The organism is Cognatiyoonia sp. IB215182 (assembly GCF_033963905.1).
GTDB lineage: Bacteria > Pseudomonadota > Alphaproteobacteria > Rhodobacterales > Rhodobacteraceae > Yoonia.
In genome coordinates this window covers 315020-369410 of sequence record NZ_JAXBMB010000004.1, presented here as the reverse complement: position 1 = coordinate 369410, position 54391 = coordinate 315020, and the positions used below count along the sequence as shown (strand labels likewise).

General features: G+C 58.8%; 62 protein-coding genes (2 of these 62 cut by a window edge). 26 read left to right on the top strand and 36 right to left on the bottom strand.

Features of this window, described 5'->3' with window-relative positions; translation table 11 throughout:
• Both SLH47_RS10510 and SLH47_RS10505 read right to left on the bottom strand, forming a co-directional pair.
• Positions 1–36, bottom strand: the 5' portion of a protein-coding gene (locus tag SLH47_RS10510) for a leucyl aminopeptidase family protein (RefSeq protein WP_320239447.1). Its footprint begins 1344 nt before the window's first position; 36 of the gene's 1380 nt are visible here — the first part of the coding sequence; the start codon lies at positions 34–36; its stop codon lies beyond the left edge, outside the window.
• Between the two features lie 63 nt (positions 37–99).
• A complete protein-coding gene (locus SLH47_RS10505) occupies positions 100–516 on the bottom strand; it encodes a hypothetical protein (RefSeq protein ID WP_320239446.1) in 417 nt (138 codons plus the stop codon).
• 304 nt (positions 517–820) lie between these two features.
• Between SLH47_RS10505 and SLH47_RS10500 the strand changes: the two genes are divergently transcribed.
• The 3 genes from SLH47_RS10500 to SLH47_RS10490 all read left to right on the top strand — a co-directional run bounded on the left by SLH47_RS10500 (position 821) and on the right by SLH47_RS10490 (position 3202).
• Positions 821–1840 carry an alpha/beta hydrolase family protein gene (locus SLH47_RS10500; protein ID WP_320239445.1) on the top strand — a complete coding sequence of 340 codons (1020 nt, stop codon included), beginning with the start codon at positions 821–823 and terminating at the stop codon, positions 1838–1840.
• Positions 1841–1914: 74 nt separating this feature from the next.
• Positions 1915–2892, top strand: coding sequence for a sodium-dependent bicarbonate transport family permease (locus tag SLH47_RS10495; RefSeq protein ID WP_320239444.1), 978 nt, complete (start codon positions 1915–1917; stop codon positions 2890–2892).
• Between the two features lies 1 nt (position 2893).
• Positions 2894–3202 carry a DUF3240 family protein gene (locus SLH47_RS10490; protein WP_320239443.1) on the top strand — a complete coding sequence of 103 codons (309 nt, stop codon included), beginning with the start codon at positions 2894–2896 and terminating at the stop codon, positions 3200–3202.
• On the opposite strand, the gene SLH47_RS10485 is transcribed toward SLH47_RS10490, so the two are convergent.
• Together SLH47_RS10485 and zapE are read right to left on the bottom strand one after the other, a co-directional pair.
• Complete coding sequence (locus SLH47_RS10485) at positions 3199–3912, bottom strand: DNA helicase (protein ID WP_320239442.1); 714 nt, start codon at positions 3910–3912, stop codon at positions 3199–3201. The genes SLH47_RS10490 and SLH47_RS10485 overlap by 4 nt on opposite strands.
• Positions 3913–4086: 174 nt before the next feature.
• Positions 4087–5142 carry a cell division protein ZapE gene (gene zapE / locus SLH47_RS10480; protein WP_320239441.1) on the bottom strand — a complete coding sequence of 352 codons (1056 nt, stop codon included), beginning with the start codon at positions 5140–5142 and terminating at the stop codon, positions 4087–4089.
• 51 nt (positions 5143–5193) lie between these two features.
• Between zapE and SLH47_RS10475 the strand changes: the two genes are divergently transcribed.
• Both SLH47_RS10475 and SLH47_RS10470 read left to right on the top strand, forming a co-directional pair.
• A complete protein-coding gene (locus SLH47_RS10475) occupies positions 5194–5679 on the top strand; it encodes a hypothetical protein (protein ID WP_320239440.1) in 486 nt (161 codons plus the stop codon).
• A gap of 141 nt (positions 5680–5820) precedes the next feature.
• On the top strand, positions 5821–6954 hold the full coding sequence (locus SLH47_RS10470) for a diguanylate cyclase (protein WP_320239439.1): 1134 nt from the start codon (positions 5821–5823) through the stop codon (positions 6952–6954).
• A gap of 80 nt (positions 6955–7034) precedes the next feature.
• On the opposite strand, the gene SLH47_RS10465 is transcribed toward SLH47_RS10470, so the two are convergent.
• The 8 genes from SLH47_RS10465 to greA form a co-directional block, all read right to left on the bottom strand.
• Positions 7035–7955, bottom strand: a complete 921-nt coding sequence (locus tag SLH47_RS10465) for an alpha/beta hydrolase (RefSeq protein WP_320239438.1) — start codon at positions 7953–7955, stop codon at positions 7035–7037.
• 15 nt (positions 7956–7970) lie between these two features.
• Positions 7971–8906, bottom strand: coding sequence for an ornithine cyclodeaminase (locus SLH47_RS10460; RefSeq protein WP_320239437.1), 936 nt, complete (start codon positions 8904–8906; stop codon positions 7971–7973).
• The gene (locus SLH47_RS10455; RefSeq protein ID WP_320239436.1) at positions 8903–9526 is read right to left on the bottom strand and encodes an HAD family phosphatase; all 624 of its coding nucleotides are present in this window, start codon (positions 9524–9526) and stop codon (positions 8903–8905) included. Before SLH47_RS10455 ends, SLH47_RS10460 begins: the two co-directional genes overlap by 4 nt.
• A gap of 88 nt (positions 9527–9614) precedes the next feature.
• The gene (locus tag SLH47_RS10450) at positions 9615–10061 is read right to left on the bottom strand and encodes a YaiI/YqxD family protein (protein ID WP_320239435.1); all 447 of its coding nucleotides are present in this window, start codon (positions 10059–10061) and stop codon (positions 9615–9617) included.
• Entirely contained in the window at positions 10058–10888 is an 831-nt protein-coding gene (gene fghA / locus SLH47_RS10445) for an S-formylglutathione hydrolase (RefSeq protein WP_320239434.1), read from the bottom strand. Before fghA ends, SLH47_RS10450 begins: the two co-directional genes overlap by 4 nt.
• Positions 10889–10919: 31 nt before the next feature.
• On the bottom strand, positions 10920–11855 hold the full coding sequence (locus SLH47_RS10440) for an AEC family transporter (protein WP_320239433.1): 936 nt from the start codon (positions 11853–11855) through the stop codon (positions 10920–10922).
• A gap of 3 nt (positions 11856–11858) precedes the next feature.
• Positions 11859–12842 (bottom strand): hypothetical protein, encoded by a 984-nt coding sequence (locus SLH47_RS10435; RefSeq protein WP_320239432.1) that lies wholly within the window; start codon positions 12840–12842, stop codon positions 11859–11861.
• 14 nt (positions 12843–12856) lie between these two features.
• Positions 12857–13327, bottom strand: a complete 471-nt coding sequence (gene greA / locus SLH47_RS10430) for a transcription elongation factor GreA (protein ID WP_320239431.1) — start codon at positions 13325–13327, stop codon at positions 12857–12859.
• A gap of 206 nt (positions 13328–13533) precedes the next feature.
• Between greA and SLH47_RS10425 the strand changes: the two genes are divergently transcribed.
• Entirely contained in the window at positions 13534–15183 is a 1650-nt protein-coding gene (locus SLH47_RS10425; protein ID WP_320239430.1) for an electron transfer flavoprotein-ubiquinone oxidoreductase, read from the top strand.
• Positions 15184–15300: 117 nt separating this feature from the next.
• The gene (locus tag SLH47_RS10420; RefSeq protein WP_320239429.1) at positions 15301–15705 is read left to right on the top strand and encodes a hypothetical protein; all 405 of its coding nucleotides are present in this window, start codon (positions 15301–15303) and stop codon (positions 15703–15705) included.
• Positions 15706–15751: 46 nt separating this feature from the next.
• Here SLH47_RS10420 and SLH47_RS10415 read toward each other — a convergent pair whose 3' ends face one another.
• The 3 genes from SLH47_RS10415 to SLH47_RS10405 all read right to left on the bottom strand — a co-directional run bounded on the left by SLH47_RS10415 (position 15752) and on the right by SLH47_RS10405 (position 18958).
• Positions 15752–17413 (bottom strand): DUF4139 domain-containing protein, encoded by a 1662-nt coding sequence (locus tag SLH47_RS10415; protein ID WP_320239428.1) that lies wholly within the window; start codon positions 17411–17413, stop codon positions 15752–15754.
• A 131-nt stretch (positions 17414–17544) separates the two neighbouring features.
• Positions 17545–17823: a hypothetical protein gene (locus SLH47_RS10410; RefSeq protein WP_320239427.1), complete on the bottom strand. Its 279-nt coding sequence runs from the start codon at positions 17821–17823 to the stop codon at positions 17545–17547.
• Between the two features lie 112 nt (positions 17824–17935).
• Positions 17936–18958, bottom strand: a complete 1023-nt coding sequence (locus SLH47_RS10405) for an aspartate-semialdehyde dehydrogenase (protein WP_320239426.1) — start codon at positions 18956–18958, stop codon at positions 17936–17938.
• A gap of 116 nt (positions 18959–19074) precedes the next feature.
• On the opposite strand from SLH47_RS10405, the gene SLH47_RS10400 reads away from it, so the two are divergent.
• From SLH47_RS10400 to SLH47_RS10385, 4 genes are all read left to right on the top strand, one after another.
• Positions 19075–19416 (top strand): helix-turn-helix transcriptional regulator, encoded by a 342-nt coding sequence (locus tag SLH47_RS10400; RefSeq protein ID WP_320239425.1) that lies wholly within the window; start codon positions 19075–19077, stop codon positions 19414–19416.
• Positions 19413–19862 carry an ArsI/CadI family heavy metal resistance metalloenzyme gene (locus tag SLH47_RS10395; protein WP_320239424.1) on the top strand — a complete coding sequence of 150 codons (450 nt, stop codon included), beginning with the start codon at positions 19413–19415 and terminating at the stop codon, positions 19860–19862. The genes SLH47_RS10400 and SLH47_RS10395 overlap by 4 nt, the downstream gene beginning before the upstream one ends.
• A gap of 208 nt (positions 19863–20070) precedes the next feature.
• Entirely contained in the window at positions 20071–21273 is a 1203-nt protein-coding gene (locus SLH47_RS10390; protein WP_320239423.1) for a hypothetical protein, read from the top strand.
• A 94-nt stretch (positions 21274–21367) separates the two neighbouring features.
• The gene (locus SLH47_RS10385) at positions 21368–22579 is read left to right on the top strand and encodes a Coenzyme F420 hydrogenase/dehydrogenase, beta subunit C-terminal domain (protein ID WP_320239422.1); all 1212 of its coding nucleotides are present in this window, start codon (positions 21368–21370) and stop codon (positions 22577–22579) included.
• On the opposite strand, the gene SLH47_RS10380 is transcribed toward SLH47_RS10385, so the two are convergent.
• The gene (locus SLH47_RS10380) at positions 22576–23037 is read right to left on the bottom strand and encodes an Lrp/AsnC family transcriptional regulator (RefSeq protein WP_320239421.1); all 462 of its coding nucleotides are present in this window, start codon (positions 23035–23037) and stop codon (positions 22576–22578) included. The two genes, SLH47_RS10385 and SLH47_RS10380, sit on opposite strands and share 4 nt — an antisense overlap.
• Positions 23038–23172: 135 nt before the next feature.
• On the opposite strand from SLH47_RS10380, the gene ald reads away from it, so the two are divergent.
• A complete protein-coding gene (gene ald, locus SLH47_RS10375) occupies positions 23173–24291 on the top strand; it encodes an alanine dehydrogenase (RefSeq protein WP_320239523.1) in 1119 nt (372 codons plus the stop codon).
• 48 nt (positions 24292–24339) lie between these two features.
• Here the strand turns inward: ald and mscL are convergent, their stop codons facing one another.
• On the bottom strand, positions 24340–24768 hold the full coding sequence (gene mscL / locus SLH47_RS10370) for a large conductance mechanosensitive channel protein MscL (RefSeq protein WP_320239420.1): 429 nt from the start codon (positions 24766–24768) through the stop codon (positions 24340–24342).
• A 156-nt stretch (positions 24769–24924) separates the two neighbouring features.
• On the opposite strand from mscL, the gene SLH47_RS10365 reads away from it, so the two are divergent.
• On the top strand, positions 24925–25620 hold the full coding sequence (locus tag SLH47_RS10365) for a glutathione S-transferase family protein (protein WP_320239419.1): 696 nt from the start codon (positions 24925–24927) through the stop codon (positions 25618–25620).
• A gap of 29 nt (positions 25621–25649) precedes the next feature.
• Here SLH47_RS10365 and SLH47_RS10360 read toward each other — a convergent pair whose 3' ends face one another.
• The 8 genes from SLH47_RS10360 to SLH47_RS10325 form a co-directional block, all read right to left on the bottom strand.
• Positions 25650–26036: a hypothetical protein gene (locus tag SLH47_RS10360; RefSeq protein WP_320239418.1), complete on the bottom strand. Its 387-nt coding sequence runs from the start codon at positions 26034–26036 to the stop codon at positions 25650–25652.
• 67 nt (positions 26037–26103) lie between these two features.
• Complete coding sequence (locus SLH47_RS10355) at positions 26104–26544, bottom strand: YtoQ family protein (protein ID WP_320239417.1); 441 nt, start codon at positions 26542–26544, stop codon at positions 26104–26106.
• Between the two features lie 66 nt (positions 26545–26610).
• Positions 26611–29007, bottom strand: a complete 2397-nt coding sequence (gene pheT, locus SLH47_RS10350; protein WP_320239416.1) for a phenylalanine--tRNA ligase subunit beta — start codon at positions 29005–29007, stop codon at positions 26611–26613.
• A gap of 64 nt (positions 29008–29071) precedes the next feature.
• Positions 29072–29257: a phenylalanyl-tRNA synthetase subunit beta gene (locus SLH47_RS10345; RefSeq protein ID WP_320239415.1), complete on the bottom strand. Its 186-nt coding sequence runs from the start codon at positions 29255–29257 to the stop codon at positions 29072–29074.
• Between the two features lie 53 nt (positions 29258–29310).
• Positions 29311–29724, bottom strand: a complete 414-nt coding sequence (locus tag SLH47_RS10340; RefSeq protein WP_320239414.1) for an ASCH domain-containing protein — start codon at positions 29722–29724, stop codon at positions 29311–29313.
• Positions 29725–30144: 420 nt separating this feature from the next.
• A complete protein-coding gene (locus SLH47_RS10335) occupies positions 30145–30444 on the bottom strand; it encodes a hypothetical protein (RefSeq protein WP_320239413.1) in 300 nt (99 codons plus the stop codon).
• Positions 30441–31514, bottom strand: a complete 1074-nt coding sequence (gene pheS, locus SLH47_RS10330; protein ID WP_320239412.1) for a phenylalanine--tRNA ligase subunit alpha — start codon at positions 31512–31514, stop codon at positions 30441–30443. Before pheS ends, SLH47_RS10335 begins: the two co-directional genes overlap by 4 nt.
• A gap of 62 nt (positions 31515–31576) precedes the next feature.
• Entirely contained in the window at positions 31577–32242 is a 666-nt protein-coding gene (locus tag SLH47_RS10325; RefSeq protein WP_320239411.1) for a hypothetical protein, read from the bottom strand.
• Between the two features lie 159 nt (positions 32243–32401).
• Between SLH47_RS10325 and SLH47_RS10320 the strand changes: the two genes are divergently transcribed.
• Positions 32402–33472 carry a sensor domain-containing diguanylate cyclase gene (locus SLH47_RS10320; protein WP_320239410.1) on the top strand — a complete coding sequence of 357 codons (1071 nt, stop codon included), beginning with the start codon at positions 32402–32404 and terminating at the stop codon, positions 33470–33472.
• 246 nt (positions 33473–33718) lie between these two features.
• Here SLH47_RS10320 and rplT read toward each other — a convergent pair whose 3' ends face one another.
• The 4 genes from rplT to pyk form a co-directional block, all read right to left on the bottom strand.
• The gene (rplT, locus tag SLH47_RS10315) at positions 33719–34078 is read right to left on the bottom strand and encodes a 50S ribosomal protein L20 (protein WP_320239409.1); all 360 of its coding nucleotides are present in this window, start codon (positions 34076–34078) and stop codon (positions 33719–33721) included.
• Positions 34079–34096: 18 nt separating this feature from the next.
• Positions 34097–34297: a 50S ribosomal protein L35 gene (gene rpmI, locus SLH47_RS10310; RefSeq protein WP_320239408.1), complete on the bottom strand. Its 201-nt coding sequence runs from the start codon at positions 34295–34297 to the stop codon at positions 34097–34099.
• 108 nt (positions 34298–34405) lie between these two features.
• The gene (locus tag SLH47_RS10305) at positions 34406–34633 is read right to left on the bottom strand and encodes a hypothetical protein (RefSeq protein WP_320239407.1); all 228 of its coding nucleotides are present in this window, start codon (positions 34631–34633) and stop codon (positions 34406–34408) included.
• A gap of 38 nt (positions 34634–34671) precedes the next feature.
• A complete protein-coding gene (gene pyk / locus SLH47_RS10300) occupies positions 34672–36117 on the bottom strand; it encodes a pyruvate kinase (protein ID WP_320239406.1) in 1446 nt (481 codons plus the stop codon).
• A gap of 116 nt (positions 36118–36233) precedes the next feature.
• Here pyk and SLH47_RS10295 point away from each other — a divergent pair, with 116 nt between their 5' ends.
• Together SLH47_RS10295 and SLH47_RS10290 are read left to right on the top strand one after the other, a co-directional pair.
• The gene (locus SLH47_RS10295) at positions 36234–36971 is read left to right on the top strand and encodes an N-formylglutamate amidohydrolase (RefSeq protein ID WP_320239405.1); all 738 of its coding nucleotides are present in this window, start codon (positions 36234–36236) and stop codon (positions 36969–36971) included.
• Positions 36972–36983: 12 nt separating this feature from the next.
• Positions 36984–37277, top strand: coding sequence for a DUF1244 domain-containing protein (locus SLH47_RS10290; RefSeq protein WP_320239404.1), 294 nt, complete (start codon positions 36984–36986; stop codon positions 37275–37277).
• Between the two features lie 73 nt (positions 37278–37350).
• On the opposite strand, the gene SLH47_RS10285 is transcribed toward SLH47_RS10290, so the two are convergent.
• A complete protein-coding gene (locus SLH47_RS10285; protein ID WP_320239403.1) occupies positions 37351–37734 on the bottom strand; it encodes a hypothetical protein in 384 nt (127 codons plus the stop codon).
• A gap of 260 nt (positions 37735–37994) precedes the next feature.
• Here SLH47_RS10285 and SLH47_RS10280 point away from each other — a divergent pair, with 260 nt between their 5' ends.
• Positions 37995–38435, top strand: coding sequence for a TerB family tellurite resistance protein (locus SLH47_RS10280; protein WP_320239402.1), 441 nt, complete (start codon positions 37995–37997; stop codon positions 38433–38435).
• 196 nt (positions 38436–38631) lie between these two features.
• On the top strand, positions 38632–40656 hold the full coding sequence (locus SLH47_RS10275; protein WP_320239401.1) for a PhoX family phosphatase: 2025 nt from the start codon (positions 38632–38634) through the stop codon (positions 40654–40656).
• Positions 40657–40723: 67 nt separating this feature from the next.
• On the opposite strand, the gene SLH47_RS10270 is transcribed toward SLH47_RS10275, so the two are convergent.
• Positions 40724–41587 (bottom strand): D-amino-acid transaminase, encoded by an 864-nt coding sequence (locus SLH47_RS10270; RefSeq protein WP_320239400.1) that lies wholly within the window; start codon positions 41585–41587, stop codon positions 40724–40726.
• 84 nt (positions 41588–41671) lie between these two features.
• Here SLH47_RS10270 and SLH47_RS10265 point away from each other — a divergent pair, with 84 nt between their 5' ends.
• Positions 41672–41881, top strand: a complete 210-nt coding sequence (locus SLH47_RS10265; protein WP_320239399.1) for a hypothetical protein — start codon at positions 41672–41674, stop codon at positions 41879–41881.
• Here SLH47_RS10265 and dgcA read toward each other — a convergent pair.
• From dgcA to SLH47_RS10245, 4 genes are all read right to left on the bottom strand, one after another.
• Complete coding sequence (gene dgcA, locus SLH47_RS10260; protein WP_320239522.1) at positions 41878–42834, bottom strand: N-acetyl-D-Glu racemase DgcA; 957 nt, start codon at positions 42832–42834, stop codon at positions 41878–41880. The genes SLH47_RS10265 and dgcA overlap by 4 nt on opposite strands.
• Before the next feature lie 52 nt (positions 42835–42886).
• A complete protein-coding gene (dgcN, locus tag SLH47_RS10255) occupies positions 42887–43888 on the bottom strand; it encodes an N-acetyltransferase DgcN (protein WP_320239398.1) in 1002 nt (333 codons plus the stop codon).
• Positions 43889–44112: 224 nt separating this feature from the next.
• On the bottom strand, positions 44113–45432 hold the full coding sequence (locus SLH47_RS10250) for an ammonium transporter (protein WP_320239397.1): 1320 nt from the start codon (positions 45430–45432) through the stop codon (positions 44113–44115).
• 22 nt (positions 45433–45454) lie between these two features.
• Positions 45455–45793 carry a P-II family nitrogen regulator gene (locus SLH47_RS10245; protein WP_320239396.1) on the bottom strand — a complete coding sequence of 113 codons (339 nt, stop codon included), beginning with the start codon at positions 45791–45793 and terminating at the stop codon, positions 45455–45457.
• 278 nt (positions 45794–46071) lie between these two features.
• Between SLH47_RS10245 and SLH47_RS10240 the strand changes: the two genes are divergently transcribed.
• Positions 46072–48252, top strand: coding sequence for a PBP1A family penicillin-binding protein (locus SLH47_RS10240; RefSeq protein ID WP_320239395.1), 2181 nt, complete (start codon positions 46072–46074; stop codon positions 48250–48252).
• Positions 48253–48261: 9 nt separating this feature from the next.
• Here the strand turns inward: SLH47_RS10240 and SLH47_RS10235 are convergent, their stop codons facing one another.
• Positions 48262–48612: a hypothetical protein gene (locus tag SLH47_RS10235; RefSeq protein WP_320239394.1), complete on the bottom strand. Its 351-nt coding sequence runs from the start codon at positions 48610–48612 to the stop codon at positions 48262–48264.
• 144 nt (positions 48613–48756) lie between these two features.
• On the opposite strand from SLH47_RS10235, the gene SLH47_RS10230 reads away from it, so the two are divergent.
• The 6 genes in view from SLH47_RS10230 to SLH47_RS10205 are tightly spaced (at most 53 nt apart) and all read left to right on the top strand, a layout consistent with a single transcriptional unit that may run on beyond the window.
• Positions 48757–50496: a type I secretion system permease/ATPase gene (locus SLH47_RS10230; protein WP_320239393.1), complete on the top strand. Its 1740-nt coding sequence runs from the start codon at positions 48757–48759 to the stop codon at positions 50494–50496.
• Positions 50493–51800, top strand: coding sequence for an HlyD family type I secretion periplasmic adaptor subunit (locus SLH47_RS10225; RefSeq protein ID WP_320239392.1), 1308 nt, complete (start codon positions 50493–50495; stop codon positions 51798–51800). The genes SLH47_RS10230 and SLH47_RS10225 overlap by 4 nt, the downstream gene beginning before the upstream one ends.
• 53 nt (positions 51801–51853) lie before the next feature.
• Positions 51854–52324 carry a RidA family protein gene (locus tag SLH47_RS10220; RefSeq protein ID WP_320239391.1) on the top strand — a complete coding sequence of 157 codons (471 nt, stop codon included), beginning with the start codon at positions 51854–51856 and terminating at the stop codon, positions 52322–52324.
• Complete coding sequence (locus SLH47_RS10215) at positions 52321–53073, top strand: glycerophosphodiester phosphodiesterase family protein (RefSeq protein ID WP_320239390.1); 753 nt, start codon at positions 52321–52323, stop codon at positions 53071–53073. The genes SLH47_RS10220 and SLH47_RS10215 overlap by 4 nt, the downstream gene beginning before the upstream one ends.
• A 31-nt stretch (positions 53074–53104) precedes the next feature.
• Positions 53105–54289, top strand: coding sequence for a GNAT family N-acetyltransferase (locus tag SLH47_RS10210; RefSeq protein WP_320239389.1), 1185 nt, complete (start codon positions 53105–53107; stop codon positions 54287–54289).
• Positions 54286–54391, top strand: the beginning of a protein-coding gene (locus SLH47_RS10205) for a 4a-hydroxytetrahydrobiopterin dehydratase (protein WP_320239388.1). Its footprint extends 194 nt past the window's final position; the window shows 106 of its 300 coding nt (coding positions 1–106); it begins with the start codon at positions 54286–54288; its stop codon lies beyond the right edge, outside the window. The genes SLH47_RS10210 and SLH47_RS10205 overlap by 4 nt, the downstream gene beginning before the upstream one ends.

The window sequence follows — 54391 nt, the reverse complement described above, 5'->3', positions numbered from 1 at the left end:
CGCGTCATCGGTCTCATCGGCAAAGGCAAGGAGCATCGGAGTTCCTGGGTCGTGTCATTTACTCGTCACCCTAACCGCCAAGGAAAGCGCTGCAAGGTCCTAAACCTCGCGATAGGTCCAGATCTCTGACACGGCCACGTCAAACCCACGCTCAAGCCGAGCCATCGTCGCCTCAAGTGCGACGCCGTCCATCTGCTCCAGGCAAGTCACCACGTGACCGGCGGCAGCAGCCACCTCGATCAGGCCAATCTGGCCTGCCACCGACCGGATGCGACGGGCAGGTTTGAACATCAGATCAAACCGGCTTTCGCTGCGCCCTTCCTGCAGCATATCAAGGCGCATCGCGATATCCTCCAGGATGCGACACACCACCTCCTCAGCGGCGTGGAAGCCCTTTTTGGCGAAAAGCGCATTCAATGCGGTCGGATCAAAGTGCAGATGATCCGAACAGCGCAGCACGATAACGTCGGATTCTGCATCGGGCACGGGTGCCAGGAAGGGAGTTGTATTGTCCATGAGGGCGGTCCTAAGCCATCAAGGTTCCCAGAACGTTTAGTGCGCCGCCAAAAAATCGCGCGAATTCCATGAAAATGCGAACCATCCTTGCCCGTAGTTGGTCGGGAACCCAGATGTACGAATGGTGCAAAGGCACCCCTGCCAGACCAGTCTCAATCACCCTACGAAGGCGCCTATCATGCGATCAAAGCAAGCCCTGATGAACTCACCGTCCGCTCCAAAGGATTGGTCAACAAAGGGCGTGCCACACCACGGCACCGTGAACCGCTGCCGCACGGCCAACATGCTTTCTGGGCACTAGACAATGCGCTTGCGGCACTGGCTGATTATTGGCGCGCTTGCTGTTGTTGCCTTTTTTGCGGCGGTCCTTACCGGTCTTGATGATTTTGACCTTGCCGAATTTGAAAGCAGAGAAATCGCGTTTCAAAGTGATGGGCACACGCTGCGGGGGACATTGCTGCGACCAACTGGCGTGGCTGATCCGCCAATTGCGGTGATCGTACATGGCGACGGCCCTCAGGACCGGTTTTCAGATGGTGGGTATCTGCCGCTATTCCATGTGTTGCTTGATGCGGGCATTGGCGTTTTCACGTGGGACAAGCCCGGAATTGGTGAAAGCGAAGGCAATTGGCTAGATCAGTCGATGCCTGATCGCTCGGCGGAAGCCATAACTGCACTGCAAATCATTCGCGACCGCGATGATGTCTCATCAAGTCGAGTCGGATTTCTGGGATTTTCTCAAGCAGGCTGGGTCATCCCGGCAGCCACACACGAGGTGACACCCGCATTTGCGGTGCTGATCGGACCTGCAGTGAACTGGCAGGAACAAGGTTCATACTTTACCCGCAAAAGGCTGGAAGCTGAGGGTGCCACTGCGGATGAGATTGATGCAACCATTGCCGCAAACACAGAACGCGACGCACGCATCTTTGCAAAGGACTATGTGCCGGGCGCGGAGGATTTGCGTGGTATGACGCCGGATCGTTTTGCCTTCGTCGCCCGCAACCATCAGGCCGATGCAACCGACGACATTGCGGCCATGACCGGCCCGGTCCTGGCTGTTTGGGGCGCGGATGATCTGAACGTCGACGCCCAGACAGATGCGGCCAGATATCGCACGCTTTTGCCGGACCCAAACATGCAATCAAGCCTCGTTATCCCCGATGCAACACACGGTCTGTTACGCGCCCGTTTCTTTAACTACCAACTGGCTGATCAATGGCCTGCTTACAGTCAGGCCCTGTTTCTGGTCGCAGGCCGACGCGCGTTTGCTCCGGATGCACTGGATGACATTGCCAAATGGATCCACGTACAGGTGAAGTGAGAGGGGGGTGTGTCCACCATTTGCATTCAGCGGCAATTGCATTAAACCGCGCCAAAATGGTCTGAGGGACGTTCATGTCAGAAATCCTGAGCTTGGCGGGCGAGAACCTGATTTCGCCCATTATCCTCAGCTTTGCGCTTGGCCTTGCTGCCGCCCTCGCCCGGTCTGACCTCACAATCCCCGAGGCTGTGGCCAAGGGGATGTCGATCTACCTGTTGTTTTCCATCGGCTTTAAGGGCGGTGTTGCGGTCAGTGCGAATGGGCTGGATCAGACGCTGATCCTGTCGCTCATTGCGGGGCTCGTCCTGTCTTTCGCCCTGCCGCTGATTGCTTTTGCACTTTTACGCATCATGACGGGGCTGTCGCATATTGATGCCGCCGCAGTGGCGGCCCATTACGGCTCGATCAGTATCGTGACCTTCGTGGCAGGCACCTCTGTTCTACAAGGGCGGCTCATTGATGCCGAGGGCTATATGGTTGCCGTTGCCGCCGTGATGGAGGCGCCCGCGATCCTTTCGGCCCTTTGGCTTGTCGCGCGCAGCGGTGGCGGCGCGAAGATGGAGCCGGGGCTGATCCGCGAGCTTTTGCTGAACGGCTCCATTGTATTGCTGGTTGGTTCTTTCGCCATCGGCGCCATTACGGGCGAAGAAGGTCTGGAAGATATCAGCGCCTTTATCGTGGCACCTTTCCAGGGTGTGCTCTGTCTGTTCCTGTTGGATATGGGCCTGATTGCGGGGCGGGGATTGCGCCAATCACGGGGCGTGTTGGGGTTGGGCGCGGTTGGCTTTGCCATCCTGATGCCGCTCATTTCCGCCTCGATTGGCCTCGTCGTCGGCATGCTGATCGGTCTGTCGCTGGGTGGTATCGTCCTCTTGATGGTCCTCTCCGCTTCGGCCAGCTATATCGCGGTGCCTGCGGCGATGCGTGTGGCCCTGCCGGAGGCGAACCCGTCCGTCTACCTTACCCTGTCGCTGGGCGTGACATTCCCGTTCAATCTGACTTTGGGTATCCCGCTTTATCTTGCGGTCGCCCAATCACTCGCCGGAGGCTGATATGGAAACCCACACCGCCAAGCGCGTTGAAATCGTCATCGAGGCCCCGCTGGAACGTCGCTTGACCGACGCCCTGACCAGTGCGGGCGTCACTGGCTACACAATCTTGCCCGTGCGCGGCGGCTCTGGCCGATCGGGCAAATGGACCCGCGAAGGTCAAGTGGGCCGCGCCGGGATGGTCGCTGTCGTCTGCCTGATCAAGCCAGAACGGCTGGACGGCCTGCTCGACGCGGCCTTTGCCGTGGTCGAAAAGCACATCGGCGTGGTCAGCATCACCGATGCGCAAGTCGTCCGGGCCGAGCGCTTCTAAGCGGCCACTGGCGTTATGTTTACGCCGCCATCGCCGATAAAGCAGGTCTTGCTGAACAGGCTTAGGTCAAGCGGATTGGGCAGACGCACGTCCGACAGTTCGGGGATCGGCCTGACGGCAGGATCGTAGTCGCGGCGGATCTGGGAGATCATCACGACGATCAGGCCCTGTCGTTGTGCGCAGTTTCGCAGCGCCGTGACTTGATGTGCCAGATCGGGATGATCGCTTCGCTGATCCAGAAGCTGCATGTAGTCAATGACCACAAGGCCGCCGGGCGGCATCCCTGCCACTCGTTCGATCACATAATCGGCGCAGATATCATCCGAGATATCCAAACCAAACGCGTCGCCCAGCGCCTGCGGGTCGACGCCCAGCTGGCGCAACCGCGCAACGACATCCGTCTGCGTATATTCCAGAGTAAAGAAGACACCGCTGCCACCTTTTGCTACAGCATCAGCAATCAATTGCAGGCCCATAAGCGTTTTGCCTTTGCCGGGGCGGGCGCCGAGCAGGACTAGGTCACCGGGCGCGAGGCATGAAAGGAGTTGGTCCTGACGACTTTGCGCCTCCTGCGCGGCCAGCAGGCTCCAGGCCGAAAAGCCTTGGGTCCGGGCAACCTGGTCGAGCGCTTCGCTCAACGGGATCCTGTCGCGTTTGGCCAACGCCTTGGCGCGGCTTTTGAGAACGGGAATTGGTGCAGTGCACTTCATATCTGACATCCATCGCTTGATGATCGCGCCACAGCCCCTCCTTTTGTGCGGTATCAGCGTGGTTGATATGATCGCGGCATGTCCTGCAGGCTCACTGCTTCCCGAAACGGAGGGCGGCGGGCCGAACACTAAGGCCCGATGTCAGCCTAAGCCGCGACCGAACAAATGCAACGGCTAACTGACCCAATCCGCCGATTGCATCTCGCGCAGGCGGCTGGCGGTGCGTTCAAACTCAAACGTGCCCTCGCCTTCGACATAAAGCATCTCGGGCTGTGCGGCTGCGGAGGCGATCAACTGAACCTTCCCTTCGTAAAGCGCGTCGATCAGCGTGACGAACCGCTTTGCCTCATTGAAGTTGTTGCGAGAAAGCGCAGGAATGTCTTCCAGGATCAGAACCCGCACCGCATGGGCCAATGCGAGGTAATCCGCAGGCCCCAGTGGCCGCCCACACAGATCAAAGAATTTCGCACGAGCGACCCCGTTGTGAAACCGCGGCAACTCGACCTGGCGGCCATTGACATTCAGGACAAGCGTCTCGGATTGCCCATTGCTGAGCCGCGCCCAGATATCGGAAATCGCTTGGCGCGCCGCTGGATCAACGGGCGTGAAATAGCTGGGCGTTCCGGCAAGCCTGTCCTGCCGATAATCCGTGTCGCTTACCAGTTCATGGACAATCATGCGATCCTTCAAGAGATCAATGAACGGCAGGAAAAGCTGTCGGTTCAGACCGTCCTTATAAAGATCATCAGGCGGTCTGTTCGATGTGCTCACGATGGTGACACCCGCAGCAAAAAGCGCCTCAAAGAGACGGCCCACGATCATCGCATCGGTGATGTCAGTGATCTGCATTTCGTCGAAGGCCAAAAACCGGATGTCATCGGCAAGCTTGGCTGCCACGGGCGCGATCGCGTCATCAACGCCCTGCGCACGTGCTGCATTCATTTCTGCATGAACCCATTGCATAAAGGCGTGAAAATGTCGGCGTTGTTTCGGCGCATCGACATGATCAAACAGAAGATCCATCAACATGGATTTGCCCCGACCTACTCCGCCCCACATGTAAAGGCCTGGGATCGGCGGCGGCGCCTTGCGAAACAGGCCCTTGCGCGGTGGTGGAACAGACAGTGCACTGCGTACCCGTTCCAGTTCGGGCAAGACGGCCACTTGCGCGTCATCCGCGCGTAAACTGCCTGCAGCCACCGCCGCCTGATATGCCTCTTGCACTGTCATCGCGTCTGGATAGCTTGGGCCGCGTCCGTTGGAAAGCATGGCATCACATCGATGATCCCCAGACCCGCAACGACAGATGATGTCCCCCTGCTGGCGCATATCCATGTGACCGCCTGGCAGGAAACCTATGCCGGAATGCTGCCCGCCGAAGTCATTGCGGCCCAGACCATCGCGAAACGTACGTCTTTCTGGCGCAAGGCCATCTCAGGAAATCTCGGACGTGTCTGGCTTTTGGGCAATGTCGGCTTTGCCCACTTTGGCCCGCAGCGAGAGCAGGAATGGCGCGCTTGCGGTTATCCCGAGGAACTTTACGCGATGTATTTGCTCCGCCTCGCCCACGGCAGCGGGCACCGGCTTTTGAAGGCTGCATATGGACCAAACGGACAACCCTTCACAGCCTGCGTCCTGACCCAGAACGAAAGAGCGTGCGCGTTCGATGAAAAGTCGGGTGGCCACATCCTCACCACACGCCGAGAGCGGATTGGCACCACCGCGATCAGTGAGCATGTCTATGGCTGGCACGAACTCAGATACTGACCCACATCAAACCCAACTTACGCGCTTCAAACCCAATTTGAATTGAATGCTCCGAAGACGGGCAACTTGTCAGTCCAAGTTGCGTGCCTTGTTAAGACTGCTCTTACCATCTGCGCATTATGGTCCTCCGTCAGAGAGGACATGACCACAATGCTGCCTGCCTTTGAAAACGTGATGCTTGTTGTAGAGCCAATCGCATTGGCTGTCCTTGTGATTTATCTTTATGGGCTGTTTTCAAGGTCACTGCACAACAAACATGTCCTAAACAGCGTCATGGGCGGCATGCTCGGTTTTGCGGCGATTGCTGCCATGTCATCGCCAATTCCCATCGCAGATGGCGTGATTGTCGACATTCGCAATCTGTTCATCGGTATTGCCGCCGCATTCTTTGGCTTTGTGGGTGGTGTGATTGCATTGGTACTTGGGGCCGCAATGCGCATCTCAATCGGTGGGGACGGTGTCGTGCCCGGCGTCGCAGGCATGGTCGTTGCGGGGTCTATGGCTTGGCTCTGGGGTTATGCATTCCGTCAGCGCATCAAGAACGAAAATGCCGGTTTGTTTGTGCTTGCCATCATGATTTCGTTGCAGATGTTGACGGGCTTCTACCTGCCGCCAGCGCTGCAGGTCAGCTTTTTCATCGGGCTAGGGCCGACCCTTCTTTTGGCCAATCTGATTGGTTCATTTCTGCTGGGGAAACTGATCGCGCGTGAACGCGCATTAATCGAGGAGGCCAAACGCCTGACAGATGAAGCGACAACCGATCCTTTGACCAAGCTGATCAACCGCAAGACGGCAACTGCAGCTTATCGCAACTTGCCTGCCATTGAGGATCCAACGCAGGGTCAGGCGATGCTGTGTATCGACGTCGATAGCTTCAAAGGCATCAACGACAGCCACGGGCATGTGAGCGGTGACCACGTATTGGTGGAAATTGCGGATCGCCTGTCCGATAGTGTGCGCCCCGCCGACATAGTCTCGCGGCTCAGCGGCGACGAATTTGTCATCATCTTGAACGCCGTCACCACTGATCAGGCGCACTGCATTGCTGAACGTTGCCGCAAGGCCATCAGCAGCAAGCCCATGGCATTCGAGGACAGGATACTGCGACCGTCAATCAGCGTCGGCGCGGTCTGGACGCAAATGCCCATGTCATTCAACGGCTTCCGTGAGAAGGCTGACAACGCGCTCTATCGGTCAAAATCCGATGGCCGAAACCGCGTGACATTTGAAGTCCATGCTGAGCCCAAGAGCTTTGTCACTGCGGCCGTTGCGTAGGCACAGCGCAACTGTCACTCCGAACCCATGTCCGTTTCATGGGGCGCACTGACCGGAATCCACCCTTCAACGCGCGCCACTCAGTTGCGCATCGCGGTACGCAACGCATTTATCAACTGCTCGGTATGTGTGTAGGGCAAGGCATGATCCGCGTCCGAGACAACTTCCTGACGGGCCGCCCTGTTCCATTGCGCCAGGACCCCCAATGCTTTGATCGGGATAATCTGATCGTTCTCGGCCCAAATCGCAATCACCGGCACATCTTCGCGTGCCAGTTTGCGATGATCCTTGCGGGATGAAGCAGCGAGCATGCCGCGACGACTTGACAGGATCGCGGGCAAGTATCCTCGCCTTGCAAGCTCGGCCCGCTGCGCCACAAGAACACGCTGGATGTAGGGGCTATCAAAATCAAGCGGGATCGCCCGCAAAATACGGCGACGGACGAACATGCCATGCCACCAGTCACCAATCAAAGGCACGGTCCGGCAAAACCGGGAAAAACCGCTTTCGTTCGTCTCAACCCCGGCCGAGGCGACAAGGATCACCCGGTTGATGCGATGCGGGTTTTCTGCAGCATATGCCGTCGCGATTGCCCCACCCATCGAATACCCGACAAAGGTGATCTCTTCCTCGACCTGCTGCTCGGACAGAAGCTCTGAGAGTTGCTGCAAAAAGAACGCGCGGCTTTGCCTCCCCAATGGCGCGTCCGAAAGCCCACGCCCATACAAGTCATACGTCAGCACGCGATAGCCCATTTTGCCAAGCCCCTCGGCCAGGCCTTCCATCGCGATTTGTGGCGAGGCGAGTCCATGGATCAGGACCGCCACCGGCCCTCGTACCGGCCCGACCCAACGATAATGGGTTACACCCTGCGACAATTGCGCAAAGCCGCCATCGGCGCCCCGCCGTTGCGCGGGGCCGATGGGTGTGCGTGCGCGCTCTAGCGCGACCGGCAGCAGAGCCAGCAGAGCGACAATCGCCAATCCCACGCCAAACCACATGCAATTAGTGCCCTTCTAGTCCTCAGTCCGCGCGTCGCCCTGCGCGGCCTGCCACGCCGACAAAATGTACCGGCTTGTCATCAAATCCAGATGCGCCCCACCGCCATTCTTGAACAATGTAATGTCCTGCGGATCACGCCGGACAAACTGATCAATCGCATAATAGTCCGCGACAACGTGGGTTTCGTCAATCACACCCTTTGCGATGGGGATTTTCAGCTCTCCGATATGGTCAATTGTCGTGGCCCGGCTGTCCACGAAGACGCGAGATCGCAGCAACGCCTCATCGTCAACCTCGCGCATATCAGGACGATAAGCACCAATAAGATCAATGTGTTGACCTGGCTGCAACCACGCGCCCTTGATCAACGGTGCGGTCGTCATTGTCGCGCACGCCACAATATCAGCATCACCTACTGCCGCCTCCAGATCCGTGGCCACCTCAACCTCTGGATGCTGCTCGCTGAACGCCTCGGCGCCTTCTTTCGAGCGGTTCCAGAATGTGAACTGCGCCTGCGGAAACCCTGCCCCATAGGCCGCGACGAGCGAGTGAGCGACCGTTCCGGCACCAACGATCAGCACTTTTCGACTGTCCGGTCGCGCCAGCCGTGTTGCAGCAAGCAAGCTGTCGCCTGCTGTCTTCCACTTGGTCACCAGCGCGAAATCCAAAATCGCCTCTAACGTACCGTCCCGACCCGAGAACAGGTTCACCGCCCCGCCAATGGCGGGTTTGCCTTCCGCACGATTGCCAGGAAAGATCGTGGCGCATTTGACCGCCAATCCCGTCCCCGCAATCCACGCCGAGCGGTTCAAGAGCGTGTTCTCACCTTCATACAGGAACACATCGGCCACTTCGGCCTTGGGCAATTTATGCCCTGCCGCCAAAGCCTCGGTCAGCGCAAGCCAATCCAGATGCCGCTCACCTTCGGCGAATGGGATCATTACCGTCATCGCGCGGCTGCTTGCGTCAACAGACCCGCCTGAACAAGCCGGTCTGCCCAACCCTGCGACCCTTCAAACAGATGTGTTTGCCAGCCTCTTTCCGCTGCCGCATCGATATTGTCACCCCGGTCATCAGTGAAAAGCAGCGACGCTGGATCCAGTCCGCAATCCGCCTCAACCATCTGATAGATCTCTACCTCTGGCTTGATCACGCCCATATGGCCCGAGATGTAACGCCGGTCGAATTCGCCCAGGAACGGATAGACGGGCTCGGCCACTTCAAAGGTTTGGATGCCGAAATTCGTCAGCGCAAAAACAGGCACTTCAGCCTCACGCAAAGCACGCAACAGCCGCACGGAATGGTCGATGGCCGGGGCCGCCATCTCGATCCAGCGATCATGCCACATCCGCACTTCATCGGCCCAGACGGGGTTGGCATCGGCCGCAGCATAGATCGTGTCACGAAAGTTGCCGCCGCGATCAACAACGTCATTGATGCCGTGCAAATCGATCTCGGCGAACATCGCCTTGCGACGTTCGGGGCCGATCACGCTGTCATAAAACCTTTCCGGTTGCCATTCGATCAGCACATTGCCGATATCAAAGATCACCGCCTGCACGTCTGCCATATCTGCCCTCGTTTACCCTGCGGCCACACTAGCGGTGTCGGGGGCACTGTAAACACCCATGCAACCCAGGCGGTCGGTCATTGCCGCGCTAAAGACGCGCGGCCTGCCGCACGACCCGCTCTAATGCATCCAGAAAGCGTGCGCGGTCCGCTTTGCCAAATGGCTTGCCGCCGCCCTGTCGGAACGGATCGGCGGCACGCATATCGGCCATCAAATCGCGCGTGGCGAGGACATTGCCGATGTTCCTTTCGGTCAAGGCCTCGCCATTGTGCTTGAGCACCAGTGCACCGTTCTCAATGCAGCGCGCCGCCAACGGGATGTCACCTGTGATCACCACATCACCGCGCGTCGCGCGTTCCGCAATCCACATATCGGCAACATCCGGGCCATCAGGAACGACAACGGTTTTAACAAACGGGTTTTGCGACGGACGCAAGCCACCGTTCGAGACGACGAACATCTTAAGCTTGTGGCGCGTGCCGACCCTCTCAATCTCGGCCTTGACCGGGCAGGCATCGGCGTCGACATAAATCACCGGTAAAGGGCGGCGGCGTGAAAGGCCACGTGATCTTCCACAAAGCTTGAGATAAAAAAGTAAGAGTGATCATAGCCCTTTTGCAGGCGCAGCTGCCCCTCTTGCCTGCGCGCTGCCATGGCCTGCGCCAGATGTTCTGTCCCCAACAGATCGCCGAACTGATCATCCGTGCCGGTATCCACCAGAACAGGCCCGTCGAAACCGGCCTCGCGCATCAAAAGCGTCGCATCATGGGGCGCCCATACTGTTTCATCATCACCCAGATAGGCACCCAATTGCTTGCGGCCCCAGTCGCTTTGTGTCGGGTGGCAAATCGGCGCAAAGGCAGAAACGGACCGGAAACGCCCTGGCAAGGACATCGCCAAGGTCAGCGCGCCATGGCCACCCATCGAATGCCCGGTGATCGCCTGCCGATCCATATCCAGCGCGAAGTGTTCCGCCAGAACACCGGGCAATTCGTCCGATACGTAGTCCCACATGTGGAAATGCCGCGCCCATGGGTCTTGCGTCGCATTCACATAAAACCCCGCCCCTTTGCCCAGATCATAGGCCTCATCATCAGGCACATCGTCGCCACGAGGCGACGTGTCGGGAAAGACCAATGCAACCCCATGCTCCGCCGCCCAGGCCTGAGCCCCGGCCTTTGTCATCGCGTTTTCGTGGGTGCATGTCAGCCCCGACAGGAACCACAAGACCGGCACGGGGCCATCCGCCGCCTCGGCGGGCAGAAACAGGCCAAAGGTCATGTCACAGGAACAGGCCTCGGACCTGTGGGAATAGACCCCTTGCGTCCCCTCAAAACTCCGGTTCTCAGAAACAGTTTCCATACCACCCTCCTGTCATCGCAACACGGCTATCCTAGGCAATCAATGTTGTCACCCAGGCAATCACCAGAGAGACAGTGACGACGCTCGCCATCGTGGACAGCAATATCGCCGCCGACGCGCGGGTCGGGGCCACGTCATAATGCTGGGCGATGATGTAGACATTGCCCGCCACCGGCAAAGCTGCGGCGGCGATCATCACACCCGCCGCATAAGGATCGACATCGAAGAGAAACAGCGCCGCGATGGCCACCGCCAAAGGGTGCAGCACAAGTTTGCAGAGTGACAGCCAGCCCGCCACCGCAACCCGCTCTGCCGATTTGGAGGCGAGCGAGGCACCGATGGCAAAAAGCGCTCCTGGCGTTGCCGCCGCCCCCAAAAGACTCAGGAAGTCGTTGACCGGTGCCCGGATCGGCACGTTGTTGGCCGAGACCAGCAGGCCCAGCGAAATCGATACGATCATCGGGTTCTTCACCAATCCCAGCGCGACAGTCACCAGAATGCGTGGTGACATCCGTCCATCGCGCGCACCGGTGATCAGGATCACGATCAGGCTGCCAAAGACGATCAGATCAACCGCCAGAACCATCATGACAGGCCCCACCGCCGCTTCACCCAGCAACAGAACCAGCATCGGGATTCCCAGAAAGCCAACATTGCCGACCACGGCGCATTGCGCCTCAATCGCCGCTTCCGTCAAAGGGGCCCGGCGGCGCAAGGCCACATATGTTGCGAGTACGTAAACCGCCGTCGTGGCGGCGAGATAGGCCAGCACAAATTGCCAATCGAGGATTTCACCCAATGACAGATTGGCCGAAAACCGAAACAGCATTGCCGACAGCGCGAAGTAAAAGACGAACTTCGTCAGATAGGCCGTCGCCTCTGCCGAGAAAAACCCTGTCCTGCCAGAGCCATAGCCCAACGCGATCAGCATGAAGAAGGGCAAGGTCTGCAGGAAGATGTCGAGCATATGTTAGTCGAACGTGCCGGTCGCCCGCCCCAACAGCATGAACGCCCTTGCTGTACGAGTTTCGGCGAGTTCCAGAAGGTCGGTATCGGTCGCCTCGGCCTCGAAGGTGATTAGCAATTGATCGAAATGCCGCAGGAAATGATGTACCGCATCGCGAAAGATTGTGTCTTCGCGCATCCGTCCCGCGGCTAGCGAAAGTGCCGCCCGGTCGCGCACAGCGCCAAGCGTGTCCATGCTCCGGCCCCGCTCGCCATGGGCAAACCGGCGCCAAATCTCAGCGCTCACGGGCTCGGGGCGCAAATCATCCATATAGATGCCGTCTTGTGACAGCAGCGTCAGCACGTCCTGCGCCGCCTGCACCAACTTGCGCGTGGGCCGGTCCTGCAACGAGCGGCGCAGGGCTGCAAATCCATCCATATCATGCTCGTCATCAGGGAAGTTGAGCGCGCGGATCAGATCGACGCTTTCCAGCGGCGGCGCCAACTCCTCTTGCGAGGTGCCAAGCGCGAGTGCGGGCTGGTCGCTCGGTGTCTGTGGTGCTGCGCGCGGCACGATGATCCGCGAGACCTCGCGACGGGACGCAAAGCGCGAAACAGCGGTTTCGGTGTTTTTGGCCGATTGCGCAATCGCTTCAAGATGCTTTTCCACGGCGGGTTCTGCATGCGCCTTCTGGGCCTGCGCCAGATAGGTCTGCCGCATCCCGTCAATCGCCGCCTGCACGCGAAACGATTCCTCGCGCATGATCCTGGCGGAGCGTGCGGCGACGGCGGCCACCCAGATCAGCCCGACCGGCATGAAAATCGCGATCAGCATCAGGATGAAGCGCAAGCTGTCAAAGGGCGCGCCTTCCGGCTGCTCAGGCGGCAGGATCCAGAAAAACAAGCCCACGGCAATCAGCCATCCCACGGCCAACGCCATGGCAATGCCTTCGGCCTGGCTCAGCCCTTCGGCCTCACGCGCCTTATCGCTCAGCGGTTGTTGCGCCATGCACTGCGCACTCTCTACTTATACGTCACAGACAGAATTTCGTAACTGCGCACACCGCCGGGCGTCCGCACATCCACACTATCGCCTTCTTCCTTGCCGATCAAAGCCCGCGACAATGGCGATTTCATGTTCAGCTTGCCGTTTTCGATATCGGCCTCGTATTCGCCGACAATCTGATAGGTTTTTTCTTCGTCCGTGTCTTCATCGACCAACTCAATAGTCGCGCCGAACTTGATCGGACCAGACAGCTTCGACGGATCAATCACATCGGCAAGCGAAATCACGCCTTCCAGCTCTTTCACGCGGCCTTCGATGAATGACTGCTTTTCCTTGGCGGAATGGTATTCTGCATTTTCGGACAAATCGCCATGCTCACGCGCCTCGGCAATCGCGCGGATAATGGCCGGGCGTTCCACTGTTTTCAGGTGCTTGAGCTCCGCATCAAGCTTGTCAAAACCCGCGCGGGTCAGTGGTATCTTGTCCATCTTTCATCCCCTTCTGAAGAGGTCTTACAGTCAATCGATCGTTCATAGTCCATTCGGGACGCAAATAGTCAAGCCGTTGACGCGATTTGGTGTCGCGCCAAGCAGTTTTGACGTCGTGTCTTGATTGCCCCGTAACCTTCCTTGAGGTAACCGGTGCCGACGCTAAATGAAAGGGGCGAAATTCCCCAAGGTTGAAGGATGTGTTGATGGCCGAGATTGAACGCGAAGCGATGGAATATGACGTGGTGATCGTGGGTGCAGGCCCTGCGGGCCTGTCAGCGGCGATCCGGCTGAAACAGCGCGATGCGGATCTCAACGTCGTCGTGCTCGAAAAGGGCTCCGAAGTGGGCGCGCATATCCTGTCGGGCGCCGTGCTCGACCCCGTTGGCCTCAACAAGCTGATGCCCGACTGGAAGGAAAAGGGCGCACCGCTCAACGTCCCCGTGAAGGAAGACAACTTCTACATGCTGGGTCAGGCCGGGCAATTGCGCATCCCCAATTTCATCATGCCCCCACTGATGAACAATCACGGCAATTACATCGTCTCAATGGGCAATGTCTGCCGCTGGATGGCCGAACAGGCCGAAGAGATGGGCGTTGAGATTTTCCCAGGCATGGCCTGTTCTGAGCTGGTCTATGGCGAGAACGGCGAGGTCAAAGGCGTAGTCGCCGGTGAGTTCGGCAAGAATGCAGATGGCACCCCTGGCCCCTCGTATGAGCCGGGTATGGAACTGCACGGCAAATACGTTTTCCTCGGGGAAGGCGTGCGCGGGTCGCTGTCAAAGCAAGTGATCGCGAAATATGACCTCGACGCCAAATCCGATGTCCAGAAATACGGGCTGGGCATGAAGGAAATCTGGGAAATCGATCCCGAAAAGCACCGCGAAGGCACTGTCACCCACACGATGGGCTGGCCGCTTGAGGGCAATGCGGGCGGTGGGTCCTTCATCTATCACCTTGAAAACAATCAGGTCTATGTGGGTTTCGTCGTCCACCTGAACTACAAGAACCCGCATCTGTTCCCTTACATGGAGTTCCAGCGCTTCAAGCATCACCCGATGGTGGCCGAGCTTCTGAAAGGCGGCAAGCGGGTGGCCTACGGTGCCCGCGCAATCTCCGAGGGCGGTTTCCAGTCCATGCCGCAACTCGAATTCCCCGGCGGCGCTTTGCTGGGCTGTGCCGCTGGCATGGTCAACGTACCGCGCATCAAGGGCAACCATAACGCCATGCTCTCTGGCATTGCCGCTGCCGATGCAGCCGCCGACGCGATTGCAGCAGGGCGCGGAGGCGATTTGCTGGATGGCTATGACAAGGCCGTGCGTAAGGGTGAGATCGGCGCTGACCTCAAGAAAGTTCGCAATGTCAAACCGCTCTGGTCAAAATACGGCCTGCTCGCCTCGCTCGGCATTGGCGGCATGGATATGTGGATGAACACGTTTGGTGGCGGTATTCTTGGCACGCTGCATCACGGCAAGTCGGACGCCGACGCCACTGAAGATGCTAGCAAGCACAAGGCCATCGACTACCCCAAGCCCGATGGCACGCTGTCCTTCGACCGGCTGACGAATGTCTCGTTCAGCTTCACCAATCACGAGGAAAGCCAGCCTGCGCATTTGCAGCTGACCGACGCGTCCATCCCGGTTGAGGTCAACCTGCCCAAATATGCGGGGCCCTCCGCCCGCTACTGCCCGGCAGGTGTCTACGAATTTGTCGAGGAAGAGGGCAAAGACACGCGCTTTGTCATCAACTTCCAGAACTGCGTCCACTGCAAAACCTGCGACATCAAGGACCCCAGCCAGAACATCACCTGGACAGTCCCGCAGGGTGGCGACGGACCGAACTACCCGAATATGTGATAGCGAAAGGGGTCGCTGCAACGCCCCTTATCGCATGGACCTCATTGATGAGCATGTACCGTGCAAGACATTGCGCCTACTGCATGTTATCACCCCATCAAGGACGGGGTACATCTGTTGAGAACACTTACATGGATCGGGCTGACTGTCGCCGCACTTGGCGGTGGTATCGCTGCATGCTCAACAGCATCTGTGCTTCTGGGATGTCACAACCCAACGGGCTATTGCGGCGGTAATACCCCGGACCCGGACCGTGTTGGCGGGCCATCTTGGTTTTTGTGGCAGGCGACCGCGGAAGAACGTTTATCTTATTACAGCACAAGATGCGCAGAGCGCGATCCGTCACAATTACATCGCGAGGTCGAAGACTGTGCGTTGGAAAGCATCGCGCAGAATGCGCATCAATACTGTGTTCTCTACTATTTGCCCCCCACCCGGCCCGCAGATGACGCGGAAGAGGCAGAGCGTGACCGCAACTTTGCGAAATGCAAAACCGACCTGCTGTCCCAGCACAATTTGTGACGGTGCGATGGGCCGGATGGGCGGTGCCCATCCGACATCGGTGCCTCTACCGTAACAGATAGCCCTCAGGCCAGGTCAGCGTGTATTCCAAGGACACATCCTGCGTCGCGCCCGCAGCCACATCGAGGTCCCATTCAAGGATGCCGCGCCGGCCTTCTGGATTACGGCGGGTGACCGATGGGGAGGCTGAAAACTCCACTTCCAGATCATCCTGTTCGGAATAGGGGATCGCATCGCGCAACAACACGCGCCAATCCTGCCCCGTCAGGTTTTCGACCGAAATCTCGGCCTGTTCGACCAGTTGGTTATCGCTGGTGAATACCCCGGCATCACCTTCGGACCGGCGCGGTGTCGCGCGGGTCAGCCGCAGCCCGTCGAGCGGGCCAAAGCCCATTTCGGTATCCGCACCGGCCGCGAGCAGCGGCAATTCGCTAAACCCGATCATCGTGCCGTCAGCAAAGATCAGCGCCTGTCCGGGCAGCAGGATTTCATCGGTCGTATTGGTGAATTCTGCCATCCGATACGCGATGCTGTCGCGGCTTGGTGCAGCCTCGGCCCAAACGTCAGCCTCCAAAGCGAGCGTATCCAGCGGCAGCCGGAGGTCCTCCACACCATTGCGGATATCAACGCGGCCCGGATAGGTGTAGGTCACTGTCGCGCCGCTGAAATCCGCCTGCGCCGTCATCGCTGGGGCGGGCATCATGGCCTCCGCCATACCTGCCAAAGAGCGGTTCATCGGCATCGCCTCATCCGCCATCAACAACATCTCTCCCTCTTCGCGCTTTAACGCATCTTCCGAGATGATCCGCCGCAACGGTGCCCAGACGCCGCTCGGCGCAATCTGCTCGCCCGGCCGGGCGGTCGACAGGATAAGCTGCACATCAAGCCAATCCTGCCCCGTTGCCTGGCTCACCACCACGGCCCTGTCGATATCCAGTGCGGCGTCATCGCCCGTGGTCAGGCGCATGTCGTAGACGGGCGACCAATTGGCGAAGCCCTCCAGCGTGCTAACGTCGATGACAACCTCGCCAGCCTCGACCGCATTCACCGTAAAGGTCAGGACCGCGCCATCGCTTTCCGGCGCCATCAAGGCGGCAAGGGCTTTCTTCGCATCCTCCAGCGCCTCAACATCGTCTTCGCGTGCGCGCAAGGCCGCCTGAGCCTCTTGTTCGGCGGCAAAAGCCGCTTCACGCACGGCCAGAGTTTCGGTCCCGACCATTTGCGCCAGCGCCTGAATATCCGCGATGGAAGAGGTCGTGAGGGTCTGGCCCGGGCTGGCCTGGCTCAGGCTTTGCAGGAATGCAATCTGCTCTTCTGCCGCCTGAACCCGCAGTCGGATCACAGCGATCTCGGCGTCACGCCCACGCAGCACCTCTTCCCGCCGCTCCACCTCTTCTTTCGCTGCGACAATGGCCGGACTGCTCTGATCCGGCGTGACCGGCAGCCGATCATAAGCAAGATTGACCGCCCCGATCTGCACGCCTGCTGGTGCGGAGAGCCGCAAGCCTTCGGTCGACAGGGATTGCGGCAGATCCGGCACGATGATCTCGTGCGATCCGGCAGGCAGATCCAGTGTCACCAGCCGGCTCACCGTCGCCAGACCGGGATAGATCGTGACGGTGTCCACCTTGGCCTGCCCGGTGATCGTGTCAGCAAGGCTGGGTGCGGCCAATGCGATCAGGCTGGTTGTCAGAAAAAAGCGCAGCATCGATGTCTCCTGCAAATTTTGCGTCTTCATTATACATCTTTGACGCACCGCAAGAGCCGATCCTTGGAAAGAAATCGAAAAAAATGAGGCCCCGCGTCTGCTAGGGACGGAATACGCGGGGCCTGATGTCGCTAGTTTGCCCAGCGACGCCACCAGCTTCGCCGTTCATGACGGTCGATGCGGGGGGTAGCCTCGATTCCATTGCGATCCAGCACGCTTTCTGCGCGGTCGATCCGGTCCTCAATCACATCGCGCGGGCCGTGGTCAACGCGCTCATCCCGGATGCTTTCGCGCCGGTCAATGCGGTCCTCCACCCGGTCGAGATTGATGTGCGTGTCAGCAGCGGCAAAGGTCGCCGGAAGGGTCAGTGTCGCGGTTAAGGCCACGATCAGGATTGTTGTTCTTCGCATATCCATCACTCCTGTTGTTGGGATATGCGGGTTTAACGCAGGCCAAGAGACGCTCCGTCGCGCAGGGATTTCACGAAACCTGACAGTCCGAAACAATGAGAGCCGGAGTGGGCTAGCCCTTCTTCAGGCACTCACGGCCCAGAAGCTCCGCAATTTGCACTGCATTGAGCGCGGCACCCTTGCGCAGATTGTCGGACACGCACCATAAGTTCAGGCCGTTGTCGATTGTGCTGTCCTGCCGGATGCGGCTGACGAAGGTGGCGAAGTCACCCACACACTCAACCGGCGTAACATAGCCGCCATCCTCGCGCTTATCGATGACCATCACGCCTGGGGCGGTCCGCAGGATGTCGCGCGCTTCGTCTTCATCGAGGAAGTCTTCGAACTCGATATTGATCGCCTCGGAATGGCCGACAAAGACCGGCACCCGCACGCAAGTGGCTGTCACCTTGATGGCAGGATCGACGATCTTTTTCGTCTCGGCCACCATCTTCCATTCTTCCTTGGTCTCACCGCTATCCATAAACTTGTCGATATGCGGGATCACATTGAAGGCGATCTGCTTGGTGAATTGCTTGGCCGGTTTATCGTCGGTGGGGTTGTAGATCGATTTGGTCTGGTCCCACAGCTCATCAATCCCGCCTTTGCCCGCGCCCGAGACCGATTGATAAGTGCTCACCACCACGCGCTTGATCGTCGCGCGATCATGCAAGGGCTTGAGCGCCACAACCATCTGCGCGGTCGAGCAGTTAGGATTGGCGATAATGTTCTTCTTGTCGTAGCCGTGGACCGCCTGCGGGTTCACCTCTGGCACGATCAGTGGGACATCCGGGTCGTACCGATAAAGCGATGAGTTATCGATCACAACGCAGCCTGCCGCCGCGGCCTTGGGCGCGTAGGTCTTGGTCGCGTCCGAACCGATGGCGAAAAGCGCGATGTCCCAGCCGGTGAAATCGAACGTATCGAGATCCTTGGTAGTCAGTGTCGCATCGCCAAAGCTCACCTCGGTCCCCAGCGATTTGCGGCTGGCGAGGGCCACAACCTCATCAACGGGAAAGGCCCGTTCATCAAGGATGTTCAGCATTTCGCGGCCCACATTGCCCGTGGCACCGACAACGGCGATTCGATAGCCCATGTCTCAGGCTCCTTCTTGTCAGATGCGCCCCTTTACCGTGCGGCGTTGTGAAGGGAAAGGGGCTGCGGCGGAGGCGTCGGTTGACTTTGATCCATTAATTCATTAATCCATGGATTATGGAATCAAATGATGCAATCACCGGCCTCAGCGCCCTTGCCCATGACGGGCGGCTTGATCTGTTTAGGCGGCTTGTTCAGGCGGGGCCCTCGGGCATGCCTGCAGGCGCATTGGCCAGTGCTGCGGGCAGCGCTTTTACGACCACCTCCGCACAGTTGAATGTGCTCAGCCAGGCCAGGCTTGTGACAAGCCAGCGCGTCGGACGATCCGTGATTTACGCCGCCAATTACGATACGATCCGCGGCCTCTTTGCTTTCCTGTTGGAGGATTGCTGCCAGCGGCGCCCGGAAATCCTGCAAGACCTCATCACCACCAACCCAGACGTAAAGGACCAGTCATGAACCGCTTCCACGTCCATGTGAATGTCGATGATCTCAAGCAATCGATCAGCTTTTATTCGAGCCTGTTCGGCACCTATCCGACCGTTACGAAGGAAGACTATGCCAAGTGGCTGCTGGATGATCCGAGCGTGAACTTTGCCATTTCGGTCCGCGAAGGCGTCAAGCCGGGGTTGAACCATGTCGGGCTGCAAACCGATACCGGCGAAGGGCTGGGTGCGATCAGCGCACGGCTGAAGGCAGCGGAAGCGGCGACGTTTGATGAAGAGGCCACGACCTGCTGCTACGCCGTCTCGGACAAAACCTGGGTTCAGGACCCGGCCGGTCTGCGGTGGGAGACGTTCTATACTCATGGCGATGCTACCGAATACGGCGTTGATGCGTCCGATACGATCTACACCGCGATTGAAAAACCACAATCCAGCGCGCGCTGCTGCCCCGCAGAATAATCCTGTCAACACAGGCATCAGCCGGTCATCACCGGCTGATGCTACGCGACTGCCAGTCGCTTGACCTTACGTCACTGACGTAGCGTCATTTATCCGATTCCAAACCTTCTCCCTATGGTCGGCCACACAACCAAAACGCACATCCCGCGACGAGAGGAGCCAGCACGCTGGTGTCAAAGGGGCGCGTCACCCCAGGGAGGAATGATATATGGGATGGTTTAGTTGGCTCAAAGCGGTGGTCACACCGGTTGTCCAAGCGGTTGAAGAGACCGTTGAATTTGTCAAGGAGACGGTGATCGACCCCATTGTCGATACGGTTACACAGGCCGTTGATACCGTTGTCGAGGTGGTGAAAACCACTGCCGAGAAAGTTGTGCAAGAGGTTGAGGAGGCGGTCGGATCACTGATCGACAATACCGGCGAGGCGGCAATCGATCTGGTGCTTGAAACGGTCGAGGACGCCGTGGGTGAAGGATATGTGCCAACCGACCCCGATCTCTCCCGTTTTGAACCTGTGGCGGCCTTGGAAGATCAGGTGCCATCCCAGACGATCAAGAGCGCGGATTGGACATTAGATCAAGAGATTGAAGCGCGCGATGCCATCGTCGCCGCGCAGATCGGGTATGCCGATTACTCCGAACTCTTTGCTGCGGGTGCTGTCGATGCGGAAGGCTATGTTCTGGATGAAGAACTGGTCTACGAGACCGAAGGGTGGCTCGACGGTATCGTGACATGGGCCGATGACCGTTTTGAGATCATCCGCGTGCTGGAAGACTCGAGCAGCAGCTTTCTTGCCAGCTTCGAGGCGAATGTCACCCTTTTGCAAAATAGGGCGACGGGTGAGTACTATATCTCGGTCGGCGGCTCAGATGGGTTCGGCGATGCGCTGAGCGACATCACTCTGATCCTGTCCGAAGATACGGGCGCCAGCGAAGACGCGATCAGTGCGATGATCGCGGAATTCTTTGAAGATGACATCGAGGATGGTGCTATCGTCAATCTTGCCGGTCACTCGCTGGGTGGGGCCGAAGTCGTGCTGCAATATCGCGACAATCCGGAGCTTTTTGACGATGTCTATGCTGTGCAGGCCGTCGGCATTGGAGGATTTGACGGCACGCATTACGATCAGACAATCTGGGACGGCATTGGTGATGCGAATATCACCGAAATCACGGGCGATGATCCCGGCAACGACTTCAACGATTTGGTCACGTCCTGGGGTCATATCGGGGCAGGCCAGACCTTTCATGTGAAAGAGGTTATTCTGGCCTCGGATGAGCCGGATTTTCTGCGCGATCTTGATCTGATTGACGCACATCTCTTGGACAACCTCTGGGCCTCGTTGCCCGGCGATGAGACACCTAACCTGCCGATCTTCGACCCAAGTGCGGATGTTTTTGCGTTCGTCTAGTCCTGCGGAAGGCCGGGACAAAGATTCCGGCCAACCTAGCTTCGTTGGCGGAACTGCCCTTGGCCTTCAGCCGTCGTGCCGCTAAGCTCGGATGATGGGAACCGGCCCCCAAACCCCCGACTTCAACACGCCCGCGCCGCGAGGTCTTTGCACCGATTGCGGCGTCTCGCGGATGTCCGATCCCAGCGCCTGCGGTAAGGCCTGCCAGTTCATCAAGCCTGACTATCCAAGCCTTGAAACCAGGGTACATGGTCGTCAGGCGAAGGCTGCGGGTGATGAGCGTTTTTTTGGCGTAACGGGTGCGATGTATCGGGCCGCGCTGCACCCGGCGCGGGATGGTGCCCAATGGACGGGGCTGACCACGCGACTGGCGGAGCGTCTGCTGGAAACCCGGGCCGTGGATGCGGTGTTGACGATGGTCCCCGCCACGGATGACCGCTGGCGCCCGCGTCCAGCGATCATCACGGATCCTGCCGACTTGCAGCAGGCAAGGGGCATGCGGATGGGTTATGCGCCGCTGCTCGCGCTGCTTGAACCGGCACGGGATGCGGGGCACCGGAAGATCGCGGTGATCGGCATTCCCTGTCAGGTCTACGCGCTCCGCGCGCTTGAGGCCCAGCTGGGATTTGATCGGATCTACGTGATCGGCACGCCTTGTTCTGACAACACAACGACGGAGAACTTCCATACCTTTCTCGCGCGTCTCACTGACGCGCCGGAAACAGTCACCTATCTGGAATTCCGTGCCGATTATCATGTGGAACTCCGGTTTGATGACGGACGCAAGCGCCTCATCCCGTTTCTGAAACTCCCACTGGCGGATTTGCCTTCTGACTTTTTCCCGCTAACCTGCCGGACTTGTGTGGATTACACCAACAGGCTCGCCGACATCACGGTTGGTTATATGGCGGGTGAGGGCGATCAATGGCTGATCGTGCGCAATACGCGCGGGCAAGAGATGCTGGATAGTCTTGGTGCAGAAGTCGCTTTGAGCGCCCCCGGTTCTGGAGGTAAACGCGAAGGTGCGGTGAAGGGGTTCATCGAAAACACCCGTCGCGCTGCGGGCGGCCTGCCGCTGCGCCGAATGCCGAATTCCATGCGCGGGATCATGGGATGGCTGATGCCCCGGCTCGGACCCCGCGGACTGGAGTTTGCACGCGCACGAGTCGAGATGAAGGCGGCCGAAACGATCCTGCATTTACGCCGCGAAGAACCGGCCAAGATGAAAAACATGGTTCCTGACCATGTCTGGAACATCGCTGCGCAGTATGGGCTGGGGTGCAAAGAGGACCCGCCGGGCCGCTAGATCGGCAATGCTGTTGTCTGGCGGACAGTCCGCAGCGCAAAGGAGGACTGGATTTGCGCCACCCCCGGCAAGGTCGCAAGGTAACGGCGATGGATGCGGGCAAAATCCTCGGTATCCCCGGCCACCACCTTCAGCAAGTAATCCGCTGAACCTGCCATCAGATGGCATTCCAGCACATCCGGCACCCGCGCCACAGCGCGTTCAAATGCGTCTAGCACCTCATCGGCCTGTCCACTTAAAGTGATTTCGACAAAGACCGTGGTCGGGCGGCCCATTTTGCGCGGGTCGAGCAAGGCGACGTAATCGCGGATGAACCCCTCTTTCTCAAGCCGCTGAACGCGCCGATGACAGGCCGAAGCCGAAAGGTTGGCCTGCTCGGACAATTCGGCATTCGACATGCGGCCCTTTTTCTGCAGCACGGCGAGGATTCGATGATCGATGCTATCAAGTTCGGCCACGCGCACGATCCTTCGGTGTTTTTGTCGTTTGTTGCACGTTTCTAGCGCCATGAGCTGCCTAGCTCAACAAATTGCCATGCACCTTGCGCCCGGTTTAGCAGAATATCACTTTAAGGAGTGAGGAGGAGAATGATCATGCATATCGGCTGCCCGAAAGAGATCAAGCCGCAGGAGTTTCGCGTCGGTTTGACGCCAAATGCGGCGCGCGAGGCTGTGGCGCATGGCCATCAGGTGACCGTTGAAACCAGCGCGGGTGTGGGCGCGGGCTTTTCCGATGATGATTACATCAATGCCGGGGCAGCCATTGCAGGTACAGCTGCCGAAATCTTCGAAAACGCCGATCTTGTTGTAAAAGTGAAAGAACCGCAGCCGATTGAGCGGAAAATGCTGCGTGAAGGGCAGATTTTGTTCACCTATCTGCACCTCGCACCAGACCCGGAACAGACCAAAGACCTGCTGGAAAGCGGGGCTACGTGCATCGCCTATGAAACCGTCACCGACGACCGGGGTGGTCTGCCCCTTTTGGCGCCGATGTCGGAAGTTGCCGGACGGCTCGCACCACAGGTCGGGGCCTGGACGCTGCAAAAGGCCAATGGCGGGCGCGGTGTTCTGATGGGCGGCGTGCCCGGCGTGGGCCCGGCCAAGGTGGTTGTGATCGGCGGCGGGGTTGTTGGCACCCATGCCGCACGCATTGCCGCTGGAATGGGGGCGGATGTCACGGTGCTCGACCGGTCACTGGCCCGGCTTCGCTATCTGGATGACGCTTTCGGCACGCTCTTCAAGACGAGCTATGCCAGCGCGGGCAATACGATTGCGCTTGCCAGCGACGCGGACCTGATCATCGGTGCAGTCCTGATCCCCGGTGCGGCCGCGCCCAAGCTGATCAGCAAGGCACAGCTTTCTGAACTCAAGGCAGGTGCCGCCCTTGTCGATGTGGCGATTGATCAGGGCGGTTGTTTTGAAACCTCACGCCCGACCACCCACGAAAACCCTATCTATGACGTAGATGGCATCATGCATTACTGCGTCGCCAACATGCCCGGCGCCGTAGCCCGCACCAGCACCATCGCGCTTGGCAATGCAACGATGCCCTTTATGCTCGCACTGGCCGACAAGGGCTGGCGCAAAGCCTGCGAGGACGACCCGCATCTGCTGAACGGGTTGAATGTGCACGCTGGCAAGCTGACCTATTACGCGGTCGGCAAGGCGCTTGGCATCGATGTCTTGTCACCGAGTCTGGCACTGAAAGCTTAAACGCAAAGAGCCTGCATTATTGGCAGGCCCCGCACGAATTGCTGCGCCTCAGTTTTGCTTGGCCAACGCGTCGCGGATTTCCAGAAGCACCTCCAATTCGGTCGGGCCTTTTGGCTCCTCCGGTGCTTCCTCTTTCTCCCCTTCCGCGGCGTCTTTGATGCGGTTTACCATCTTCACCAGGATGAAGACCACAAAGGCCACGATCAGAAAGTTGATCACCGCCATGATAAAGTTGCCAATCGCAAAGACGGCGGCCCCCGCCTCTTGTGCTGCGGCGAGCGAGGCATGGTCGGACCCGTCAAGCGTGTAGAACCAGCCTGAGAAGTCGATCCCACCGGTAAAGAGCGCGATAATCGGGTTGATCAGATCGCCCACAAGCGATGTGACGATGGCGGTAAAGGCCGCGCCGATGATAATGCCAACGGCCATATCCATCACATTGCCCTTGGCAATAAACTCTTTGAATTCGTTGATCATGTTAAGTCCCCACAACTTTTCTCTCATGCGCCATTCGTTCATTTGATGCGCAACTACGCACATTGATATCAATATTGGCTCACATGGCTATGGGTTTTATCGCGCGGCTTTGGGTCTATCTTAGGGAAACATTAATTTGCCCAAGAAAGCACATCCATGACCGACCTGTCCGCATTCCCGATCACCAAGCGTTGGCCCGCAAAGGACCCGTCCGTAATCCAGCTTTATGCCTACCCCACGCCAAATGGCGTCAAAGTCTCAATTGCGTTGGAAGAGATGGGGCTGGCCTATGAGCCGCATCTTGTCACGCTGTCGGACGCCGACGTCAAAAGCCCCGAGTTTCTGTCGCTGAACCCCAACAACAAGATCCCCGCGATCATCGACCCAAACGGTCCGAACGGACCCATCGGGATTTTCGAGAGCGGCGCGATCCTGCTTTATCTGGCTGAAAAGTCAGGGAAATTCCTTGGATCTAATGCCGCCGCAAAGGCGCATATCACGCAATGGCTGATGTTCCAGATGGGCGGTTTGGGGCCGATGCTGGGGCAGATGGGCTTTTTCTACAAATTCGCCGGCAAGGATATCGAAGACCCGCGCCCACGCGAACGCTACCGTGATGAGGCGATCCGTCTGCTGGCCGTCGTTGACAAGCAATTGGACGGGCAGGACTGGATCGTGGGGGATTACTCCATCGCCGATATGGCGATTGCACCCTGGATCAATGCGCTGGAATTCTACGGGACCAAGGATGTGGTCGGATATCACGATCTGAAAAACGTGCCTGCCTATGTCGAGCGGTTTTTCGCCCGCCCCGCAGTGGCCAAGGCGCGGCGTATCCCTGATCCGTCATAGTCAGACTGGCCCTCACCCTTGCGTGGGGGTCAGATCCGTACCTGATACCAAAGGATCACGTCCGAGATCCAAATCCGTCCCATTTCAAGTGTGAAGGTCACGTCGTTCAGAACGACATCATTCAGGAAATTGCCGGAAAACGCCTCCCATTGACCGCTCAGACCATCACCTTCCAGAAACACTGTTTCCAACGGATGAAGGCCGTTCTGGATTGACACCCGGAGCCGCGCCTGCGGCGCCAACGCACCATCAGCACTTCCAAGAGCCTTGGCGCGGTAAGCCAGGATTGGTTTGGCGCGGCTTGTCCCGCGTACAAAATTAGACGGCAGATCGAAGGGACCGATCTCACGGCTTTCTCCTTCGATCAGTGTGAACGATCGGTCATTCAGGACAATGTAGTCGGCAACGGTCGGCATGACTTTCCCCATAATGCAATTGATCCAATGCAGATCACTCAATCACAAAACGGATCTTGAAGCGACCTTAGGGTAACTGTCCCATCAGCACATATTTTAGGATATCCACCACCTGCTGCGGTTCCTGCACAACAGCAAGCGCCGCGGCATCCACCTCTTTGAGCGCATGTTGGTGATCGTCCCCATGCATGACGATCAGCGATTTGCCCAAGGCGGCAGCATATCCCGCGTCAAAGGCCGCGTTCCACTGCTTGTATTTCTCGCCAAAGCGGACAACGACAATATCGGCGTTTTCAATCCCATGGCGCGTGCGGATCGCGTTCAGCTTCGCACCCTTGTGGTCATGCCAGAACTTGTCCGGCTCCGCCCCCATGATCGCCACACCGCAATCATCCGACGCCGCGTGATCGGTCACCGGGCCATCAAAGACGACGTCCAGCCCTTTCGCTCCACTAACAATCTGATCCCGCCAATCGGTGTGAATCTCGCCGGAGAGATATACGCGCATCGTTGCACCCTTCTTTCGTTCAAAAATACCTCCACCGGAGGCCAAAGCTTTGGTCAGAAAACTCTGTCATCCGCGCAAAGTGCCACCAGTGGCCTTCGTTACTTTCTCTACGATCTTGGCGCTCACCGCCTCAATATCGGCATCCTTCAGCGTCTTGTCGGTCGGTTGCAGGCGCACGGTCAGGGCGAGGGATTTCTTGCCTTCGCCGAGGCTGCCCCCGATGAATTCGTCAAAGACGCGTACATCGGTGATTAGCGCTTTGTCGGCACCAGCAGCTGCATTGATCAGGGCCAGCGCCTCGACCTGCGCGTCCACGACGAAGGCGAAGTCGCGCTCAACGGATTGCAGGTCCGTTGCCGTCAGAGCCGCGCGGGTGGTCGATTTCTTGCGCGGTGCGGGCACCTCGTCGGGCCAGATGGTGAAGGCGACGGCTGGGCCTTTGACATCCATCTCGCGCAGCACGCGGGGGTGCAGTTCGCCGAAGATACCCAGCACCTTTTTCGGGCCAAGGCAGATCATGCCGTGCCGACCCGGATGCCACCAGTCAGAGGCACCGCGCAGGATTTGCACCTTGGCGGGCGCGCGTATCGCCGCCAGCACAGCCTCCGCATCGGCCTTGGCATCGTACAAGTCGACGAGGCGCGATGCGCCATGCACATCCTTCGGGCCGGTTTTCCCAATCAGAACGCCTGAGATCAGATCGTGCTGCTCACCCGGTTCCCCGCCGTGGAAACCGGCACCGACCTCAAAGAGCGCCATATCCATGAAGCCCCGCGCCTGATTGCGCGCCGCTGCCCGCAGAAGGCCCGGCAGCAGGTTGGGCCGCATATGCGACATCTCGGATGAGATGGGGTTTTCCAGCATCGTGCTGTCATCACCACCGCCGAAAAGCTTGGCCGCCTGATCATCGATGAAGCTGTAGGTGACGCATTCGTTGTAGCCCAGCGCCGCAGCTGTCCGCCGCACGGCCTGTTGCCGCGATTGGCTTGGCGTCAGGATGGGCCGCGCCACGCCCGGTTCAGTCCGGGGTAAAGGTTTGCCTTCCAGCTTGGTCAGGGATGCGATGCGCGCGACCTCTTCGACCAGATCCGCCTCACCCTGCACATCGGGGCGCCATGTGGGCACATGGGCCATGTCGCCTTCCATGCGGAAGCCGAGCGCTGTCAGAGTCGCATGCTGTGTCGCTGCCGGGATATCCATGCCGACGAGCGACGAACAGCGCGCCGTGTCGAGCTTGTAGACGCGGGACGTATCGGGGATTGCACCAGCGACGATCATCTCGGATGCCTCGCCGCCTGCATGATCCACGATCATCCGCACCGCATGCTCCAGCCCTACGGGTGTAAAAGCGGGGTCGACGCCGCGTTCGAACCGGTAGCGGGCGTCGGAATTGATCTTGAGCGCGCGGCCCGCATAGGCGATCTGGATCGGGTCCCAATAGGCGCTTTCAACGAAGACGTTCACCGTGTCCGTGGTGCAGCCTGTCTCGGCCCCGCCCATGATGCCCGCGATGCTTTCCGGGCCTTCATCGTCCGAGATCACCATCTGGCCGGGCTGGAGCGTGTATTCCTTGTCATCAAGCGCCAGCAGCGTCTCGCCACCCTTGGCGCGGTGGACCCGCAGATTGCCCTTGACCTTGTCCGCGTCGAAAACGTGCAGCGGGCGGTTCAGGTCGTAGGTGAACCAGTTCGTCACATCGACAAGAAAGCTGATGGGGCGCAGGCCGATGGCGCGCAACTGCTGCTGCAACCACTCTGGGCTGGGGCCGTTCTTGACGCCCCTGATCAAACGACCACAGAAAACCGGGCACCCGTCCAAAGTATCGTCATCAATGGACACATTCAGATCAGAGGTGAAGCTGGCCGGAACCGGGCTCACCTCGACCGCTTTCAGCCTGCCAAGGCCACGGGCGGCAAGGTCGCGCGCAATCCCATGCACGCCCAGCGCGTCTGGGCGGTTGGGCGTAATCGCGATCTCGATCACCGGATCAACCTTGGAGGGATCATTGGCGGCGAGCCAGTCGGTGAACCGCTCCCCCACTTCGCCCGAGGGCAGTTCGATGATGCCGTCATGTTCATCCGACAGCTCCATCTCGCGTTCGGAACACATCATGCCGTAGCTTTCGACGCCGCGGATTTTGCCCACGCCGATGGTGGTGTCGATACCGGGCACATATGTGCCTGGCGTGGCAATCACGACGGTGATCCCTTCGCGGGCATTAGGCGCGCCGCAGATGATCTGGGTTGGGCCGTCCTTGGTGTCGACCTGACAGACCTTCAGCTTGTCCGCATCGGGGTGTTTCTCGGCGCTCAGCACCTTGCCGATCGTGAAGGCGGCCAGCCGTTCGGCAGGGTTTTCGACGCCTTCCACCTCAAGCCCGAGGTCGGTCAGCGCATAGGTGATGTCATCCACGGATGCATCCGTGTCGAGATGGCGTTTCAGCCAGGAAAGTGTGAATTTCATGGATTCATCCAGCGTCCAATTCGGGTCGGACAGGGCTTACCGGATTACGCCGGGGGGTGGAAGGCTATTTGCAGGCCTTGTGGGCGGCGGCCCATTTCGAAACCGCCCAGGCGGGCAGCAGGATGACCGCCCAACCCGCCGCGTTGATCAGCGTCAGCTTTAGGGCAAGGTCGCGGGGCATGTCAGAGGTCCACATGGCGATATGTGCGCCGATGATGAGGATGAGCAGAAGAATGACATAGAGGCGCATTATGTCACGCAGGATAACGCGGTCTGAGCGCGGCGTGGAGTCCGGCGGGCGCTTTAGGCGAGGTCTTCGACAAGTTCGAAGTGTTCGAAGACCAGCATCATGTCAGGGCTGAAGCCACCGTTGCGGGTGAAGAAGGCCTCGTGATCCTTCCGCCACCCGGCGAGACTTTCGTTTTCGCCTTCGGCCAACGCCATGGCTTCGGTGACGTCGCAGAACCGGATTTGGGTGACTTGAGTGGTGCGGATAACGAGCGCCGGGCTGCCGTCCCAATTGAGCGCGATATCGCAGCGACCCACGACGGGAAGAGGTTCGCCCTCGGCTGCGAAGTCCGTCAATGCCGCGCAGGTGGCGGTTTTCTTGCCCTCACGTACAAGGGTGATGAGACGTTGGCAGAGATCCGGATTGTCCCCGAAGGTGAAGGTTTCCGCGCTGGGGTATTTGGATTTGAGGGTGGTGAGCTTGGACATTTAAGAAGTATGCAGGTGGCCACTATAGCACGCAACGGTAGGGCAGCGCCCGGACCTCGGGGCGGGCGCACTGACATCTGATCAATGCGAGGTGGTCAATTCATATGCTTCGGTTGTTCGGGTTGCAGCGTTGCAAAAGCGCCCTCCCCGTGGGGGAGGTCCGGGCGCTGCCCGGCTTCGCCGGGCTGCCAGATTGGCTAGCCCGTCATTCTAAAGCCGGATCGTCGGTTTCAATTTTTGCAGCAAGCATTTTATTCCACCTGCGCCGATACAAAAAACGTTCGAACTGGAAGCGTGGTTGCGTTAGAAATAGCTCGCTCTTTATCACTTCACGCAGCACACTAAGCGCTTGGCTCAGCCGTCCAATAAGCTCACTCCGCTGATCTTCAGACCAATTCGCTCTGTCCGCATCACGAAGCGCTATGAGTCTTGAGTAAAACTCGTCTGATATGCTAATGCGGTGGGCGATGCGTGTAACAGAAAGTCCGGGCTGCGATCTTGAAGAGCATCATGTGCCACTTTCATCGCGTCACTACTGGCATCTTCAGGATGATGCATCAGTTGGCGAGCAACATTGTAGCATGCTGAGAAATACTCGCCATAAGCTCGGCGACGGTGCTCCATAATTGTGTCAGCGTTGTCCCACCAACGTTTAAGGATATAACCAACCACCCCAATAGCTAGGGCAAGCCAGCTAATTGAGAGCGCTGCACCGTTCACCTGGTCAATCCACCATGCAGTGTCGGCTGCACCAGCGGGTTGAACCCATAGTGCCGCAGCCACCGCAGGTCTGAGTCGAAGAAGGATCGCAGATCCGGGATCCCGTATTTTAGCATCGCCAGCCGGTCGATCCCCAACCCGAAGGCAAAGCCTTGCCATTCCGCCGGGTCGATGCCGGCGTTTTGCAACACTTTGGGGTGGACCATGCCAGAGCCTCCAGCCTCCAGCCAGTCGTCGCCTTCGCCCAGTTTCAACTGGCCATCGACCCATGAACAGCGGAAATCGATCTCGGCCGAGGGCTCAGTGAACGGGAAGTGGGAGGCGCGGAAGCGTACCTCGATCTTGTCGACCTCAAAGAAGGCGGCGGCGAATTCTTCGAGCACCCATTTGAGGTTCGCCATGGAGATATCACGGTCAATCGCCAGCCCCTCGACCTGATGGAACATCGGCGTGTGGGTCTGGTCATAGTCAGAGCGGTAGACGCGACCGGGGCAGATGATGCGGGTAGGGGCGCCCGTCGCCTCCATCGAGCGGATTTGCACGGGCGACGTATGGGTGCGCAGCACATGGGGCGGGCGGTTATCGCCCTCCTTCCGGTGTGTGTAGAACGTATCCATCTCGGCCCGTGCGGGGTGGTGGCCTGGGATGTTGAGCGCGTCGAAATTGTACCAGTCGCTTTCGATCTGCGGGCCTTCGGCGACGGAGAAGCCCATATCGGCGAAGATCGCCGTGATCTCCTCAGTCACCTGGCTGATCGGGTGGATTGTGCCCTGGGCGCGGGTGCGGGATGGCAGTGTGACGTCGAGCCATTCGTCGCGCAGGCGCGCATCAAGGGCGGCATCGGCAAGGGCCGCTTTCTTGGCCGACAGGGCGCTGTTGATCTCATCCTTGAGCGCGTTCAAAGCGGGGCCTGCCACCTGACGCTCTTCCGGTGTCATCTTGCCCAGTTCGCGCATTTTCAGGCTGATCTCACCCTTTTTGCCGACAGCCTGTACGCGCAGATCCTCAATCGCGGCCTCATCAGCGGCATCGGCAATCAGACCCAGATATTTTTCCTTCAGATCGTCCATCACGCGCCTCTTGCAATCATCCGCCTTCGGTTAGCGAATGGGCGGCACGGTTGCAAGCGCCCTTAACCCGGCGCGATTTTGGCAATCTCGCTTTGGAAATAGGCGAGGGTCACCGTTGCCCGGTTGCCCGCAATCCCGTGATAGCGCGACCGCCCATTTGAGGTGGGCAAGCCTGCCCAGATCGCAGCGAGGTTGTTCATGAAGTCTTTCTGGTTCAGTTCCCCTGCGAGAAATGCGGCAAAGCCAGCATCGGCAAGCAGAACATCGGCAAGCCGATCCTGCATCGCGGGGCTGAAGCGGTCACCCGGTTGGGCGCCGATCTGCGTGGCGACGCGGCGCAGGGTGGCAGGGATAAACTGATAGCGGCCAATGGCGTGCGGCTGGCCAGGCGTGGCATCGATCCATGCAAATATCTCGGCCAGAGTCATTTGCGTCGGCGGTTTCGCGGGGCGGATACGCGCGCCATGCTGTACAGCGTCATATCCCGCTTGGGGCGATTCAGCCTGCCCGATCACATTGCGGATACGGATCAGCGCGTCTTTGTCGAAGGTGGATTTGGGCGCGAAGAACCCGTTGGACGCCCCTTGAAAAAGACTTGCGCTCTGCACATTGCCAGATGCCGGCGCCATCTGGACGAGCGGTTGGCGCGCGGCAGAGATGAGTGGGGCAACTTCAGCCAGCCCCACCAAGGGCCACAAATACACCAACAGGGTCAGAATGGTTCGCATCAGCACCTCGGAACAAATTCGGGCGCAACCTGCGGCAAAGTCCTTACGTTTTCATTGCCTGTTCACGAAAAGTGTCGCGGGCGATTAAATAATCCTGACCTGACCAAAACTGATGCAAGTTTAAGCGCGATATTAAGACCTCTGTGTCCACAAGAGCCTATGACGGACGAAAAGCATTTTGCGGAACAGTTCAGGTTGGCCGAACGCGCGCAGGCCAAGGCCGGGCGCGACGCGTTGCATGTGCCGATCGGCTTTTTGAACGATCTGTCGCAAGCGACCAGCCGCAGTGAGGTGCTGGATGCCTATTCGTTGTGGTCAAAGCAGATCGTCGCGGCGGATCGGTGTTCAATCGCCCTTCATGACAATGACGCGCAGCTTGTCGTCACGGCAATGACAGGGACAAAGGGGGTCGCCCCAGACACACAATATGACGTGAGCAACAGCATCTCTGGTGCCGTCTTCCGCACAGGCAAACCGGCCTATATGCCTGATCCGGCAGGCGTCGCGTCACCCGGAGTCCAGGCGCTGGCCCAGTTGGGCTATCAAAGCGTTGTCGTGGTTCCGCTGATGACAAAGTCGCGTCGGTTTGGCGTGATTAACGCGAGCTTTCTGGGCCAACTTGATCAGCCCGGTAACGTGATTTGCGCGCTCGAGGCGATTGGTCAATGTCTGGCGATGCAGTTGCAAGTGATCGACCAGATGGAGGCGCTGACGCATATGGCGCGCGTCGATGCCTTGACCGGGGCCGGAAACCGGCGCTTGCTTTATGAACAGGTCGAGGCGCTCTGGCGACAATGGCAGGAAACGCGCACGCCATTTTGCTATCTGGCCATGGACCTCGACCATTTCAAACAGATCAACGACACCTACGGGCATGATGTTGGCGACGCGGTGCTGGCGGCATTTGCAAAACGCGTCAACGGTAGGTCACGTGGGGCGGACACACTCATCCGCATGGGTGGCGAAGAGTTCGGCCTTTTGATGGAAGGCACGAACCTTGAAGATGCAACAAGGGTCGCCAAAAGGCTGTGTGACGGCATCGGTGACACGCCCTTTGCCGTCGCCAATATGCAATTGATGATCACGGCAAGCTTTGGTTTGACCGAGGTACATATCGACGATGGTTCGGTGGAGGAGACCCTCAAACGTGCCGATATCGCGCTTTACGAGGCGAAATCTTGTGGTCGTGATCAAGTGGTGGTGCTGACCGGTACAGATTTGGCCGCCTAACGGGATGCCCCAGCGCGGCCGTCCTGCACCTCAGCAGTGCCAGCGGAAAGGTCGTTGGTTCCTCCAACCTACCCCATGCGGTACTGCCCCGACCGGTGCAATCTCAGGTCAAATCCCTGAAACAGTCGTGACACCGGCGATAGCATGTGACCGACGCATGTGTTTTAGCAGCCACGACTAAGCAACGAAAAAGGCCGCCGCATTACTGCGACGACCTTTTGAATTCTGTGGAAGCTCAGACCAGCCTTAGGCCAGTGCAGCCTTTGCTTTGCCAACGATGGTCGCAAATGCTTCGGGCTCATTCACGGCGAGGTCGGCCAGAACTTTACGGTCAACCTCGATACCGGCGAGGCTCAACCCGTTGATGAACTTTGAGTAGTTCAGTGTTTCATCAACCGAGCGAACGCCTGCGTTGATCCGCTGGATCCACAGCGCACGGAAGTTGCGCTTGCGGTTATGCCGGTCACGGGTTGCGTATTGGTTGGCCTTGTCAACGGCCTGCTTGGCGACCTTGAAGGTTTTGGAGCGGCGGTCATAGTAACCTTTGGCCCGGTCCAGAACCTTTTTGTGACGACGATGGGTGACGGTTCCGCCTTTAACGCGCATATCTCAAATCCTTCCTGCTTAACGTGCGTAGGGCATCATCGGCTTGATGATACCTTCGTCGGCCTTCGACAGGGTTGTCGTGCCGCGTGCGTTGCGAATGAATTTGTTGGTACGCTTGATCATGCCGTGACGCTTGCCCGCTTGGGCTGCCACAACACGGCCAGAGGCCGTCGTCTTGAACCGCTTTTTGCAGCTCGATTTTGTCTTCATCTTTGGCATTTCCGTCTCCATCTTTGGTCGGTCGAAACGCGCGCCTCGGCATGCCATATGGGCCGGACGCGCGGGTGAAGGCCGCCGTATAGGGCGCATTTGAAATCCGTGCAAGACTTATTCGTTGAGAACCCAACCAATAACGCGCAGCACCACGTCATCAACCTGATCGACGGCATAGACGCCCGGGTTCATCACCACGGCGTAATAGATCATGCCCGCTCCAATCAAAACGGTGAGCAAGGCCTGCGTCGGGCGGCGTTTGTCCGCATAGGCACTGGCAAAAGACGGCGCAGAGAAAAGTGCCAGCAGCAGCCCAAGCACAAAGATTACGTCGAATTCCACTGCGTCACATCCTTTTGCAACGCCCCCTGGCGCGCAACCTACTCTGACTGGTTGGCGTAAATCAAACGTTCTTCGCACGGGGCGACACGCAGGATGTTCGTCGACCCTGGCGTGTTGAACGGGACCCCGGCGGTGACGACAACCTTGTCCGATTTCGTGGCCAATTTCTGATCCAACGCTGCCCGTACCGCCGCAACCACCGCATCCTTGAAGCGGTTCACGTCACCCGTCACGACACAATTCGTGCCCCATGACAGACACAAACGGCGCGCCGTTGACTGATAACTCGTCAGCGCCACAATCGGCACGCGCGGACGCTCGCGTGAGACCAGAAGAGCGGTCGTCCCGGATTCGGAGAAACAGCAGATCGCTTTGACATCCGTTGTTTCCGCAATCTCGCGCGCCGCGGAAACGATCCCGTCGGCCACCGTCTTGCCATCGGACTTGCGCGAAGCCTCGATGATATCGGTATAGGTGGGGTCGGCCTCGACCTCACCCGCGACGTTGTTCATCGTCTTAACCGCTTCAATTGGGTAGGAACCGGCGGCGGATTCCGCCGACAGCATGATCGCATCGGCGCCTTCATAGATCGCCGTCGCTACGTCTGAGACTTCGGCGCGGGTCGGCATGGGGCTGTCTATCATGGATTCCAGCATCTGCGTGGCGACAATCACCGGCTTCGCGGCAGCCCGGCATTTGCGGACCAACTGCTTTTGGATCGGCGGCACATTTTGTACCGGCAATTCCACCCCAAGATCCCCACGCGCGACCATGATCCCGTCAGAGGCTTCGAGAATACTGTCAAACGCATTGACCGCGTTCGGCTTTTCAATCTTCGACAGGATCGCGGCGCGCCCCTTTGCAAGATCGCGCGCCTCTTCCACATCTGCCGGGCGCTGCACGAAGGACAGGGCCAGCCAATCCACGCCCAATTCGCAGACAAATTCCAGGTCTTTGCGGTCCTTTTCGGAAAGCGCTGCAACCGGCAGCGTTACATCCGGCACATTCACGCCCTTGCGGTTCGAAATCGTGCCACCCACAACAACTTCACAATTTGCGAAATCAGCAGCGCATTCCTTAACACGCAGCTTTATCTTGCCGTCATTGACCAAAAGATGCGCGCCCGGTTCAAGCGCGTCGAAAATCTCCTTGTGCGGCAGCTTCACCCGCGTCACATCGCCTTCGGCATCGTCAAGATCGAGGCGGAAATCGGCGCCTTCGATCAGCTCTTCCTCGCCATTCTTGAACACGCCGACTCGCAATTTCGGTCCTTGCAAATCCGCAAGGATCGCGATGGGGCTGTTCATGTCCGCCTCGATCTGGCGGATAATATCATGGCGCGCCTTAATCTCGCTATGATCGCCATGCGACATATTCAGACGAAACACATCTGCACCCGCCTCATGCAGCGCACGGATTGTGTCGTAATCGTTAGAGGCCGGGCCCAGTGTCGCGACGATCTTTACATTGCGGTGGCGTCTCATCTTTGGTCCCTCCAATTTCCGGCACCGTTAGCGGTAACGGCGATGTTGCGCCCGTTATACGCAATTCCCTTCCCTTCACAACTAGCCTAAACGCGGTGACAAAGGAATGACACTGCATGACCGACCAACCATTTGAAATCATAGGGGCAGATCGACCCGGGCGGTGGCTGATCGCTTGTGATCACGCCTCAAACCACATCCCCGATTGGGTGCATGGCGGTGATCTGGGCCTGCCGCCTGCCGATATGGGCCGTCACATCGCTTACGATATCGGCGCAGCCGGCGTGACACGGCATCTCGCCGACCTGATGGAGAGCCCCGCGATCCTGTCCCGTTTTTCCAGGCTGGTCTGTGACCCGAACCGGGGAGAGGATGATCCGACGATCATGATGCGGCTTTATGACGGCACCATTATCCCCGGCAACAAATACGCTGATGACGCCGAGAAAGAGGAGCGGTTGCGCCGTCTCTATCGCCCCTATCATGCGGCTTATGCAGATCTCGCCAACAAGATGGGATCACCTGCGATCTGCGCTGTACACAGCTTTACACCCCGCCTGCAAGGACGGCATCCAAGGCCCTGGGAGATTGGCATCCTCTACGCACATGACGACCGGCTGGCGCGACCGTTTATCGAGGCCTGCCGCGCCCAAGGCTGGTGCACGGGCGAAAACCAACCTTATGCCGGGCACCTGCCCGGCGACGCGGTTGACCGCCACGCCTTACAACATGGGCGGCCCAATGTGCTGATCGAATTGCGTCAGGACCTGATCGCGGATGCAGCAGGGCAAAGACTTTGGGCCGAACGATTGGCTCCTATATTGAATGACGTACTCGCCAATTCCGGCCTGTGAGGGAGAGAAAAGATGGACGACCAAACCCGTATCGAAATCGAAGCCGCCGCCTTTCGCCGCCTGCAAAAGCACCTGATGGAAGACCGCAAGGATGTGCAGAACATAGATATGATGAACCTCGCCGGGTTCTGCCGAAACTGCCTGAGCCAATGGTATCAGGAAGCCGCGAATGAACGCGGCATCGAGATGAGCAAGGATGAGGGGCGCGAGGCGTATTACGGGATGCCGTTTGCGGAATGGAAAGAGAAGTACCAGACCGAGGCAAGCGCCGAGGCCAAAGAGGCGTTCAAAACGTCGCATGGGTAAGGGCTAGTTTGCGGCACGAAGTCGGCATTGAAAGCACATACATCAATGACTGCTTTGTAGGTACTGATTGAAGTCAGACGTAATTTGCTTTGCTCACAAGCTGAATGAACTCCGGCCATGGCCCCAGCCAAGTTACACTCCCGGTTGGATCAACTGGGTCGCAGGAGAAAAAGCGCGGTTTGTCGGTTTCATCACAGAAGCCAAAATACCAGCCACCACCGTCGCTAGCAAATATTCTCCAAGTGGCAGGGTAACACTCAACCCTGATGGGCTCGTACTCTGCGATTTCTTTGGTTGACCAAAAGAAGATGTAGGCTTGGCCGATTTCTCCTCCGCAAGACTCGTACAGCCGATAAAACTCGTTAAGTTCAAATGCTTTCCCACAGTCTGGCCAAACAGGAGCCGCCAAGTTCGATGGCTCCCGCATGATCTTGTTGGGAAGCATATCAAAAGTCATTTCCGGGCAGACCCTTCGCCTTAATCCAGTAACGGTGTAACCGCGCTTCGCATGCTAGCGGCAACGTAGACTGTTTGAACAGTTTTTTAGGAAGGCGCACATTCACGCAGACCGTAGCATCCGTTTCTTTGGGCTCATATCTGCCATTGGTCACCCTGAATGTTTCGAGCCAAAGCTGTCTTGACAGGTTACAATTGCAATGGCCTCAGCACAGATGTCAGGTTAGCCTATCGCTAAGCGAGAACGACGGAGCCACTCACATGCTCGAACGCCTTACCGCCTTTTTCGGCAATCCGGCCGGATACAAGACGCCTTTGCCCGAAGCGGACGCACCGCATGCGCTGGGCGCACTCTTGGTGCGGGCCGCCAAAGCCGATGACGCGTATCTTTTTGAGGAGATCGTCGTCATCGACAAAATCCTTGCCAAGCGGCACGAGTTGAACCCGGTTGAGGCGGCAAAGATGCGTGCCGAATGCGAGGTTCTGGAAAAAGAAATCCCGCGAACATCAGAAATTGCCGCGATCCTCGAGCACGCGATCAGCACCGCCGAGAAGGAGGCCACTCTGCTTGCCTTATGGCAGGTCGCGTTGGTGGATGGCACAATCCACACCGAAGAAGACACGCTTCTTCACCGGATCGAGGAAGTTTTGGGCGTTCCGCCTGAACGCGCCCAAGCCTTGCAGGCACAAGCGCAAGGCTGACTTCAGGTTCGAAACGGGTGCTCACCGTGGCTCCCGCCGGACATATCCCGCACTGTGACGGTCAGCCGCATTATGCGGGTTGGGTCACCCTGTGCTATCGTTGTCATCTAACTTTTAAGAACGGGTACTAGCAGGTCGCCTAGAGCAGGTCCTGTTCAGCCTGCAAAGCTCAAACATCTAGGGGAGATCCAGAGACATGTCACGGCATGACATTATCCAGAGTTCGGAATACGGAAATAAGGCCGAAGCCTTTGAAGCCTTCGACGACATCCCAACCAACCCAAATCTTGGCAACACAATCGGTGATGTGATCCAACAACGCTATGGCCGTCGCGATGTGCTGCGCGGGGCATTGGGCGTCACTGCGACAACCGCATTGTTTGGTACGACGGCTTTGACCGCTCCCAACGCCGCCCGCGCGCAGTCGGCCGCTGATAGCCGATTTGTCTTTGACGAATTGCAGTGGGGTAATGACGTCAATCACCACATCGCCGACGGCTACAATGCAGATATCCTCGTGCGTTGGGGTGATCCGATCACAGCGGATGCGCCCGACTTCGACGTCATGAACCAAACCGCCGAAGCACAGTCCAAGCAGTTCGGCTACAACAACGACTATGTCGGCTTTGCCGAAATAGAACCCGGCCGCGGCATGCTCTGCGTCAACCACGAATACACCAATGAAGAGGTGATGTTCCCGGGCCTTGGCCGTCAGGACCGCGACGGTTTCCAAGGCATGACGAAGGAACTTGTCGATATCGAAATGGCCGCCCATGGTGGATCGGTCTTTGAGATCGTCAAAGGCAGTGACGGCAAGTGGGCGATCAACCGCGATAACCCGGCCAACCGCCGCATCACCGCCGAAACGCCGATCACCTTCGACGGCCCTGCTGCCGGTCACCCCCGTCTGCGCACATCCGCTGACCCTGCTGGCATGACCGTGCTGGGCACGATCAACAACTGTGCCGGTGGCATGACGCCTTGGGGCACATACCTGATGGCCGAGGAGAACTTCCACGGTTACTTCTGGTCTGACGTCGTTGATGCCGACGGTGACGTGGACGTGTCCGCCCAGCCCGAAGCAGCCTCGATGGAGCGTTATGGCGTTCCCGGTCGCTGGTACGCCTGGGGTCAGTACCATGACCGCTTCAACATCGACATTGAGCCGAATGAGCCCAACCGCTTTGGTTATGTCGTTGAAGTTGATCCGATGAACCCTGACGCGATGCCGATCAAGCACACGGCTCTGGGTCGCTTCCGTCACGAAGGTGCTGAGACGACCATCGCCTCAGATGGACGCCTGGTCATCTATTCGGGTGACGACAACCGCTTTGACTATCAGTACAAGTGGGTGTCGGCAGAAGCTGTGACCGAAGAGAACAGCCATTTCGGCTCGACCCTTTTGTCCGAAGGCACGCTCTACGTGGCACGCTTTGACCCGAATGGCACGATCCACTGGCTGCCGTTGGTCCATGGCCAAGGCCCACTGACCGCCGAGAACGGCTTTGAAAGCCAGGCTGATATCGCCATCGACACGCGTCTGGCCGCCGACCTTCTGGGTGCCACACCAATGGACCGCCCCGAAGACGCACAGCCACGCGGCGACGGGACAGCATATATCATGCTGACCAACAACTCGCGCCGCACGCCTGAGCAGGTCGATGCTGCAAACCCAAGGCCTGAATCGAACTTTGGCCACATCATCGAAATTAAGGAAGAAGGAGGAAACCACTCTGCCGAATTCGGCACATGGTCGATCCTTGTTCTTTGCGGTGATCCAACCATCGCCGAGGTGGGTGCGATGTGGAACCCGGAGACATCTGAGAATGGCTGGTTCGGCTCGCCCGACAACTGCGCCATCGACACATCGGGACGTCTTTGGATCTCAACCGACCAGGGCTCTGGCTGGGGTCGGACAGGCAAGTCGGATGGCCTCTATTCGCTGGAAACCGAAGGTGATCTGCGGGGCCACTCAAAGCTCTTCTTCCGCTGCCCGGTCGGTGGTGAGCTTTGCGGGCCTTACTTTGCCGATGAGGACAAAGCACTGTTCCTTGCCGTGCAGCACCCCGGCACCGACGGCACAGGTGATTTCCCCGGATTTGAGCGTGCGTCGACCTTCGAAGACCCAGCCACCCGCTGGCCCGATTTCGATGACAACATGCCACCACGGCCCTCTGTCGTTGTGGTCACCAAGGAGGACGGTGGCGAGATCGCCGTCTAAGTCCCGCACCAGAATTGAGAAGGCCCCGATCCGCATCGGGGCCTTTTTTTATGGATATTGCGAGGCTTCAGACAGCGGCCTTGCGGCTCTCATCCAGATAAATCTCGCGCAGCCGGGTCGCTACAGGGCCCGGCGCGCCTGCACCGATAGCAGCGCCGTCAATTTCGATCACGGGCATCACGAAAGTGCTGGCCGAGGTGATGAAAGCCTCATCCGCCTCTTGCGCTTCGGCAATCGTAAAGCTGCGCTCTTCGACCTTCATCTGCGCCTCGCGGGCAAAGCGGAGGACGGCCGCGCGCGTAATGCCGTGCAGGATCTCATTGCCCAGATGGCGCGTGATGATCGTGTTGTTCTTGATGATGTAAGCATTGTTGGATGTGCCTTCGGTGACTGCGCCATCCTCGACCATCCAAGCGTCATCGGCACCGGCAGCCTTGGCCATCATCTTGCCCATTGAAGGGAAGAGAAGCTGGACTGTCTTGATATCCCGCCGCGCCCAGCGCTGGTCTTCGATGGAGATGACTTTGATGCCCTTCTTGGCTGCCGGGCTGTCGGCCAGGCCCGGCTTGTTCTGCGTAAAAAGAACGACGGTCGGTTCGGTTGTCTCCGGATCAGGAAACACAAAATCCCGATCATCCGGCGCGCCACGCGTGATCTGTAGATAGACCATCCCTTCTTCCACACCATTAAGGCGCACCAGTTCGCGGTGGATATCGAGAAGTTCCGGAAGACACGCAGGCTGCGGCATGTTGAGTTCGCTGAGCGACCGCTCAAGGCGTTTGGCGTGCCCCGCAAAGTCGATCAGCTTGCCGTCCAGCACCGATGTCACCTCATAAACGCCATCTGCCATCAGGAACCCCCGGTCAAAGACCGAGATTTTGGCGTCATTTTCCGGCACGTAATCGCCGTTGACATAGACGGTGCGGGTCATTGGTAGGCTCCCTTTCGTGTTTCTTTGTTCCTTGCTGGTTTATTTATGTGGGTCAAGCAAATGAAAGCATGATAACGATCAACCATGCGTCGTTTTGCTGTCATCCGCGTTCCCACATCAGGTCCACCCGCATTGGTCGCACAACCGAATGTTTTTGACAGTCAGGACAGCGCCGATGCGCGCATCGCCGAAATTGAGGCCCGCCAGTTGATGACGCATCACACATATCTCGACACAGTCGCATTTGAAGGACCGCTCATGGCAGCAATGCAATCGCGCGGTATCAGTGTTTAGCCCCAAAGTGCGGCGGCGGGCGGATGCACGCCATGTTCATCGTATAAAAGCGGTGTGTCCCGGTCTTCGGCCAATAGGAGCGGGGCGTCAAGGTCCGTGAATGCCACACCTTGCGCAAGGATCGTGGCGGGCGCCATGGCAAGGGATGAGCCGACCATACAGCCAACCATGATCCCATAGCCTTCGGTGATCGCGGCCGCTTTTAGCGCGAGCGCCTCGGTCAGGCCACCCGCCTTGTCGAGCTTGACATTGACCATGTCGTATTTGCCTTTCAAATTGGGCAGGCTGGCGCGGTCATGGCAGCTTTCATCGGCGCAAACGGGCAAGGGCCGCGCGACCTCGGCCAGCATATCGTCATCATCTGCAGGGAGCGGCTGTTCGACCATCTGCACGTCCAATCGGATCAGGTGCGGGGCAAGTTCGGCGTAGACTTCGGCGGTCCATCCTTCATTCGCATCAATGATGATCGGGGTATCGGGGGCGCCACGGCGCACGGCCTCCAGCCGCGCCATGTCGTCGGGCGTGCCCAGCTTAACCTTCAGCAAGGCGCGCTTTGCGTTCAGGGCGGCTTGCGCCTCCATCTTCTCAGGCGTGTCGAGTGACAGGGTGTAGGCGGTAAATTCGGGCGCGGGCTTTGGCAGCCCCAATAGATCCCAGACGCGACACCCGGCCTTCTTGGCCTCAAGATCCCACAAGGCGCAATCGACCGCATTGCGGGCCGCCCCAGCCGGTAACAGGTCTGGCAGGCTTTGGCGGGTGATGTCGCTAGGCAAACTCCTAATCTGCGCAGTCACGCTCTCCAGCGTCTCACCATAGCGGGCATAGGGCACGCATTCCCCGCGCCCCAGACCATCGAGCGTCACGCTCAACACCCGCGCTTCGTTGCGCGACCCCCGGCTGATCGTAAAGGCCTGCGCCAGCCGGAAAACGTCGTGCGTCACCTCAATCTGCATGCGGGCACCTTGCTTCTCATGTTCAAAAATACCTCCGCCGGAGGCATAAAAGTCATAGCGCTGGCAGCGCATCAACCAGACGGCCCGCGCCCTGACGGAAGGGATCAATTGTCGGCAGGCCCATGCACGTCTCAACCTCCGCCATGTAAACCAGCGCCTCATCCTCGGCCAAATGATGGGTGTTGATCGAGATGCCAACGACCTCGCAGGCCGGGTTGGCCACGCGGGCGAGTGGCAGGGCCGTATCTCGCAGGGCCTCAAGGCTGGGCAGGTCGTAATCCGGCAGGCCGCGCATATGGGTGCGCGTGGGCTCATGCGCGAGGATCAGCGCGTCAGGCTGGCCACCATGGATCAGCGCCATTGTCACCCCGGAATAGGAAACGTGGAACAGGCTGCCCTGCCCTTCGATATGATCCCAATGATCCGGGTCATTGTCCGGCGTCAGATACTCGACGGCCCCTGCCATGAAATCGGCAATCACCGCGTCCAAAGGCACACCACCACCGGTGATCAGGATCCCGGTCTGCCCGGTCGGACGAAAGGTAGATTTCATGCCCCTGCGCCGCATCTCGGTATCCATCGCAAGGCCGGTATACATCTTGCCCACCGAACAATCCGTGCCCACCGCGAGACAGCGTTTGCCCCTGCGTTTCTTGCCATTGGCAATTGGATAGGCGACCGAGGGGATGCGCACATCAAAAAGGCTGCGGCCATTGACGCGCGCCGCGGCAACAAGCTCATCCTCGTCTCGCAAGAGGTTGTGTAGCCCCGAGGCGATATCAAATCCCATCTTCAAGGCCTCGACCAGGACATCCTTCCACGCCTGCGAGATCACACCCCCGCGATTGGCCACACCGATCACCAGCGTCTGTGCACCGGCGGCGCGCGCCTCTTCCAATGTCAGATCGTGAATGCCCAGATCCGCGCCACAGCCCTTGAAGCGAAACTGCCCCACCGCATTCTCCGGGCGCCAATCCTTGATCCCTTGCGCCACTTTCGCAGCAAGCTGATCCGGCGCGTCACCGAGGAACAGAAGATAAGGTGTCTGGATCATGACAAAGCTCCAATCGCGCTGGGAATACATCTACGAGAGACAATATGAACGATGTTGGCGCAATTTCTTCGCAGAATGGGCCATACACTCGCTATCTTGCGACAGGTTATTGCAACATTGCCTGTAATCGCGGCAGATGTTGCAATGCGACGCGCCCCTGTCTTAAACGAAAAAACCCGGGCGTATCTGCCCGGGTTTGTCTTGCAGAACTGACTGGAAGGAAATCAGCCCTTTGCAAATTCAGGATAGGCTTCCATCCCAAGCTCTGACACGTCGAGCCCGTCAAGCTCGGCCTGTTCAGAGACACGGATGCCCATCACACCTTTCAGGATGATCCAGACCACGAGGCTGACGACAAAGGTGAAGCCACCGATGGCGACGAAGCCGATGAACTGCGTCACGAAGTTGGCGTCAGCGGCGTAGACCGGCACAACGATTGTGCCCCAAAAGCCAGCGATCATGTGGACCGAGATGGCACCAACCACGTCGTCGATCTTCAGCTTGTCCAGGAATGGCACCGCGAAGACCACGATGATACCACCGACTGCACCAATCCAGAGCGCGCCGAAGAGGCTTGGCTCAAGCGGGCTGGCTGTGATCGACACGAGGCCTGCCAGCGCACCGTTCAGCACCATGGTCAGGTCAGGCTTGCGGTACATCACATTGGTCATAATCAGTGCTGCAATCGCACCAGAGGCTGCGGCCATGTTCGTGTTGGCAAAGATGCGGCCCACATCGGTGATGTCGCCAACGGTACCCGCGGCAAGCTGCGAACCACCGTTAAAGCCGAACCAACCCAGCCACAGGATGAATGTACCCAGCGTAGCAAGGGCGAGGTTTGAACCCGGCATCGGGATGACCTGACCGTCCTTGTACTTGCCGATCCGGGCACCCAGGATGATCGCACCTGCAAGCGCTGCGAAACCACCGGCTGCGTGCACAACAGTCGAACCAGCGAAGTCATAGAAGCCCATTTCAGACAACCAACCGCCGCCCCACTGCCAGGAGGCACCGATGGGATAGATCAGACCAGTCAGGATCACGACGAAGATCAGGAAGGGCCAAAGCTTGATCCGCTCAGCCAATGTACCGGACACGATGGATGCCGTCGTTGCACAGAACATCAACTGAAAGAAGAAGTCCGACGCAACAGAGGCATAATCAAGTGCCGCATCGCCAGCAGCAAGACCAACAGGCTCCAGCGAGGTTGGTGCGAAGGTGCCGAACCAGCCGGGTACGATCCAGGCATCGCCTGGATACATCAGGTTGAAGCCGACGAGCCAGTACATGATGGCCGACAGCGAATAGAGTGCGATGTTCTTGGTCAACTGTGTTGTGACGTTCTTGGACCGGACCAGGCCAGCCTCAAGCATCGCAAAACCGGCGGCCATCCAGAACACCAGAAAGCCGCCCACAAGGAACAGCAAGGTGGTCATGATATAGGGGCCGATCTCGTCAAAGCCGGGCGCGGCGTCCTGCGCCAGCGCGAATGTCGGCAGCAGCGTCAGCGCCGCCCCGACCGATAGAAGTTTGGTAAATTTCATGACTTTGTCCCTCATTACGCGATCACAGCGCGTCATCATTGATCTCGCCCGTGCGCACGCGCATCGCGCTTTCGACGTCGAGTACGAAAATCTTGCCGTCGCCGATCTTCTCGGTCTTGGCGGTGGTGGCGATGGTTGAGACCACTTGCTCGGCCATGCTGTCTTGCACCACGATCTCTAGTTTGACCTTGGGCACAAAGTTCACGGCATATTCAGCGCCCCGGTAAATCTCGGTATGGCCTGATTGTGAGCCAAAGCCCTTGATTTCCGACACCATCATGCCGCGCACACCCACGGTGGTCAGCGCTTCGCGCACCTCCTCGAGCTTGAACGGCTTGATTGTTGCAATGATGAGTTTCACGTTCTTCCCCTTGCAATTTCCTTGCGGGCCCCGGTTTTTGGACCGGCGCGCGCTTGCCCACGATGACAAAGCGTGCACCTGCGGAGTCGGCAAGCTTGCGGCCTGCCCTTCGTCACGTGAAACGGGGTGCATTTGCACAATTTTTGCACAAATTATCCCAATCGCCTCATTTATAAGCAGATTAAAAAGACGGATATCCGCGCATGTCAGCGCTCTACATTTGCATCCGCCTCCACTATGATCGCAGAAAACAAGCAACCCAGTCAGTCGAGCGGAACATGAGTGGAAACGGCAAAAAGCGGTCACCTTTGGTGGCCGAACGGCGCTATCCTGCGGGCAATGGCGGGAAACCGGGGCCTAAGAAAAAGGCGGCCAAACCCGCAGCGCGCAAGGCGCCGCGTCGCAAAACTGCGCCAAAGCCCGCGCGACCGAAGGGTTTGCTGGGCTGGATTCTTCTGCCCTTTCGCTGGATTTTGCGCCTTGTCTGGGCGTTCAGTTGGCGCATTGGGCTGATCACAGCACTCATCATCGCAGGATTTTCGTTTTACTTTGCCGCACAGATGCCCGCGATCACCGATTTGGTGGATCAGCGCACACGGGGCTCCGTCACCATGACGGACCTCACGGGTGAGGTCTTCGCCTGGCGAGGCGACCAGTTCGGCGGCATGATCACAACTGACACGATTTCCCCGCATCTGCGCAACGCGGTCGTCGCGACCGAGGATAAACGCTTCTATCGCCATCTCGGCATTTCCCCGCGCGGCATCGCCTCGGCCATCCGGATCAATCTGCGCGAAGGGCGCGGGCCTCTGTCCGGTCACGGCGGCTCGACTATCACGCAGCAGACCGCAAAGCTTCTGTGCCTCGGCGTGCCGTACGACCAGAACGCATGGGAATCAGAAGCCGCCTATGAACGCGATTGCCGCCGCACCACCCTGTGGCGCAAGGCACGCGAAGCTGTTTATGCGCTGGGGATGGAAATCGCCTATACCAAGGACGAAATCCTCACGATCTACCTCAACCGCTCGTATCTGGGAGCGGGCAGCCGTGGTTTTGAGGCCGCCGCCCAAAGGTACTTTGGCGTGTCGGCCAATCAGGTGAACCCCGCACAAGCCGCGATGCTCGCGGGCCTTTTGACCGCGCCGTCGACCAACGCGCCGACACGCAACCTTGAACGTGCGCAGAACCGTGCCGCGCTGGTGCTGGGGCTGATGGAAGATCAAGGCTACCTCACAGCTTCCCAGGCCGATGATGCTCGCGCAAACCCGGCGACTTTGTCGGAGCAAGCCGCCCAGCAATCGGGTGGGTTCTTTGCGGATTGGGTGATGGAAAGCGGACCGGAATTCTTCACCCGCAGCACAACCGAAGACGTGATCATCCGCACCACGTTGGACCAGGACATCCAGAAAGCGGCAGAAGAGGCGCTGCTGACCGTCTTTGAACGTGACGTCCGCGAAGGGTCAGAGGCGCAGGCCGCCATCGTTGTGATGTCTGCCGATGGCGCCGTCCGCGCAATGGTAGGTGGCCGCAACATCAGCGCCACGGGTGCGTTCAACCGCGCGACGCAAGCGCTGCGTCAAACCGGATCTGCATTCAAGCCATTCATCTATGCCACGGCGCTTGACCTTGACGTGTCGCCCTACGCAATGATCGAAGACGCGCCAACCTGCTGGCAACGGCGCGGATCACCCGAATGGTGCCCACAAAACTATGACCGTACGTTCAAGGGCCCCGTCACGATGATCCAGGCGCTGGCCGAGAGCCGCAACATCCCCGCGATCCTGTTGTCCGAAGACGTAGGGCGCGAGCTTGTCCGCAATGTCGCGAATGGTTTCGGCCTGCAGGGTGATCTGGCCGCCGGTCCCGCGCTGGCGCTAGGTGTTTCGGAAAGCACGCTTTTGAACATGACCAGCGCCTATGCCGGTATTCTGAATGGCGGCTCAGCTGTCGAACCGTACGGGCTGACCGATCTGCGTATTCAGGGCGATCCGGAATCGCTAATGGATGCGCAGGATGCCGGCATTCGCGAACGGATCATCCGCACCGATGCCGCGCGGCAACTCACGTGGATGATGACCAAGGTGGTCGAGGAAGGCACTGGGCGGCGCGCGCGCATTGACGGCTGGCAGATTGCGGGCAAATCCGGCACCACCAATTCGTCACGCGATGCATGGTTTATCGGCTTTACCGGCGACTATGTGACGGGTGTCTGGATGGGCTACGACGACAACCGCCCGCTATCCGGCGTAACCGGCGGCGGCCTGCCCGCAACGATCTGGCAGGAGACGATGGTGCGTGTGCTTGATGGCAGACAACCTACCCCGCTGCCGATGACGGTACCGCAAGAGCCGCTGAGTGCCGGCGTCCTGGAAAGTACAGGCGGTGTGATTGCGGATGGCGCGATCCTGAACCTGCTTGAGAACATCATCAGTGAATCGGATGCTCTAGTGGGGCAGTGATGGGAGCCGCTAAAGCTCACCCTCTTCGCAGCGCTCGTACCGAAACGCGTAACCGTCCCAGATCATGTAGATGCCGGTCTTTTCCGCGTCATGCATGATCATCGCCCGCTCGGTCCAGGTTTCACCCTCGCCGGAGCATTCCATGTGATAGATCGTGGCGTTCATGTCATTGATATCGACCGGCCGCGCCATGCGGCATTCAACCTCAACACCATAAAAGATGCTTTCCTCGATCTTCAGCGAACCGCCATCGGCGCCGACAAGCGAGCATTCGGAATTCACGGTTTGCTTATAGACCCCGTCATAGGGCCCTGCCGTCACGGCAAGAGGCAACAAAAGGAAGAAGGGCAGGCAGCGCATCTTGCGATCATTGCGAGAATTGATGCGTGCAATCAATCCTTTATGAAAAATCGCCCAGATGCGTGCGGGATTTTGACAACAACTATTCACCTTTGACGAATATGGTATAGCAGACGCACATGACGCAAGAATGGGCATATCTTGATGGCTGATGACCTGACCAGCCAGGGCAAAGCGGAACTGGTCGCCGCCCGCCGCGAAAGCCGCAACCTTTACTGGGCGGTGGGCATTTTCAGCTTTTTCGTCAACATGCTGATGCTGACCGGTCCTCTTTATATGCTCAACGTCTACGATCGCGTGCTGAGTTCGCGGTCATTTGAGACGCTGGTCACGCTCTCGGTCCTTGTGGCGTTTCTATATGGCATGATGGGTATCCTCGATTTCGTGCGCGGACGGGTGATGGCGCGGGTCGGCGCGCGCTTTCAGGCGCGGCTGGATCGGCGGGTTTTTGGTGCGGTCTTGCGCGCCACGACGCTCAACCGCGCCCCGAAAGAGGCGGCGACGGGCCTGCGCGATCTTGAAGCGGTGCAGCGCCTGATCACATCACCAGCGCTCATGGCGCTCTTTGATCTACCCTGGGCGCCACTCTTCTTTTTCGGGATCTTCGTGTTCCACACTTATCTGGGCCTCCTGGCCGTGGCCGGCGCGTTCATTCTGGTCGCTGTCGCGATCTTCAATCAACTCAACACACGCCAGCCGCTTGAAAAGGCGAATGCGGCAACCTTTGCCTCCGAGCAACTCGGCAGCCAAATCCGCAATGAAAGCGAGATGGTGCATTCGCTGGGCATGCGCAATGCTGCCTTTGACCGCTGGCAGGTGGCGCGCGGCGCATCGCTTGACGCGACCATTGGCGCGGCGGACGCGGCCGGATCCTACACGGCTGGCACCAAATCGTTCCGGCTTTTTCTGCAATCGGCAATGCTGGGGTTGGGGGCTTACCTGGTTTTGATGGGAGAGTTGTCGCCCGGTGCGATGATCGCAGGCTCCATTCTTTTGGGCCGCGCGCTTGCGCCGCTGGAACTGATCGTTGGTCAGTGGCCTGCCTTTCAGAAAGGGCGCGAGGGCTGGCAAAGGCTGAGCGTGCTTTTGGGCGCAATCCCAGAAGATCAGCCGCGCACGCAACTGCCGGTGCCAAAGGCGCGGCTGCTGGCCGATCAGGTCACCGTGGTGCCACCGGGTGAAAAGCAGGCATCGCTACGCATGATAAGCTTCAAGATCGAGCCGGGCCAGGCTGTAGGCGTGATCGGCACATCGGGTGCGGGCAAATCGACGTTAGCGCGGGTGTTGACAGGTGTCTGGCAACCGGCAGGCGGCAAAATCCGACTGGATGGTGCGGCACTCGATCAATACGACCCGGATGTGCTGGGCCAGCATATCGGTTATCTGCCGCAGCGCGTGCAGCTTTTTGACGGCACCATCAAGGAAAACATCGCGCGGATGTCGATGACGCCTGACGATGCGGAGGTAGTGAAGGCTGCCCAAAAGGCAGCTGCGCATGAGATGATCCTGAAGCTGCCCGATGGCTATGACACGCGCGTGACCGCCAACACCGGGCGGCTGTCTGGCGGACAAATCCAGCGGATCGGGCTGGCGCGCGCAATGTATGGCAACCCCGTGGTGCTGGTGCTGGATGAGCCAAATTCGAACCTCGATAACGACGGCTCGATCGCCCTGAACAAAGCGATCCGAACGCTCAAGGAAGAAGGCAAAATTGTCTTCATCATGGCGCATCGCCCGGCGGCCATTCAGGAATGCGACACGCTTCTTGTGATCGAAAACGGCGCCCGTCGTGCATTTGGCCCCAAGGATGAGGTGCTGGCCGAAATGGTCAAGAACCACGATCAGATCAAACGCAGCGCAGGCAAGGCCGGAGGTGTGTCATGAGCGATGATGGCAGCAAGGAACGCTGGTCGGTCAGCCGGCACATGGTCATCGGCCTGGTCACGCTGGGTATTCTAGTGGGCGGTTTCGGCTTTTGGTCCGTCACGGCACAAATCACCGGCGCGGTAATCACATCCGGTCAGGTCGAAGTTGATCGCAACCGGCAGATCGTCCAGCACCCCGATGGCGGCGTTGTCGAGGAAATCCTCGTCGATGAGGGTGACGCGGTCGAGGCCGGTGACCTTTTGATCCGTCTGGATGCGACCGTGTTGCAATCGGAACTCGCCGTCGTCGAGGGACAGCTTTTTGAAATCCTCGCCCGCCGTGCGCGTCTGGAAGCGGAACGCGATGATACCGACGCGCTGACCTTCAGCCCCATCCTGCTTGAGGCGACCAATCCGGATGTCCCTGATCTGATCGCGGGGCAGGAGCGGCTGTTTCAGGCGCGGCTGGAAACCAACCGACGGTCGACAGAACAGCTCAGCCAGCAACGCGCCCAGATCGCCAGCCAGCTTGAGGGGATCGCGGCACAGCAAACCGCCATCAACACGCAACGGGCCTTGATCGAACAGGAACTCACCGATCAGCAAAGGCTGCTCGACCGGGGCCTCGCCCAAGCTAGCCGGGTGTTGTCACTGCAACGGGAAGAGGCTGATCTTTTGGGTCGCGTGGGTGAGTTGACCTCACAAGCGGCCCAGGCCGCTGAGCGGATGACGGAGATTGAGATCGAAATCCTCGGCCTCTCCTCAACCCGCCGGGAAGAGGCGATTACCCAATTGCGCGATCTGCAATTCAACGAATTGGAACTCGCAGAGAAGCGCCGCACCCTGACGCGACAGTTGGAGCGGTTAGATATCCGCGCACCCGTCTCCGGCATTGTTTACAGCATGCAGGTCTTTGCGCCCCAATCGGTAATCCGGCCCGCCGATCCGGTGCTTTATCTGATCCCGCAGGACCGCCCCCTTGTGATTGCGACGCAGGTCCAGGTCATCGATGTAGATCAGATCTTTGTCGGGCAGGACGTCACGTTGCGCCTGTCGGCGCTGGATCAGCGCCGCACGCCGGAACTGAAAGGCAAGGTCACGCTGGTCTCAGCAGATGCCTTTCAGAACGAACAGACGGGCCTTTCGTTTTACCGCGCAGAAGTACAGTTGAACGATGGCGAGATGGAGCGCCTGCCCGCTGACATGACCTTGATCCCCGGTATGCCGGTCGACGCATTCGTGCGCACGGCGGACCGGACACCCATGAACTACCTTCTCAAACCACTGGCCGATTACTTCGTGCGCGCCTTCCGCGAGACTTGATTGCACCCAGGTGAAAGGCCCGCTAGCGTCCGCCCGAAACCAGGGAGGATGCGATGTCTGCGATCGAAGCGAAACTGGCCGAATTGGGTGTGACCCTTCCCGATGTAGGCCATGCACCCAAGGCGGCCGGCAACTATCTGCCTTTCGTCACCGTGGGGGACATGGTCTATGTGTCTGGGCAGATCAGCCAGGACGACAATGGCCCGGTGAAAGGTGTCGTCGGCGCGGATTTCACGCTCGAGCAAGGGGCGGATGCCGCGAAGCTTTGCGCGATTTCGCTGCTGACGCAGCTCAAGGTGGCGTGCGATGGCGACATCGACCGTCTGGCGAGGGTCGTGAAGCTGACGGGTTTCGTCAACTCTACCCCTGATTTCACGGACCAGCCAAAGGTGATCAACGGGGCATCCGATTTCCTTGTGGCCGCTTTGGGTGACAAAGGCCGCCATGCCCGTGCGGCCGTCAGTGCGGCCAGCCTGCCCTTGGGTGTCGCGGTTGAGATTGAGGCGATTTTTCAGATCAAATGACTCTGCCAGAATCGTTCTTTGCCCGGCCCATCGCCCATCGCGCCTTACATGACCGCAAGGCGGGCCGGGTGGAAAACAGCCTCGCCTCGATTAAGGCGGCGATTGATGCGGGCTACGGGATTGAAATTGACGTGCAACTTTCCAGCGATGGTCACGCGATGGTGTTTCACGACGACGTGCTTGATCGGCTGACAGGCGCAACCGGCCCGGTCCGCGCGCGAAGCCGCGACGACCTCGCTGCAATTCCTCTGAAAGATGATGCAGGCACGATCCCTACTCTGGAGACGGTGCTTGAGACGATCGCGGGACAGGTGCCGCTTCTGATTGAAATCAAGGATCAGGATGGCGCAATGGGTCCTGATATTGGACCGTTGGAAGAGGCCACTTGTCAGGCGCTTCGGGATTACCAAGGCGACGCCGCCTTGATGTCATTCAACCCGCACAGCGTTGCCGCCTGTGCGCAGTTTGCACCGGACATCCCGCGCGGTCTCGTCACCTCCAGCTACAAGCCACAATTCTGGCCAAAGGTCCCGCGGGATGTGCGGGAGACACTGCGCGACATCCCAGACTATGATCGCGTCGGCGCGTGCTTTATCAGCCACGAGGCAAACGACCTCGACCGGCCCCGCGTGGCGGAACTCAAGGCACAAGGCGCGCATATCCTCTGCTGGACCATCCGCTCGGCCAAACAAGAGGCGGAGGCGCGCCGCATCGCCGATAATGTGACCTTTGAGGGCTATCTGGCTTGACGGGGCGGCGCCTTCGCCCAAGTTGCAAGGCATGAAGGACACGCCCATCGAAATCACGGCCCATCCGTCGATCAACGCGATTGATCCAGGGGAATGGGATGCATGTGCCTGCCCGGAAGCGGCAGAGGGGCGACCGAACGACCCTTTCACGACCCATCGGTTCCTCAAAGCGCTGGAAGACAGCAAATCAGTTGGTCCGGGCAGCGGCTGGCAACCGCAATATCTGACTGCAAGTCAGGACGGGCAGATGATCGCCGCCGCCCCTCTTTACGCCAAGGGACATTCTCAGGGTGAATACATCTTCGATCACAACTGGGCTCATGCTTATGAGAATGCGGGCGGGCGCTATTACCCGAAACTGCAGATTGCCGTCCCCTTCACGCCAGCGACAGGGCGGCGGTTTCTGACGCGTCCGGGCTATGAGATCACCGGCATGTCCGCCCTGATCCAGGGCGCGGTCGAGATTGCGGCGAGCAATGAGCTTTCATCTCTCCACGCCACCTTCTGCACCGAAGCTGAGGCGCTGGCAGGCGGCGAAATGGGCCTGCTCACCCGCACCTCGCAGCAGTTCCACTGGGTCAATGACAACTATGCCGATTTCGACGCCTTCATGGCCTCGCTCGCCAGCCGCAAACGCAAGAACCTGCGCAAAGAACGCCAGCAGGCGAACGGCTTCGGTGGCGACATCATCGAACTGACCGGCGACCAGATCCAGCCTGAACACTGGGACGCGTTCTGGATTTTCTATCAGGACACCGGCAGCCGCAAATGGGGCACACCATACCTCACCCGCAAGTTCTTCGACATCGCGCATGAGACCTTGCGTGACGACATGCTGATGGTGCTGGCGCTCCGGGATGGGCGGCCTGTGGCTGGCGCGCTGAATTTCATCGGGCGCGACACGCTTTTCGGTCGCTATTGGGGCTGCACCGAACATCACCCCTGCCTGCATTTCGAACTCTGCTACTACCGCGCCATCGACTTTGCGATCCAGCACGGGCTGGACAAGGTCGAGGCGGGCGCGCAAGGCGAGCACAAGCTCGCGCGTGGCTATCTGCCCGTCGCCACCCATTCGTTACACTGGTTCGGCGACCCAGGCTTTCGCGATGCGGTCGCCCGCTACTTGGAGGCCGAGAAAGACGCCATCGATCATGAGATCGAGGTGCTGACCAGCTACGGCCCCTTCCGCAAAACCGACATGGAGGATCACCAATGACCGACAAACTGACCGACGCCGAACGCGGCGAACAGATCACGCCACTCCTTGAAAGTGGTTGGGCCATGGTTGATGGCCGCGATGCCATCCACAAAACCTTTG

Excerpts from the sequence above, each read along its gene's own strand:
- SLH47_RS10505 (WP_320239446.1), bottom strand. The coding sequence starts at position 516 with ATGGACAATACAACTCCCTTCCTGGCACCCGTGCCCGATGCAGAATCC.
- SLH47_RS10500 (WP_320239445.1), top strand. The coding sequence starts at position 821 with ATGCGCTTGCGGCACTGGCTGATTATTGGCGCGCTTGCTGTTGTTGCC.
- SLH47_RS10495 (WP_320239444.1), top strand. The coding sequence starts at position 1,915 with ATGTCAGAAATCCTGAGCTTGGCGGGCGAGAACCTGATTTCGCCCATT.
- SLH47_RS10490 (WP_320239443.1), top strand. The coding sequence starts at position 2,894 with ATGGAAACCCACACCGCCAAGCGCGTTGAAATCGTCATCGAGGCCCCG.
- SLH47_RS10485 (WP_320239442.1), bottom strand. The coding sequence starts at position 3,912 with ATGAAGTGCACTGCACCAATTCCCGTTCTCAAAAGCCGCGCCAAGGCG.
- zapE (WP_320239441.1), bottom strand. The coding sequence starts at position 5,142 with ATGACAGTGCAAGAGGCATATCAGGCGGCGGTGGCTGCAGGCAGTTTA.
- SLH47_RS10475 (WP_320239440.1), top strand. The coding sequence starts at position 5,194 with ATGATCCCCAGACCCGCAACGACAGATGATGTCCCCCTGCTGGCGCAT.
- SLH47_RS10470 (WP_320239439.1), top strand. The coding sequence starts at position 5,821 with ATGACCACAATGCTGCCTGCCTTTGAAAACGTGATGCTTGTTGTAGAG.
- SLH47_RS10465 (WP_320239438.1), bottom strand. The coding sequence starts at position 7,955 with ATGTGGTTTGGCGTGGGATTGGCGATTGTCGCTCTGCTGGCTCTGCTG.
- SLH47_RS10460 (WP_320239437.1), bottom strand. The coding sequence starts at position 8,906 with ATGACGGTAATGATCCCATTCGCCGAAGGTGAGCGGCATCTGGATTGG.
- SLH47_RS10455 (WP_320239436.1), bottom strand. The coding sequence starts at position 9,526 with ATGGCAGACGTGCAGGCGGTGATCTTTGATATCGGCAATGTGCTGATC.
- fghA (WP_320239434.1), bottom strand. The coding sequence starts at position 10,888 with ATGGAAACTGTTTCTGAGAACCGGAGTTTTGAGGGGACGCAAGGGGTC.
- SLH47_RS10440 (WP_320239433.1), bottom strand. The coding sequence starts at position 11,855 with ATGCTCGACATCTTCCTGCAGACCTTGCCCTTCTTCATGCTGATCGCG.
- SLH47_RS10435 (WP_320239432.1), bottom strand. The coding sequence starts at position 12,842 with ATGGCGCAACAACCGCTGAGCGATAAGGCGCGTGAGGCCGAAGGGCTG.
- greA (WP_320239431.1), bottom strand. The coding sequence starts at position 13,327 with ATGGACAAGATACCACTGACCCGCGCGGGTTTTGACAAGCTTGATGCG.
- SLH47_RS10425 (WP_320239430.1), top strand. The coding sequence starts at position 13,534 with ATGGCCGAGATTGAACGCGAAGCGATGGAATATGACGTGGTGATCGTG.
- SLH47_RS10415 (WP_320239428.1), bottom strand. The coding sequence starts at position 17,413 with ATGCTGCGCTTTTTTCTGACAACCAGCCTGATCGCATTGGCCGCACCC.
- SLH47_RS10410 (WP_320239427.1), bottom strand. The coding sequence starts at position 17,823 with ATGCGAAGAACAACAATCCTGATCGTGGCCTTAACCGCGACACTGACC.
- SLH47_RS10405 (WP_320239426.1), bottom strand. The coding sequence starts at position 18,958 with ATGGGCTATCGAATCGCCGTTGTCGGTGCCACGGGCAATGTGGGCCGC.
- SLH47_RS10400 (WP_320239425.1), top strand. The coding sequence starts at position 19,075 with ATGGAATCAAATGATGCAATCACCGGCCTCAGCGCCCTTGCCCATGAC.
- SLH47_RS10395 (WP_320239424.1), top strand. The coding sequence starts at position 19,413 with ATGAACCGCTTCCACGTCCATGTGAATGTCGATGATCTCAAGCAATCG.
- SLH47_RS10390 (WP_320239423.1), top strand. The coding sequence starts at position 20,071 with ATGGGATGGTTTAGTTGGCTCAAAGCGGTGGTCACACCGGTTGTCCAA.
- SLH47_RS10385 (WP_320239422.1), top strand. The coding sequence starts at position 21,368 with ATGGGAACCGGCCCCCAAACCCCCGACTTCAACACGCCCGCGCCGCGA.
- ald (WP_320239523.1), top strand. The coding sequence starts at position 23,173 with ATGCATATCGGCTGCCCGAAAGAGATCAAGCCGCAGGAGTTTCGCGTC.
- mscL (WP_320239420.1), bottom strand. The coding sequence starts at position 24,768 with ATGATCAACGAATTCAAAGAGTTTATTGCCAAGGGCAATGTGATGGAT.
- SLH47_RS10365 (WP_320239419.1), top strand. The coding sequence starts at position 24,925 with ATGACCGACCTGTCCGCATTCCCGATCACCAAGCGTTGGCCCGCAAAG.
- SLH47_RS10360 (WP_320239418.1), bottom strand. The coding sequence starts at position 26,036 with ATGCCGACCGTTGCCGACTACATTGTCCTGAATGACCGATCGTTCACA.
- SLH47_RS10355 (WP_320239417.1), bottom strand. The coding sequence starts at position 26,544 with ATGCGCGTATATCTCTCCGGCGAGATTCACACCGATTGGCGGGATCAG.
- pheT (WP_320239416.1), bottom strand. The coding sequence starts at position 29,007 with ATGAAATTCACACTTTCCTGGCTGAAACGCCATCTCGACACGGATGCA.
- SLH47_RS10345 (WP_320239415.1), bottom strand. The coding sequence starts at position 29,257 with ATGCGCCTCTATGTCATTCTTCTGCTCATCCTCATCATCGGCGCACAT.
- SLH47_RS10340 (WP_320239414.1), bottom strand. The coding sequence starts at position 29,724 with ATGTCCAAGCTCACCACCCTCAAATCCAAATACCCCAGCGCGGAAACC.
- pheS (WP_320239412.1), bottom strand. The coding sequence starts at position 31,514 with ATGGACGATCTGAAGGAAAAATATCTGGGTCTGATTGCCGATGCCGCT.
- SLH47_RS10325 (WP_320239411.1), bottom strand. The coding sequence starts at position 32,242 with ATGCGAACCATTCTGACCCTGTTGGTGTATTTGTGGCCCTTGGTGGGG.
- SLH47_RS10320 (WP_320239410.1), top strand. The coding sequence starts at position 32,402 with ATGACGGACGAAAAGCATTTTGCGGAACAGTTCAGGTTGGCCGAACGC.
- rplT (WP_320239409.1), bottom strand. The coding sequence starts at position 34,078 with ATGCGCGTTAAAGGCGGAACCGTCACCCATCGTCGTCACAAAAAGGTT.
- rpmI (WP_320239408.1), bottom strand. The coding sequence starts at position 34,297 with ATGCCAAAGATGAAGACAAAATCGAGCTGCAAAAAGCGGTTCAAGACG.
- pyk (WP_320239406.1), bottom strand. The coding sequence starts at position 36,117 with ATGAGACGCCACCGCAATGTAAAGATCGTCGCGACACTGGGCCCGGCC.
- SLH47_RS10295 (WP_320239405.1), top strand. The coding sequence starts at position 36,234 with ATGACCGACCAACCATTTGAAATCATAGGGGCAGATCGACCCGGGCGG.
- SLH47_RS10290 (WP_320239404.1), top strand. The coding sequence starts at position 36,984 with ATGGACGACCAAACCCGTATCGAAATCGAAGCCGCCGCCTTTCGCCGC.
- SLH47_RS10285 (WP_320239403.1), bottom strand. The coding sequence starts at position 37,734 with ATGACTTTTGATATGCTTCCCAACAAGATCATGCGGGAGCCATCGAAC.
- SLH47_RS10280 (WP_320239402.1), top strand. The coding sequence starts at position 37,995 with ATGCTCGAACGCCTTACCGCCTTTTTCGGCAATCCGGCCGGATACAAG.
- SLH47_RS10275 (WP_320239401.1), top strand. The coding sequence starts at position 38,632 with ATGTCACGGCATGACATTATCCAGAGTTCGGAATACGGAAATAAGGCC.
- SLH47_RS10270 (WP_320239400.1), bottom strand. The coding sequence starts at position 41,587 with ATGACCCGCACCGTCTATGTCAACGGCGATTACGTGCCGGAAAATGAC.
- SLH47_RS10265 (WP_320239399.1), top strand. The coding sequence starts at position 41,672 with ATGCGTCGTTTTGCTGTCATCCGCGTTCCCACATCAGGTCCACCCGCA.
- dgcA (WP_320239522.1), bottom strand. The coding sequence starts at position 42,834 with ATGCAGATTGAGGTGACGCACGACGTTTTCCGGCTGGCGCAGGCCTTT.
- dgcN (WP_320239398.1), bottom strand. The coding sequence starts at position 43,888 with ATGATCCAGACACCTTATCTTCTGTTCCTCGGTGACGCGCCGGATCAG.
- SLH47_RS10250 (WP_320239397.1), bottom strand. The coding sequence starts at position 45,432 with ATGAAATTTACCAAACTTCTATCGGTCGGGGCGGCGCTGACGCTGCTG.
- SLH47_RS10240 (WP_320239395.1), top strand. The coding sequence starts at position 46,072 with ATGAGTGGAAACGGCAAAAAGCGGTCACCTTTGGTGGCCGAACGGCGC.
- SLH47_RS10235 (WP_320239394.1), bottom strand. The coding sequence starts at position 48,612 with ATGCGCTGCCTGCCCTTCTTCCTTTTGTTGCCTCTTGCCGTGACGGCA.
- SLH47_RS10230 (WP_320239393.1), top strand. The coding sequence starts at position 48,757 with ATGGCTGATGACCTGACCAGCCAGGGCAAAGCGGAACTGGTCGCCGCC.
- SLH47_RS10225 (WP_320239392.1), top strand. The coding sequence starts at position 50,493 with ATGAGCGATGATGGCAGCAAGGAACGCTGGTCGGTCAGCCGGCACATG.
- SLH47_RS10220 (WP_320239391.1), top strand. The coding sequence starts at position 51,854 with ATGTCTGCGATCGAAGCGAAACTGGCCGAATTGGGTGTGACCCTTCCC.
- SLH47_RS10215 (WP_320239390.1), top strand. The coding sequence starts at position 52,321 with ATGACTCTGCCAGAATCGTTCTTTGCCCGGCCCATCGCCCATCGCGCC.
- SLH47_RS10210 (WP_320239389.1), top strand. The coding sequence starts at position 53,105 with ATGAAGGACACGCCCATCGAAATCACGGCCCATCCGTCGATCAACGCG.